This window comes from Rouxiella sp. WC2420, from assembly GCF_041200025.1.
GTDB lineage: Bacteria > Pseudomonadota > Gammaproteobacteria > Enterobacterales > Enterobacteriaceae > Rouxiella.
Genome location: NZ_CP165628.1, coordinates 173,015 through 230,685, shown reverse-complemented (window position 1 = coordinate 230,685; position 57,671 = coordinate 173,015). Strand labels below are relative to the sequence as shown.

At 50.4% G+C, this 57,671-nt stretch carries 54 protein-coding genes (2 of these 54 running past the window's edge); 29 read left to right on the top strand and 25 right to left on the bottom strand.

What is annotated here, in order from left to right:
- Positions 1-190 carry the beginning of a tagatose-bisphosphate aldolase gene (locus AB3G37_RS01075; protein WP_009635672.1) on the bottom strand. 755 nt of this gene lie to the left of the window's left edge, so 190 of the gene's 945 nt are visible here — the first part of the coding sequence; it begins with the start codon at positions 188-190; its stop codon lies off the left edge, out of view.
- 234 nt (positions 191-424) lie between these two features.
- On the opposite strand from AB3G37_RS01075, the gene AB3G37_RS01070 reads away from it, so the two are divergent.
- Positions 425-1,357: a sugar-binding transcriptional regulator gene (locus AB3G37_RS01070; RefSeq protein ID WP_369789453.1), complete on the top strand. Its 933-nt coding sequence runs from the start codon at positions 425-427 to the stop codon at positions 1,355-1,357.
- A 179-nt stretch (positions 1,358-1,536) separates the two neighbouring features.
- Here the strand turns inward: AB3G37_RS01070 and AB3G37_RS01065 are convergent, their stop codons facing one another.
- On the bottom strand, positions 1,537-2,739 hold the full coding sequence (locus AB3G37_RS01065) for an NAD(P)/FAD-dependent oxidoreductase (RefSeq protein WP_369789452.1): 1,203 nt from the start codon (positions 2,737-2,739) through the stop codon (positions 1,537-1,539).
- A gap of 319 nt (positions 2,740-3,058) precedes the next feature.
- Between AB3G37_RS01065 and pitA the strand changes: the two genes are divergently transcribed.
- Positions 3,059-4,558, top strand: a complete 1,500-nt coding sequence (gene pitA, locus AB3G37_RS01060) for an inorganic phosphate transporter PitA (RefSeq protein ID WP_009635669.1) — start codon at positions 3,059-3,061, stop codon at positions 4,556-4,558.
- 145 nt (positions 4,559-4,703) lie between these two features.
- Here the strand turns inward: pitA and uspB are convergent, their stop codons facing one another.
- Positions 4,704-5,039, bottom strand: coding sequence for a universal stress protein UspB (gene uspB, locus AB3G37_RS01055; protein ID WP_009635668.1), 336 nt, complete (start codon positions 5,037-5,039; stop codon positions 4,704-4,706).
- 452 nt (positions 5,040-5,491) lie between these two features.
- Between uspB and uspA the strand changes: the two genes are divergently transcribed.
- Together uspA and AB3G37_RS01045 are read left to right on the top strand one after the other, a co-directional pair.
- Positions 5,492-5,935 (top strand): universal stress protein UspA, encoded by a 444-nt coding sequence (gene uspA / locus AB3G37_RS01050; RefSeq protein WP_009635667.1) that lies wholly within the window; start codon positions 5,492-5,494, stop codon positions 5,933-5,935.
- A gap of 185 nt (positions 5,936-6,120) precedes the next feature.
- Entirely contained in the window at positions 6,121-6,966 is an 846-nt protein-coding gene (locus AB3G37_RS01045) for a MerR family transcriptional regulator (RefSeq protein ID WP_369789451.1), read from the top strand.
- Here AB3G37_RS01045 and rsmJ read toward each other — a convergent pair.
- Together rsmJ and prlC are read right to left on the bottom strand one after the other, a co-directional pair.
- Positions 6,929-7,675, bottom strand: coding sequence for a 16S rRNA (guanine(1516)-N(2))-methyltransferase RsmJ (gene rsmJ / locus AB3G37_RS01040; RefSeq protein WP_369789450.1), 747 nt, complete (start codon positions 7,673-7,675; stop codon positions 6,929-6,931). The two genes, AB3G37_RS01045 and rsmJ, sit on opposite strands and share 38 nt — an antisense overlap.
- Before the next feature lie 9 nt (positions 7,676-7,684).
- On the bottom strand, positions 7,685-9,772 hold the full coding sequence (prlC, locus tag AB3G37_RS01035; RefSeq protein ID WP_369789449.1) for an oligopeptidase A: 2,088 nt from the start codon (positions 9,770-9,772) through the stop codon (positions 7,685-7,687).
- Between the two features lie 359 nt (positions 9,773-10,131).
- Here prlC and AB3G37_RS01030 point away from each other — a divergent pair, with 359 nt between their 5' ends.
- Positions 10,132-10,974, top strand: a complete 843-nt coding sequence (locus tag AB3G37_RS01030; protein ID WP_369789448.1) for a 23S rRNA (adenine(2030)-N(6))-methyltransferase RlmJ — start codon at positions 10,132-10,134, stop codon at positions 10,972-10,974.
- A gap of 181 nt (positions 10,975-11,155) precedes the next feature.
- Positions 11,156-12,508 carry a glutathione-disulfide reductase gene (gene gorA / locus AB3G37_RS01025; protein ID WP_369789447.1) on the top strand — a complete coding sequence of 451 codons (1,353 nt, stop codon included), beginning with the start codon at positions 11,156-11,158 and terminating at the stop codon, positions 12,506-12,508.
- A gap of 19 nt (positions 12,509-12,527) precedes the next feature.
- Here gorA and AB3G37_RS01020 read toward each other — a convergent pair whose 3' ends face one another.
- The 3 genes from AB3G37_RS01020 to AB3G37_RS01010 form a co-directional block, all read right to left on the bottom strand.
- Entirely contained in the window at positions 12,528-13,010 is a 483-nt protein-coding gene (locus tag AB3G37_RS01020; RefSeq protein ID WP_369789446.1) for a hypothetical protein, read from the bottom strand.
- 373 nt (positions 13,011-13,383) lie between these two features.
- Positions 13,384-13,539 carry a hypothetical protein gene (locus AB3G37_RS01015; RefSeq protein ID WP_369789445.1) on the bottom strand — a complete coding sequence of 52 codons (156 nt, stop codon included), beginning with the start codon at positions 13,537-13,539 and terminating at the stop codon, positions 13,384-13,386.
- A 445-nt stretch (positions 13,540-13,984) separates the two neighbouring features.
- On the bottom strand, positions 13,985-14,863 hold the full coding sequence (locus tag AB3G37_RS01010) for a LysR family transcriptional regulator (protein ID WP_369790865.1): 879 nt from the start codon (positions 14,861-14,863) through the stop codon (positions 13,985-13,987).
- 154 nt (positions 14,864-15,017) lie between these two features.
- Here AB3G37_RS01010 and AB3G37_RS01005 point away from each other — a divergent pair, with 154 nt between their 5' ends.
- Positions 15,018-15,743 (top strand): pirin family protein, encoded by a 726-nt coding sequence (locus tag AB3G37_RS01005; protein WP_369789444.1) that lies wholly within the window; start codon positions 15,018-15,020, stop codon positions 15,741-15,743.
- A gap of 69 nt (positions 15,744-15,812) precedes the next feature.
- Here the strand turns inward: AB3G37_RS01005 and ybiX are convergent, their stop codons facing one another.
- From ybiX to AB3G37_RS00990, 3 genes are all read right to left on the bottom strand, one after another.
- On the bottom strand, positions 15,813-16,490 hold the full coding sequence (gene ybiX, locus AB3G37_RS01000; RefSeq protein ID WP_369789443.1) for a PKHD-type hydroxylase YbiX: 678 nt from the start codon (positions 16,488-16,490) through the stop codon (positions 15,813-15,815).
- A 62-nt stretch (positions 16,491-16,552) separates the two neighbouring features.
- Entirely contained in the window at positions 16,553-18,838 is a 2,286-nt protein-coding gene (locus AB3G37_RS00995) for a catecholate siderophore receptor Fiu (protein WP_369789442.1), read from the bottom strand.
- Between the two features lie 302 nt (positions 18,839-19,140).
- The gene (locus tag AB3G37_RS00990; protein WP_369789441.1) at positions 19,141-19,527 is read right to left on the bottom strand and encodes a VOC family protein; all 387 of its coding nucleotides are present in this window, start codon (positions 19,525-19,527) and stop codon (positions 19,141-19,143) included.
- Between the two features lie 239 nt (positions 19,528-19,766).
- On the opposite strand from AB3G37_RS00990, the gene hipB reads away from it, so the two are divergent.
- Positions 19,767-20,015, top strand: a complete 249-nt coding sequence (gene hipB / locus AB3G37_RS00985; protein WP_369789440.1) for a type II toxin-antitoxin system antitoxin HipB — start codon at positions 19,767-19,769, stop codon at positions 20,013-20,015.
- A complete protein-coding gene (locus AB3G37_RS00980) occupies positions 20,009-21,334 on the top strand; it encodes a type II toxin-antitoxin system HipA family toxin (protein WP_369789439.1) in 1,326 nt (441 codons plus the stop codon). Before hipB ends, AB3G37_RS00980 begins: the two co-directional genes overlap by 7 nt.
- A 52-nt stretch (positions 21,335-21,386) precedes the next feature.
- On the opposite strand, the gene AB3G37_RS00975 is transcribed toward AB3G37_RS00980, so the two are convergent.
- Positions 21,387-22,028: a hydrolase gene (locus AB3G37_RS00975; protein ID WP_009635653.1), complete on the bottom strand. Its 642-nt coding sequence runs from the start codon at positions 22,026-22,028 to the stop codon at positions 21,387-21,389.
- 357 nt (positions 22,029-22,385) lie between these two features.
- Between AB3G37_RS00975 and AB3G37_RS00970 the strand changes: the two genes are divergently transcribed.
- From AB3G37_RS00970 to AB3G37_RS00890, 17 genes are all read left to right on the top strand, one after another.
- A complete protein-coding gene (locus tag AB3G37_RS00970) occupies positions 22,386-23,444 on the top strand; it encodes a dipeptidase (RefSeq protein ID WP_369789438.1) in 1,059 nt (352 codons plus the stop codon).
- A gap of 187 nt (positions 23,445-23,631) precedes the next feature.
- The gene (gene pqqA, locus AB3G37_RS00965; RefSeq protein WP_038328232.1) at positions 23,632-23,709 is read left to right on the top strand and encodes a pyrroloquinoline quinone precursor peptide PqqA; all 78 of its coding nucleotides are present in this window, start codon (positions 23,632-23,634) and stop codon (positions 23,707-23,709) included.
- Between the two features lie 58 nt (positions 23,710-23,767).
- Positions 23,768-24,679, top strand: coding sequence for a pyrroloquinoline quinone biosynthesis protein PqqB (pqqB, locus tag AB3G37_RS00960; protein ID WP_009635651.1), 912 nt, complete (start codon positions 23,768-23,770; stop codon positions 24,677-24,679).
- A gap of 9 nt (positions 24,680-24,688) precedes the next feature.
- Entirely contained in the window at positions 24,689-25,456 is a 768-nt protein-coding gene (gene pqqC / locus AB3G37_RS00955) for a pyrroloquinoline-quinone synthase PqqC (protein ID WP_369789437.1), read from the top strand.
- A gap of 26 nt (positions 25,457-25,482) precedes the next feature.
- Positions 25,483-25,740 carry a pyrroloquinoline quinone biosynthesis peptide chaperone PqqD gene (pqqD, locus tag AB3G37_RS00950; RefSeq protein WP_369790864.1) on the top strand — a complete coding sequence of 86 codons (258 nt, stop codon included), beginning with the start codon at positions 25,483-25,485 and terminating at the stop codon, positions 25,738-25,740.
- Entirely contained in the window at positions 25,727-26,872 is a 1,146-nt protein-coding gene (gene pqqE / locus AB3G37_RS00945) for a pyrroloquinoline quinone biosynthesis protein PqqE (protein WP_009635648.1), read from the top strand. The genes pqqD and pqqE overlap by 14 nt, the downstream gene beginning before the upstream one ends.
- Positions 26,869-29,313: a pyrroloquinoline quinone biosynthesis protein PqqF gene (pqqF, locus tag AB3G37_RS00940; RefSeq protein ID WP_369789436.1), complete on the top strand. Its 2,445-nt coding sequence runs from the start codon at positions 26,869-26,871 to the stop codon at positions 29,311-29,313. The genes pqqE and pqqF overlap by 4 nt, the downstream gene beginning before the upstream one ends.
- Before the next feature lie 273 nt (positions 29,314-29,586).
- Positions 29,587-30,186: an NAD(P)H:quinone oxidoreductase gene (gene wrbA, locus AB3G37_RS00935; RefSeq protein WP_369789435.1), complete on the top strand. Its 600-nt coding sequence runs from the start codon at positions 29,587-29,589 to the stop codon at positions 30,184-30,186.
- Positions 30,187-30,566: 380 nt separating this feature from the next.
- On the top strand, positions 30,567-31,964 hold the full coding sequence (locus AB3G37_RS00930) for an MFS transporter (protein ID WP_369789434.1): 1,398 nt from the start codon (positions 30,567-30,569) through the stop codon (positions 31,962-31,964).
- Between the two features lie 318 nt (positions 31,965-32,282).
- The gene (locus AB3G37_RS00925; RefSeq protein ID WP_369789433.1) at positions 32,283-32,990 is read left to right on the top strand and encodes a fimbria/pilus periplasmic chaperone; all 708 of its coding nucleotides are present in this window, start codon (positions 32,283-32,285) and stop codon (positions 32,988-32,990) included.
- A 154-nt stretch (positions 32,991-33,144) separates the two neighbouring features.
- Positions 33,145-35,751 carry a fimbrial biogenesis usher protein gene (locus tag AB3G37_RS00920; protein WP_369789432.1) on the top strand — a complete coding sequence of 869 codons (2,607 nt, stop codon included), beginning with the start codon at positions 33,145-33,147 and terminating at the stop codon, positions 35,749-35,751.
- A 69-nt stretch (positions 35,752-35,820) separates the two neighbouring features.
- Positions 35,821-36,357 (top strand): fimbrial protein, encoded by a 537-nt coding sequence (locus AB3G37_RS00915; RefSeq protein WP_369789431.1) that lies wholly within the window; start codon positions 35,821-35,823, stop codon positions 36,355-36,357.
- A gap of 93 nt (positions 36,358-36,450) precedes the next feature.
- Positions 36,451-36,834 carry a hypothetical protein gene (locus AB3G37_RS00910; protein ID WP_369789430.1) on the top strand — a complete coding sequence of 128 codons (384 nt, stop codon included), beginning with the start codon at positions 36,451-36,453 and terminating at the stop codon, positions 36,832-36,834.
- A gap of 42 nt (positions 36,835-36,876) precedes the next feature.
- Positions 36,877-37,988 (top strand): IS3 family transposase gene (locus AB3G37_RS00905; RefSeq protein WP_369788505.1). Its coding sequence is split into 2 segments (ribosomal slippage): positions 36,877-37,138 and positions 37,138-37,988, totalling 1,113 coding nucleotides; the frame shifts between segments, so codons are not numbered across the junction.
- 183 nt (positions 37,989-38,171) lie between these two features.
- Positions 38,172-38,537, top strand: coding sequence for a hypothetical protein (locus tag AB3G37_RS00900; RefSeq protein WP_369789429.1), 366 nt, complete (start codon positions 38,172-38,174; stop codon positions 38,535-38,537).
- A 108-nt stretch (positions 38,538-38,645) separates the two neighbouring features.
- Complete coding sequence (locus tag AB3G37_RS00895; protein ID WP_369789428.1) at positions 38,646-39,449, top strand: hypothetical protein; 804 nt, start codon at positions 38,646-38,648, stop codon at positions 39,447-39,449.
- A gap of 99 nt (positions 39,450-39,548) precedes the next feature.
- Positions 39,549-40,676: a GNAT family N-acetyltransferase gene (locus tag AB3G37_RS00890; RefSeq protein ID WP_369789427.1), complete on the top strand. Its 1,128-nt coding sequence runs from the start codon at positions 39,549-39,551 to the stop codon at positions 40,674-40,676.
- Positions 40,677-40,686: 10 nt separating this feature from the next.
- Here the strand turns inward: AB3G37_RS00890 and AB3G37_RS00885 are convergent, their stop codons facing one another.
- Positions 40,687-42,519 (bottom strand): ABC transporter ATP-binding protein, encoded by a 1,833-nt coding sequence (locus AB3G37_RS00885; RefSeq protein ID WP_369789426.1) that lies wholly within the window; start codon positions 42,517-42,519, stop codon positions 40,687-40,689.
- Between the two features lie 97 nt (positions 42,520-42,616).
- Positions 42,617-44,131, bottom strand: a complete 1,515-nt coding sequence (locus AB3G37_RS00880) for an MDR family MFS transporter (protein WP_009635637.1) — start codon at positions 44,129-44,131, stop codon at positions 42,617-42,619.
- 88 nt (positions 44,132-44,219) lie between these two features.
- Between AB3G37_RS00880 and AB3G37_RS00875 the strand changes: the two genes are divergently transcribed.
- Both AB3G37_RS00875 and cytX read left to right on the top strand, forming a co-directional pair.
- Positions 44,220-44,924, top strand: coding sequence for a TetR/AcrR family transcriptional regulator (locus AB3G37_RS00875; RefSeq protein WP_369789425.1), 705 nt, complete (start codon positions 44,220-44,222; stop codon positions 44,922-44,924).
- A gap of 87 nt (positions 44,925-45,011) precedes the next feature.
- Positions 45,012-46,283: a putative hydroxymethylpyrimidine transporter CytX gene (gene cytX, locus AB3G37_RS00870; protein ID WP_369789424.1), complete on the top strand. Its 1,272-nt coding sequence runs from the start codon at positions 45,012-45,014 to the stop codon at positions 46,281-46,283.
- A gap of 187 nt (positions 46,284-46,470) precedes the next feature.
- Here cytX and AB3G37_RS00865 read toward each other — a convergent pair whose 3' ends face one another.
- The 10 genes from AB3G37_RS00865 to AB3G37_RS00820 all read right to left on the bottom strand — a co-directional run bounded on the left by AB3G37_RS00865 (position 46,471) and on the right by AB3G37_RS00820 (position 55,061).
- Positions 46,471-47,139 (bottom strand): GntR family transcriptional regulator, encoded by a 669-nt coding sequence (locus tag AB3G37_RS00865; RefSeq protein WP_009635634.1) that lies wholly within the window; start codon positions 47,137-47,139, stop codon positions 46,471-46,473.
- Between the two features lie 91 nt (positions 47,140-47,230).
- Positions 47,231-48,001, bottom strand: a complete 771-nt coding sequence (locus AB3G37_RS00860) for a carboxymuconolactone decarboxylase family protein (RefSeq protein ID WP_369789423.1) — start codon at positions 47,999-48,001, stop codon at positions 47,231-47,233.
- A 69-nt stretch (positions 48,002-48,070) separates the two neighbouring features.
- Positions 48,071-48,460 (bottom strand): cupin domain-containing protein, encoded by a 390-nt coding sequence (locus AB3G37_RS00855; protein ID WP_369789422.1) that lies wholly within the window; start codon positions 48,458-48,460, stop codon positions 48,071-48,073.
- 12 nt (positions 48,461-48,472) lie between these two features.
- Positions 48,473-49,408: an NAD(P)-dependent oxidoreductase gene (locus tag AB3G37_RS00850; RefSeq protein ID WP_369789421.1), complete on the bottom strand. Its 936-nt coding sequence runs from the start codon at positions 49,406-49,408 to the stop codon at positions 48,473-48,475.
- Positions 49,395-50,741, bottom strand: a complete 1,347-nt coding sequence (locus tag AB3G37_RS00845) for an MFS transporter (protein ID WP_009635630.1) — start codon at positions 50,739-50,741, stop codon at positions 49,395-49,397. The genes AB3G37_RS00850 and AB3G37_RS00845 overlap by 14 nt, the downstream gene beginning before the upstream one ends.
- 215 nt (positions 50,742-50,956) lie before the next feature.
- Complete coding sequence (locus tag AB3G37_RS00840) at positions 50,957-51,352, bottom strand: carboxymuconolactone decarboxylase family protein (RefSeq protein ID WP_009635628.1); 396 nt, start codon at positions 51,350-51,352, stop codon at positions 50,957-50,959.
- 84 nt (positions 51,353-51,436) lie between these two features.
- Complete coding sequence (locus AB3G37_RS00835; RefSeq protein ID WP_369789420.1) at positions 51,437-52,873, bottom strand: aldehyde dehydrogenase family protein; 1,437 nt, start codon at positions 52,871-52,873, stop codon at positions 51,437-51,439.
- A 67-nt stretch (positions 52,874-52,940) separates the two neighbouring features.
- The gene (locus AB3G37_RS00830; protein ID WP_369789419.1) at positions 52,941-53,840 is read right to left on the bottom strand and encodes an NAD(P)-dependent oxidoreductase; all 900 of its coding nucleotides are present in this window, start codon (positions 53,838-53,840) and stop codon (positions 52,941-52,943) included.
- A 69-nt stretch (positions 53,841-53,909) separates the two neighbouring features.
- Positions 53,910-54,236, bottom strand: a complete 327-nt coding sequence (locus AB3G37_RS00825) for an NIPSNAP family protein (protein ID WP_369789418.1) — start codon at positions 54,234-54,236, stop codon at positions 53,910-53,912.
- A gap of 21 nt (positions 54,237-54,257) precedes the next feature.
- Positions 54,258-55,061, bottom strand: a complete 804-nt coding sequence (locus tag AB3G37_RS00820; protein ID WP_369789417.1) for an N-acyl homoserine lactonase family protein — start codon at positions 55,059-55,061, stop codon at positions 54,258-54,260.
- Between the two features lie 235 nt (positions 55,062-55,296).
- Between AB3G37_RS00820 and AB3G37_RS00815 the strand changes: the two genes are divergently transcribed.
- Positions 55,297-56,220 (top strand): ketopantoate reductase family protein, encoded by a 924-nt coding sequence (locus AB3G37_RS00815; protein WP_369789416.1) that lies wholly within the window; start codon positions 55,297-55,299, stop codon positions 56,218-56,220.
- Positions 56,221-56,349: 129 nt separating this feature from the next.
- Here AB3G37_RS00815 and AB3G37_RS00810 read toward each other — a convergent pair whose 3' ends face one another.
- Positions 56,350-57,671, bottom strand: the 3' portion of a protein-coding gene (locus AB3G37_RS00810) for a malate:quinone oxidoreductase (RefSeq protein ID WP_009635622.1). Its footprint extends 322 nt past the window's final position; only the last 1,322 of its 1,644 coding nucleotides appear in the window; its start codon lies beyond the right edge, outside the window; the stop codon is at positions 56,350-56,352.

The window sequence follows — 57,671 nt, the reverse complement described above, 5'->3', positions numbered from 1 at the left end:
CCAGATACTGCGTGATGTCGGCTTTAATCAGGCCGAGCTGTTTTTCGGAAATAGAAGCTTGCTGCTGAGGATCGCTGGCAAGCAGAGTGCGCATGCCACCACGTTGGTCGCAGGCGATAACCAGCATGGCACCATTTTGACCACAAATTTGCTGGTAGCCGCGTAATTCTGAAGTAGACAACTTTGACATGGAACTCTCCTTTGCGTGAAATTTATTACAGATTAAAAAATCTCGATTACACTGGACGCTCTGTCGTTTCCCTGAGGATTCAGAGAGGTCGAAAAACTTGAACAATGCCGGTTTTAAAGGGTTTAACGCCCTTGGTGAACATTGCTTTATCACGGCTATTGAGCAATAATTCCTCAACCAACGCTTTGAGTGTAATTCATTACTGAAAGGAATTTCAAGCTGAAAGAGCCAATTTTGCAAGATATTGCAGCAACGCGCACATTAATGCACATGGTGGCGAAGCTGCATTACGAGTCAGACATGTCGCAGGTCGAGATCGCCCGCAAGCTGGATGTCTCAACGGCGACCATTTCCCGTTTGCTTAACAAAGCGCGGGCGGCAGGCATAGTTCGTATAGAAGTCATAGGTTTAGCTTCTCCGGAAAACATGACTGCCGATCTGGTGCAGCGTCTGGGGTTGAAGCACGCCTACGTGGTTGATGCTCCGCCGAACAATGTTCTGGATTCTTTGCGTACTCCGCTGGCCTCGCTGCTTTCACAGGCCGGGCTGAGCGCAGGGTCAGTGCTGGGCATTGGCTGGGGACGTGCAGTGAGGGAAGTGACGTTGGCTGGGCTACCGCGTTTACCGGGTGTGTTGACCGTCGCGTTGAACGGCGGCATGCAGCAGGCTGCACCACATTTTCAGATTACCGAGTTTGTCCGTCGCGCGGCTGAACAAATGGAAGGCACGCCTTATTTTCTCCACGCACCTTATATTTCATCCCCAGAGCTGCGCGAAGCTTTCTTGCGTGACCCAAGCGTGCAGGAAATTATTTCTCTTTGGGACAGGCTGGATGTGGCGATTGTCGGCATCGGCCTGACTCACGAGCCAAGACCTAGCGAAAGCAGCACCGCAACGCCGAGTGAGCAGGCGCTGAGCCACGCCAATGGCGACGTATTACGCCATTACATCACTGAGTCAGGCGAAATTCTGCATTGGCAAGGAGAAGAAAGCATGATTGCCGCCTCTGTTGAACAGCTGCGCCGCACGCCGCTGACCATCGGCGTGGCGGCAACGCCGGAGAAAGCGGCCGGAATTATTGGCGCGGTTCGTTCGGGGATGATTAATTCTCTGGTCACTGATGTAAATACCGCACAGGCCATTCTTGACCGGTTGCCAATAAATTAAATTGCCGGTATCCATCGTAGTCTTGAAAGCTTGCTGGAATAATAAGTCTGATGCCGAACAATCTTTTAAAGCCTGGAATGACGAAGCAACAGCAATCAAACTTTTACGACGATTAGGAATTTGCATAAGCAATTCGTCATTCCCCTTGAGAGCCTGGTGAATATTTGATCGGCTCTCAACTATTCTCCAAATACCTTTACTAAATCCTGTGCACAGGCCCAGGCTGAGCTCCAGGCCCATTGGAAGTTATAGCCGCCGAGCCAGCCAGTGACGTCGACGACTTCGCCGATAAAGTACAATCCGGGCACGCCGTTGGCCGCCATGGTTTTCGACGATAGCGCGCGGGTGTCGACGCCGCCCATAGTGACTTCGGCGGTACGATAGCCTTCGGTCCCGTTCGGCTGCACCTGCCAGTTCTGCAATTGCTCAATCAAAGCTGCCTGCTGTGGCAGATTAAGCTGCTTCAGTGTGACGTCAGGGATTTGATCCAGCGTTTGCAGACATTCCACCAGCCGTTTAGGCAAATGCAACGAAAGAGTATTTTTCAGGCTCTGATTCGGATGATCCTGACGCTGCTGATTCAGGAAGTCCGCCAATACTAGCGTAGGAAGTAAGTTAACGCTCACAAACTCGCCAGGTTGCCAGTAACTTGATAGCTGCAAAACGGCTGGCCCGGACAGCCCTCGATGGGTGAAGAGGATATTTTCACGGAATACTGTGCCGTCCTGCGCTGTCATTACAGCAGGCACCGAAACGCCGGAAAGCGTCTGCAGATGTTCTAGCAACGGCTTGTGCAGAGTAAATGGCACCAGACCGGCGCGGGTTGGCAGAACTTTAAGCCCGAATTGCTCAGCCAGTCGATAGCCAAAAGGTGAAGCCCCTAATCCCGGCATGGAAAGTCCACCGCTGGCTACAACAAGTGAGCGAGTGCTTACTTCTTGACCATTCACTGTCAGCGCAAAGCCGGACTCAACCTTGTCCACTGAGCTAATCTCACTACGCAGGCGAAAAGTCACCTTACCTTTCTGGCATTCCTGCTCAAGCAGGGCCACGATCTGTTGGGCCGAGTCGTCGCAAAATAGCTGGCCCAGCGTTTTTTCATGCCAGGCAATGCCGTAACGATTGACCAGATCGATGAAATCCCACTGGGTGTAACGCGCCAGTGCGGATTTACAGAAATGCGGATTTTCAGACAGGTAAGCCGCGGGTTCGGTATAGAGGTTAGTGAAATTACAACGACCGCCGCCGGACATCAGGATCTTGCGTCCCAGCTTTTTGCCATTATCCAGCAACAATACTTTGCAGCCACCCTGGCCCGCTTGTGCTGCGCAAAACATTCCTGCCGCACCGGCACCAATGACTACAACATCGTACTGTTCCACAAAAACCTCTCTGAATAGCGCATACGGGGTAAAAAAAATCTCTGGCAGTGGGCAAAAAGCGTTCAACTCAGCTTATTGCGCGGCAGATTGTAAGCTGTGACGCGTCGATAATCCAGAAGACCTAAGACTATTCTTGGCCTGTAAGAAAATATTTCTTGGTAAAAAATCCTTCTAAATCAACTGTTTTTTCACAAGCTCTTTGCATATCATTGATTCTGCGTCTAGGTTTAGTCAAAAAAATGTCATATTTTCCTTTTCCACCCCCCCTGTTCTCGCAGATAATGCGCGGCGTTCATGTCCACAAACTGGCGTAACAATTATGCTGCATTTATTCGCCGGGTTGGATTTCCATACCGGCCTGTTATTGATACTCGCGTTACTGTTTGTTCTGTTTTACGAAGCCATTAACGGCTTCCACGACACGGCCAACGCAGTGGCGACTGTAATTTATACGCGCGCCATGCGTTCTCAACTTGCCGTTTTGATGGCTGGCGCATTCAACTTCTTTGGCGTCATGCTTGGCGGCTTGAGCGTGGCTTATTCCATCGTTCACCTGCTGCCTACTGATTTGCTATTGAACGTGGGGTCCGCACATGGTCTCGCCATGGTATTTTCAATGCTGTTGGCGGCGATTATCTGGAACCTTGGAACCTGGTATTTCGGCCTTCCGGCGTCCAGCTCTCACACGCTCATCGGAGCCATTATCGGCGTAGGTCTGACCAACGCGCTTTTGACTCACAGTTCAGTTATTGATGCCCTAAACATTCCTAAAATGATTAGCATTTTCCTGTCACTGATTATCTCGCCACTGGTGGGGATGATTATGGCCGGAAGCTTGATTTTCCTGCTCCGCCGCTACTGGAGTGGAAGTAAAAAGCGCAGGCGTATGCACCTGACTCCGGCTGAACGCGAGAAGAAAGACGGCAAGAAAAAGCCGCCATTCTGGACGCGCATCGGCTTAATCGTTTCTGCTATCGGGGTAAGTTTCTCCCACGGTGCGAACGATGGTCAGAAAGGCATTGGTCTGATTATGCTGGTTTTAATAGGCGTTGCACCCGCTGGATTCGTACTTAATATGAATGCCACCGGTTATGACATCACTCGTACTCGTGATGCCGTGACGCACCTGCAACAGTATTATCAGCAACACAACAAGGCTTTGCCGGAAGTCGTGGCGTTGACACCTTTGGTGCCTGCTCCAGCTGCCACCAGCGACCATGCTACCGTTGAGTTCCATTGCAACGACAGCCTGGCGATGGAAGCGATTACTCGCTCTCAGGCGATGATGACTAACCTGCAAAGTTACGCTGACCTGGCGCCAGAACAGCGTAGCCAGATGCGTCGTATGCTGATGTGTATTGCCGACACTGCCGACAAGACCGCCAAGCTGAGCGATACCAGCCCAGCAGATAAGCATTTCCTCAACGACTTACACGGCGACCTGCTGGAAACCGTTGAATACGCGCCTATCTGGATTATCGTTGCCGTAGCGCTGGCGCTGGCGCTGGGAACCATGATTGGCTGGAAACGCGTTGCGACCACCATCGGTGAGAAGATTGGTAAAAAAGGAATGACCTATGGGCAGGGTTTATCTGCTCAGGTGACTGCTGCGGTGTCGATTGGTGTCGCCAGCTATACCGGAATGCCTGTTTCTACCACCCACGTTCTGTCTTCTGCGGTCGCAGGAACCATGATCGTAGATGGCGGTGGCGTGCAGAGCAAAACTATCAAGAATATTGCGCTGGCGTGGTTACTCACTTTGCCGGTATCAATCTTGTTATCCGGTGGGCTTTACTGGCTGGCACTTAAACTGATCTAAATAAAAGTTTTACGCGGCCATCAGTGCTGTCGCAAGGCGGCAAGAGTGTAAACCAAGCAGTAAAAAAGGCGGTGCATGAGAATGCGCCGCCTTATTTTTTTCCATTTAATCAATTTGGTATGTCTCTCAAAAAACCCGCCTGAAATTAGTACCAAATTAGCATTGCCAGCATGCTGATCAGAATTAATCCGCATAATCCCGTGGTGAGTACAAACTGACCTCGTACCCTTTCACAGCGACGGATAAATTCGGGGTCGTGGTGATCAACATAGCGCTGAGCGTAAATATAACGCACCAGGCGTATTTGCTTGCTCGGCTGTCCGTGTGCTGTAAAGAATCCTCCGCCGTCGACATATTGATAAAGCAGCGGATCGCATCCGCGTAATACCACCAGCAAGGCACGCAGAGAAGAGTAGTAACGCAGCATATTCACAACACATACCACACATAAAGCCCAAAATAGCGCAATGGGACTGATCATGGTTCCCCCTTAAGGCGGCATCAAACTCAGCGAAACCAGGCTGAGTGCTTTCCGCCGTAACTCTCTGCTTTTTGCTTGATACCCAGGGCAATTGTTTGCCCGCCCCCCAGACCCTTTCCGGGCTAGCCACCTCAGCGTTTGCATCACTTGCGTGAAGAGACGAAATATTGCACTCCCGCTTATTATTGAGTGTAGGAAATGAAATAAAAATCGGGGAGCAAAAAAATCATTTTTCTCAATGAAATTCTCTGCAAACAACGTGATTTAAAACATTATGCTGATTAATGAAGACATTCTGATCGTGTTTTTAGCGCTATACTTGAGGTATGCAAGGTTTTCAGCCTGTTGTTATGATTACAATAGTTTATGTGATGATTACTTTATGCGGCAGTGTCAGGATGGCACACACATAATCCGAACAAACGTTTAATGACTTATGGAAGGAGTTTCTTATGGCTTATAAACATATTCTTATTGCGGTAGACCTTTCCCCAGAGAGTAAAGTGCTGGTAGAGAAAGCAGTCTCCCTCGCACGTCCATACAATGCCAAAGTGTCTCTTATCCACGTCGATGTTAATTATTCAGACCTTTATACCGGGCTGATCGACGTAAACCTCGGTGATATGCAAAAACGCATTTCCGAAGAGACTCACAATGCGTTAAGCGAGCTATCAAGTAATGCAGGTTATCCGATCGCCGAAACGTTAAGCGGCAGTGGTGATTTAGCACAGGTACTGGTGGACGCCATTAAGCAATACGACGTCGACTTAGTGCTGTGTGGTCATCATCAGGATTTCTGGAGCAAACTTATGTCATCGGCGCGCCAGCTAATTAATACCGTACATATCGATATGCTAATTGTTCCGCTGCGCGATCCTGAAGAAGCGGCAGAATAAAAGCATCGGTCTCAAACGAGGCGGGATACTATTTATCCGCCTCGTATCAGCTTATTACATCATAAAATGATTTAGCTCAAATTTCGACTCATTAAATTTACCTTAACTTAAAACCCGCTATACAAACCTATAAATTTGACTTATAGCTAGTGAATCCTTTGTGAGCAAATGGAATTTGTTAGCCTATGGAAACGCGCATACCTCATAAGAATCATCCCCATCCCTTACCACGCCATTACAACATTGAAACTACCGCCCAACTTTGCGGAGTATTACCCGTCACACTCAGAACCTGGCAACGCTATGGGCTAATAAAACCCTATCATGATGAACAGGGAGCTCGCTGGTATAGCGAAGGCGATCTCACCAGACTGCATGCGATCGTAAGAAAGATCAGTGCCGGAACCCCGATCGCCAAGATCCGCCATCAGCTGAGCCTACCGGTTTCACAAGGTGCATTTTCGGAAACCGTTTTACGCCAAAACAGCAGCTGGCATGCACTTCAGGCAGAAATTTTACACTGCCTCGGTGAAGGGGAATGGCTTAAGCTGCGGCGTCTTATCTGGCGTTTTGGCCGCGAATATCCGCTGGGTTGTCTGGTAAATCAGGTTTTGCGCCCGATCCGCGCATTTCTTTCCACCCGCAAGCAAATGCTGCTGTTGCAGCAAAGAGGCATGCTGGACAGCATTATCGTGGAGTACGCGACCTTCATCATGCGCACTTTACGCAAAAAAGCGCGCGCGCAGGTTTTACTCCTGCCGATGCAAATCGATGATCCGCTTGAATTGTGGCTGGAATCGTTACGGCTTTCCGGTGAAGGCTTGAATGTCGAGATTGTGCGCTGTGAAATCAGTGAACCGAATTTGTCGGCTTTTGGAATGGAGCATTACCTGATTTGGTCAGATACCCCGCTGACATCGCGCCAGCAGGAAATATTTGATTCATGGCTGACACAAGGCCAGCCCGTCATGTTATTGGGTAAAGCAGCAAGGCTTAAAGCGGCGTATAGATATCAAAACGGTGGCTTTTAGTGGTGACAGCAGCCTGCGCGGGAATATCAGCCATTGGCGGCGCGTAGTCTGGCCGTTTAACCACAATGCGTTTGGTTGCCAGTCGACGGGCGGGTTCGAGCAGCCCGTCAGCATCTTCATCAGCCCCTACCAACCCTTGAAATACTCGCATTTCCTTCTTCACCAGCGCACTTTTCTGCCGGTGAGGATACATCGGGTCCAGATAAACCACCTGCGGGCGCGGTGAAATCTCGCTGAGCGCGGTAAGACTTGAGCCGTGCAGCAGTGTCATACGCTCCTGTAACCAGGGGCCGATTTCCGCATCGTGATAACCTCGTGCCAAACCATCGTCAAGCAAAGCCGCAACCACCGGATTACGTTCAATCATTCTTACCCGACAGCCCAGCGCGGCCAGCACAAAAGCATCGCGCCCCAGTCCGGCCGTGGCATCGACTACATCCGGCAAATAACTGCCCTTGATACCGACCGCCTTTGCCACCGCTTCACCACGGCCGCCGCCAAAACGACGACGATGGCCCATGGTGCCGCCAACAAAATCGACGAATATCGCGCCCAGCTTGGGTTCATCGCGCTTACGCAATTCGAGTCTTTCCGGCGTCAATACCAGAGCCATCAGGGCATCGGGATTTGAAACCAGCTTCCAGCGCTCGGCCAGAATAGATAAGGCGCCTTCATCGGCGCCTTCTTCACATGCTAAAAACACACTCACGGGAGTTTGTTATCCTTCGAGGCTCTGCTCTTTAATATCATAATGACGAAGCATAGCATCCAGCTGTGGTTCACGACCACGGAAGCGTTTAAACAACTCCATTGGTTCTTCAGAACCGCCGCGAGTCAAAATGTTATCCAGGAACGATTGGCCGGTTTCGCGATTGAAAATACCTTCCTCTTCAAAGCGTGAATAGGCGTCCGCAGACAATACTTCGGCCCACAGATAACTGTAATAACCTGCCGCATAACCACCAGCAAAGATGTGGCTAAAGGCATGTGGGAAGCGGCCCCAGCTTGGAGACGGCACCACGGCAACCTGTTTTTTAATCTCGGCGAGAGTCTCGAGAATACGAGCGCCTTTGGCAGGATCGTATTCGGCATGCATACGGAAATCAAACAGGCCAAACTCCAACTGACGCAGAATAAACAGCGCCGCCTGATAGTTTTTAGCCGCCAGCATTTTCTCGAGCATCTCTTGCGGCAGAGGCTCGCCCGTCTCAAAGTGACCGGAAATAAACGCCAGCGCGTCTGGCTCCCAGCACCAGTTTTCCATAAATTGACTTGGCAGCTCAACCGCATCCCAAGGCACACCGCTGATCCCCGCAACGCCAGAGGTTTCGACTTTGGTCAGCATATGATGCAGGCCGTGACCAAACTCATGGAACAGCGTGGTAACTTCATTATGAGTAAACAGCGCCGGATTGTTGCCAACCGGGCGAGTAAAGTTACAGGTCAGGTACGCCACCGGATGTTGCAGCTTACCGTCGGTGCGACGCAGGCTACCGATGTAGTCATTCATCCACGCCCCGCCGCGCTTGTGTTCACGGGCATAAAGGTCGAGATAGAAGCTGCCGCGCAGTTCGCCGCTGTCGTCAAACAGGTCGAAGAAACGCACGTCTTTATGCCAGGTATCAACGTCTTTACGCTCTTTGGCGGTGATGCCATAGATGCGTTTGACGACTTCAAACAGGCCAGACAAGGCACGGTTTTCAGGGAAGTAAGGGCGCAGCTGCTCGTCGTTGATTGAGAACAGATGCTGTTTCTGTTTTTCCGCGTAGAAAGGCAGATCCCAGGCATTCATCTCATCAACGCCGTAGTTTTCTTTGGCGAAGGCGCGCAGCTGGGCCAGCTCTTGCTCGCCCTGTGGACGGGCGCGCTTGGCTAAATCATTCAGGAAACCAATAACCTGCTGCGGATTTTCCGCCATTTTGGTAGCCAGTGACATATCTGCGTAAGAATCAAAGCCCAGCAACTGTGCCAACTCGTGACGCAGCGCCAGCTCTTCAGCCATCACTTCACTATTGTCCCATTTACCGGCATTTGGGCCCTGATCCGATGCGCGGGTGCCGTAGGCGCGATACATTTCTTCACGCAGCTCGGCGTTGTCGGCATAGGTCATCACCGGCAAATAACTCGGTGCATCCAGTGTCAGCAACCAGCCTTCCTGTTCTTTCGCTTCGGCCAGCGCTTTGGCAGCAGCCAGCGCGCTTTCCGGTAAACCGCTTAGCTCTTCGACATCAGCGATCAGCTTGCTCCAGCCCATGGTGGCATCAAGCACGTTGTTGCTATAAGTCGAACCTAATTCAGAAAGACGAGAGGTTATCTCACCGTAACGTTTCTGTTTTTCGGCGCTCAGGCCAATGCCTGATAACTCAAAATCACGCAGCGCATTATCCACCGCTTTTTTCTGTTCCAGGGTCAGGCCGGCAAAGTTCTCACCCTCTTTCAGGTCACGGTAGGCTTGATAAAGCCCCTCGTTTTGACCTGCCCAGGTCGCGAACTCAGACAGCATTGGCAGGCATTGCTCATAGGCTGCACGCAGCTCAGGACTATTTTTTACAGAATTCAAATGGCCAATCGGTGACCAGATACGGCTAAATTTGTCTTCGCTTTCAGCAATCGGCTGGCAAAGTGTTTCATAAGTATAAGGGCCTGATTTTGCGACTACTTCATCAATGGTAGCGCGACACTTATCAATTGCGGCCTTCACGGCAGGAACGATGTGTTCCGGCTGAATTGCAGAAAATGGCGGTAAATCGAACTGTTCCAAGAGCGGATTTTTAGCTGACGAATCGTTTTGCGAAGATTGGGTCATAGGGCAGTCCTGGTTATCCTTAAGGGTCTGTAGCGGGCGGTACTTATTTCGACACGGCCGCAACAGATTAGAAATCGGTAAATATCTTCATTAGGGCTTAAAACTAACATGAGGACAAAGCGGGCGAAAATCAAGGGTGGCCGGACTGAAGCCACTCCGCAACCGCTCTCAAGTAATGCCTGTAACTTTTTATCCTCTAAACAGTTTATACTGTCACTCATGATGTGCCTGATTTTGCCGCCTCCGGCGTGAAAATCGTTATGGCGACCTCCAGGCATGGCATCCTTGCACAGTATAAACTTTCGGTAACCTACTGATTTTACTGTCACTATAAATTATTCGGAAAACGTAAAAACATTATGTTGAGTTACCGCCACAGTTTTCATGCAGGCAACCATGCCGACGTTCTAAAACATACCGTTCAGAGCCTGATCATCGAGTCTTTGAAAGAAAAAGAAAAACCGTTTCTGTATCTCGATACCCACGCGGGTGCGGGTCGCTATCAGTTGAGTGGTGAACATGCCGAACGTACCGGTGAATATCTCGAAGGTATCGCCCGTATCTGGCAGCGTGAAGACCAGCCTGAAGAGCTTGCTCCTTATATGTCTGCGGTGAATCATTTCAACCGCAACGAGAACCTGCGCTATTACCCTGGCTCGCCGCTGATTGCCCGCCAGTTGCTGCGTGAAGAAGACAAACTGCATCTGACCGAGCTGCACCCTAGCGATTTCCCGCTGCTGCGCAATGAGTTTCAAAAAGACGATCGCGCCCGCGTGCTGCGTGGCGATGGTTATCAGCAACTGAAAGCCCAGCTTCCACCTCAGTCTCGCCGTGGCCTGATCCTGATGGATCCGCCGTATGAGCTGAAAACCGATTATCAAGACGTGGTAAAGGGTGTTCAGGATGGTTATAAGCGTTTTGCGACAGGGACTTATGCAATCTGGTACCCCGTAGTTATGCGCCAGCAGATCAAACGAATGCTGCGCGATTTAGAAGCCACCGGCATCCGTCGTATCCTGCAAATTGAACTGGGTGTGCGCCCGGACAGCGATCAGCGCGGCATGACCGCCTCAGGCATGATCGTGATTAACCCACCGTGGAAACTTGAGCAGCAGATGAAAAACGTGCTGCCTTGGCTGCTTGAAGCGCTGGTGCCAAACGGCAACGGCCATCAGCTGGTAAAATGGGTCGTTCCAGAGTAAAACTTCGCTGCAAAGCCGGGGACTCTCTTCGGCTTTCATTCAATTAAGCTATTACAATCATAGCTGCAAACTTTGCGACAAAGCCGATTCTGGCGTTAAACTCTATGCCATTAGATTTTGCAGAATTTGGGAAGCCTGCTTTTCCCTGTCCTCTTATCATTCACAACTTATGGAAAATTCGATGACCAAACATTATGACTATCTGGCAATCGGCGGCGGCAGCGGTGGTATCGCATCAATCAACCGCGCGGCCATGTATGGGCAAAAATGTGCCATTATCGAAGCAAAAGCACTCGGCGGCACCTGTGTAAACGTCGGTTGTGTTCCAAAGAAAGTGATGTGGCACGCGGCACAAATTTCCGAAGCGATCCGCAATTACGGCCCGGATTATGGCTTCGATACCCAGATCCTCAGCTTCAACTGGAAAACGCTGGTTGCTAACCGTACCGCTTATATCGACCGAATTCATACTTCTTACGACAACGTGCTGGGTAAAAATAATGTGGACGTGATCCACGGTTTTGCTCGTTTTGTTGATGCGCACACCGTAGAGGTTAATGGCGAAACGATCACTGCCGATCACATCCTGATCGCCACTGGCGGACGCCCAAGCCATCCTGATATTCCTGGCGCAGAATATGGTATCGACTCTGACGGTTTCTTCGATCTGCTGGAAATGCCGCAGCGCGTTGCCGTAGTGGGTGCAGGTTATATTGCGGTTGAAATTGCCGGCGTGATGAACGGCCTTGGCGCTGAAACACACTTGTTTGTGCGTAAACACGCTCCGCTGCGCACCTTCGATCCCCTCATTGTTGAAACGCTGGTTGAAGTAATGAACACCGAAGGCCCGGCGTTGCACACCGAATCGATTCCAAAAGAAGTGGTCAAGAATGCCGACGGCAGCCTGACCCTGAAGCTGGAAAATGGCAAAGAGTTTGAAGTCGATAGCCTGGTCTGGGCAATTGGTCGTGAGCCGGAAACTGATAATTTCAACCTGAAAGCCACGGGCGTGAAAACCAACGAAAAAGGCTATATCGAAGTTGATAAGTATCAGAATACCAATGTAAAAGGTATTTATGCCGTGGGTGATAATACAGGCGCAGTCGAGCTGACGCCGGTTGCCGTTGCAGCAGGTCGTCGACTGTCAGAACGCCTGTTTAACAACAAACCTGACGAACATCTGGATTACAGCCTGATCCCGACAGTGGTCTTCAGCCATCCGCCAATCGGCACTGTTGGCCTTAACGAGCCGGAAGCTGAAGAAAAATACGGCAAAGAAAACGTTAAAGTTTATAAATCTTCTTTCACAGCAATGTATACCGCTGTGACTCAGCACCGCCAGCCTTGCCGCATGAAGCTGGTTTGTGTGGGCAAAGAAGAGAAAATTGTCGGTATTCATGGTATTGGATACGGTATGGACGAAATTCTGCAAGGCTTCGCGGTGGCTCTCAAAATGGGCGCAACCAAGAAAGACTTCGACAACACCGTGGCTATTCACCCAACCGGTGCTGAAGAATTTGTGACCATGCGTTAAGTTTTACGATTCGGGTCTCTTAGCGGAGACCCGAAACTTGCTTATCACTACTCGCTCGTCGAGAAAGACCCCATTCTGCATCTTTCAGCTCTTCTTCCAATTGTTTGGCCCTTCTTTCTTTAAATTCAATAAGTTTCTGGGGAAACTCAAAAGGTCCATCCGTTGTTTTTGCGCCTGGAATTTGATTGCCTAACTCCATGATTAGCATCGACTGAGTATCCGGATTTTCCAGCAAAACTCCCTTTCTCAGCACTGCATTATTATTGAACTTTAATATTGCCTCTATTTTACCGTTGCTTTCCATTTTTTTAATAAAATTAGCCATCACGTCCTCGACATTATATTCGCGTTGGAAATCTACCCCGTTTTTACCGAATGACAGCAGCATAGTATCTGTTCGCATATCATTAATATCATATGAAGGAGAGGTAATCGCAACGTAAAAATAATCCCACATCTCATCTTTAAATCCTCTAACACGATAAGGTGCAGTAGCATGCATTGATTCATGGAGTAAAATCTGTAATCGCCTCTCGTCTGAAAGTGTAAAGAAATTATCGGTAAAGGAAATATCTCTATTTTTTAAGCTATAAATACCGGTATTGTCGTCTGCTTTTCAACATTATGTATGTGTTATGGTTTTAATAGGGATTTTTTGATTATTTATCTCCCTGGAGACTGTCATTAATGCATCAATGTTTTCTCGCACAAATTGAATTCACGCCATTATCTAAGTGGTTTGTCACTGCCTGACCAAGCAACTGAGCCGCAGCTATTATTGCCGTTCCTTTGGCTGAAGGCACAGGCGCAAGATTGGGCTCTTGTGGGAGTAAACCCTGACCGGGAACAATACGTTCGTACTGAGTTGCCAATCGCTAGTCATTACTACTATTAATAGGTTTTTTATCAGAAGTGATTATTTTTTTGCTATTTGAAATATTATTTTCTGGAAAATTTATAAAGCCAGCATCCTTTTTTTCTATTTCAACAACTAATGGGTTTATTTCTTCAATCCATACTGCTGTCAGCATATAAATTTCCTTATTTATTTTTTAAATTAAAATTAACTTTACGTTAGCACAGACTATGGTTATTAATGCAGATTCAAAAATGAAAATATCAGGGTAATGGTTTCAGGCCGAATAATTATCTTCGTGCAGCACAGCGGAGCACGTTAATCAACACATTACCATGATATAAAAAATCTATTTCTTGACGTAATTATATACTACACCTCGAAATGGTTTTAGAAGACACTAATTTATATAAATAACTAAAACAAATAATTTAATTAAAATAATTTAAATATAAGACTTTAATCAGGCCAGATTAATTTGGTTTTTTTATCTGGCCCAGACTCGATAGAATCGCCCTTGAGAGAGAGCCCGTTGTTCAAGACTCGAAATGCCGGGGCATGTTCACCTAAAATTGTTCACCTAAAGTTGTTCACCTAAAACAATCGATTCATAACTATAATTAAGAGGTTAAGTGCTCCTCGAGAAAATCTAGAAACGCTTTATTGACCTCACTGCGCTGGCGATGCTGCGGATAGACTGCGCTCAAAGTTAATGGCTCAGGATAGAAATCCTCCAGCACCGCCACTAATTTGCCCTCTTTTAATGCTGTCTCAACAATAAACTCAGGCAACAGCGCCAGGCCTAAACCTGCAACCGCAGCATCTTTCAACACTTCGCCATTGTTACTGACAATCGGACCGTGGACATCCAGCAACTTCCGTTTCCCGTTCTGCATCAGTTCCCAGCCGTTCTGGCCTTCGCGGCCATAGCGTAAACAGGCATGCTGGAGCAGGTCCTCGGGGACAAGTGGCTTACCCATGCGATTCAAATAATCCGGGCTACAGCAAATCACGCGTTTCAAAACCTTTAAACGACGCGCAATCAGTGTTGAGTCTGCAAGTAAACCAATGCGAATGGCGATATCAAAACCTTCGCCAATCATATCGACGTATCTATCCCCCAGCTCCACTTGGAATTGCACCGAGGGGTGCTGGCAAAGAAATTCAGCAATCAGCGGAGACAGATAACTCATACCAAAGGACATCGGAATACTTATCCTGAATGACCCCTGTAGCTCAAGCCGACGTTCCGAAACCGCCTGCTCCGCTTCCTGAATATCGTCCAATATTTTCTGCGCATGTTGCGAAAAAACTTGTCCCGATTCGGTAACCGACAGCTTACGCGTATTTCGGATCAGCAAACGGACGCCGAGCGACGCCTCAAGCGCGGCCATCCTCCGGCTCACGTACTGTTTTGATAACAGCAACTGTTCAGCCGCTGCCGTAAAGTTTCCAGCCTTGATTACCGTGATGAAAATGCGGAGGTCTTCAATTTGCATGCTGTCGATCCCTGGTTTCTCGATGCCGTGTATTGTCAACTTAAAGGTGACAGTGTTTGTCATTCAAGCCATCTGTTACGCAAATCAGTTTACGGTTAATCTCTTTCTATCGGAAGGGCAAACGTCTTTCCCCCCAATAACTCAGGAGCACATCATGATCGAGCAAAGACTGTCTGAACAACGCGGATTAGGTGACCACGGCTGGCTGCACTCTCGTCATACTTTCTCGTTTGCGAGCTATTTTGATCCTAAACAGGTTGGTTTTTCTGATCTGCTGGTGATTAATGATGACAACGTCGCGGCATCTCGCGGCTTTGGTGCGCATCCTCACAGCAATATGGAAATTATTTCCTATGTATTGCAGGGCGAGTTAGCACATAAGGATTCGATGGGCACCGGTTCGGTGATTATCCCTGGTGATGTGCAGCTGATGAGCGCAGGTTCTGGCGTGACGCACAGTGAGTTTAATAACTCTAAAACTGATGGCGTGCATTTCCTGCAAATCTGGATCGTGCCAGCAGAAAATGGCACCGAGCCTGGTTATCAGCAGGTTTCAGTAGCAGATGAAGAAAAACGCGGCAAACTGCGCCTAATCGTTTCTCCAACCGGCGATAACAACGCGCTGCGCGTTCGTCAGGATATCAAGATTTACTCAGGGCTTTTCGATGGCGCGGAACAGCAAACCATTGATCTTGATGCCGACCGCTACGCCTACATCCACGTTGCTCGCGGTAGCATCACCATTAACGGGATCACGTTTAAAGAAGGCGACGGCGCACGGGTTCGCAATGAATCCTCTCTGACCTTCACCGACGGTGATCAGGCAGAAGTATTGCTGTTTGACCTGCGCCCGGTAGAAGTGAACCATCCGCAGCGTTAATCTTTGAGCTTTAGAAAATTAGCATTATCAGGCCGGGGATTTTTTCTCCGGCTTTTTTATTTTCAAAAATTAAATCTCGGACCATTCACGCAGCAGGTTGTGATAGAGATTCAGCAGCGATAACACCTCTTCACTTTCGCCGTGGCGCGCTTTCAATGTCTGAATATTGCTGTCGAGTTCAAACAGCATGCCGCGCTTCTTGTCGTCACGGATCATCGATTGAATCCACATAAACGAGGCGACGCGGATACCCTGAGTGACCGGCGTAACGCAGTGCAGGCTGCTCGAGGGATAAAGGATTAAATCACCCGCCGCCAGCTTGACCGAATGCTGCCCGTAAGTGTCATTAACCACCAACTCCCCGCCTTCATAACTCTCTGGTTCACAAAGGAAAAGCGTGGCCGAGAGATCGGTACGCATCCAACCCGATTCGCCGTTGTTACGCACCGCGCCGTCAACGTGAAAGCCGTAGGTTTCATTTTGCTGATAGCGATTGAACAACGGAGCAGAAATATTGCGCGGCAAGGCAGCGGCAAAAAACAGCGGGCTATTTTGAAGTGCTTTTAATACCGTTGCCTGCAATCGCGGATAGACTTTGCTGCGCGTGTCAATTTGCTGATTATTCTTCACTTGCGCGCCCTGACTGCCCACGGTAGCGCGGCCATCAATCCACGGGGCTTTATCCAGTTCAAGGCTAAAAGCGGCCAGCTCATTAGAATTCAATACTGCCGGAATACGATACATCATGGTGTTTATCTCACATGAAATCGTGGGGCAAGAAGCCCCACGTTCACTTTTTAAAATCAGATTTAGAAATGCACGTTCGCTGTCAGCATAAACGTTCTTTCTTCACCCGGATGGTAGCGATAGCCGCTCTTGTTAATCGACGCAACGTAATCTTTGTTGAAGATATTATAAACGTTGAGCTGAAGATCCAGATTGCGGTTTACGCGATAACCGGCTTTCGCATCGGCTACCCAGTAGCCTTCTGTATAAGAAGGAGTGCCGACAGCGCCATCGGTTCCACGGCTCAAACCGCCGACGTAGCGCGCGCCGCCGCCCACCGACCAGTCATCGCTGACCTGATATTGGCTCCACAGGGTGAAGGCGTGTTTTGGCGTGTAAGGCAGAGAGGACGAGCCTTCAGCGGTCTCGACGGCACCCGATTTCACTGTCGCATGCTGCTGGGTATAACCCGCCATTACCTGCCAGTCCGGGGTAATATTTCCACTTGCCGACAGCTCGTAGCCCTCTACTCGCTTAGTGCCGTATTGGGAATAGGTGCCGTCGTCGTTGGCTTCCACGTCGTTTTCAATATTGGTACGGAACAGCGCGGCCGCCAGCTGCAAGCGCTTATCCAACACTTCCCACTTGGTGCCGACTTCTGTGGTCTTGGCTTTCTGTGGTTTAAAGTCGGTGCGATTGGCGCTATTGCCTGTGCCACCCGCAGCCAGAGCAAAAGTGCTGCCGCCCGGAGGCTGTTGCGAGATAGCGTAGTTGGCATAAACATTGCCGTTTTCAGTCAAGTGATACAGCGCGCCCAGCTTCCAGTTAACCAGATTGCCCGAGGTATTGGTGTCCACCGTGGTTATTGGAGTGTTTTTTGGAACGCCAGCCGGACAGGCGACGGCTCCACGACCGCTTGCACCGCAGGCAGTCGCGCTATCATAAGAGGTGTGATAGTTATCCAGTCGAATCCCGCCATTCACCTCAAATTTCTGTGTAATTTGCAGAGTATCGAAGGCGTAAATTCCAAAGGTGTCAGTAGTTCCGTTGGCGTTCGCGCCGTTGCGGGTCAGTCCACCGATAGAGATATCGCTGTTCGGATGGTAAATATTGACCGGCGGAGGTGTCAGCGCATTGACACCATAGTTGGTCTGTTCTTCACGAGTTAACTCGATACCGGCGCTGATATCATGGCCAATAGCTCCAGTCTTGAATTTGCTGGTGATATTCGTCTGGTTAGTCAGGATCTTGTTGCTGACATCTTTGGTGTTTGCCAGACGCCCGATTGACCATGAGTCAACATCGCTACTCGGACGAGTGATGTTCGAATCCGCCGCCATAAAGGCGCTCAGCAAGTAATCCTGCTTAATTTGCGACCAGCGAGTGGTGTTGCGAATAGTCGTGTTTTCCGAAAAATCGTGCTCGAAGCGCATTGTCACGGTATTCGTCGTCGAATCATCGTAATCCGAATCAGTACCGTAGAAATTATGGCTGTTGACCTTGCCGGAAGAGTTCAGCGCCGAAGTGGCGGCCGAAGGTGCGCCGTAGCTCGGCAATCCAATGGTCGGCACTCCGCCGTCTGGCGTATTGTGCTGGGTAACATGCAGATAGTTAAGATAAAGACGGTTGGCCGTTCCCAAGCCAAAGGCTATAGAAGGAGCTATCCCGTAGCGCTCGTTTTGCACTTTATCACGGCTGGCGTCATGGGTTTTTTCGCCCATCAGATTCAAACGAAACGCGGTGGTGTCATTGACCATCTGGTTATAGTCCAAAGTGCTGCGACGGAACCAGGCACTACCCACGGCGACCGAGGCATCCAGGCCGGTATCCATGCGTGGCTGTTTGCTGATCATATTGATTGAGCCGGTTGGCGCACTGCGACCGTAGTCACTGCCCGATGGCCCTTTAATCACTTCAACTTGTTCAGTGTTAAAGGTATCGCGCGACACACTGCCGATATCTCGAATGCCGTCGACATAAATGCTGTTTGAAGTATCAACGCCGCGCATGTAAACCGCATCTCCCGTTGAGGAGCTACCATTTTCACCGGCATAAAACGCGCCTACACCCGGAACGTTTTTCAGCGCATCGGTCAGATTGGTAACACCCTGATCGTTAAGCACCTGCTTCGGGATAACCGTGATGGTGCGCGTGGTATCAACCAGAGGACGGCTAAATTTCGGATCGGCAGATTGCCGAGTTGCATAAAGAGACGGGGCCTGAGCCTCAACAACCAGAGTATCTTCTTGTTTAGAATCACTATTACTAGCCGCCTGTGCAAAGCCTGGTGACGAGATGCCGATGCACAAACCTGTAAACAACGTCAGAGAATTGAAACTGCTAAAAGGTAAATTGGGGTTCTTTTCCATTTTTCGTTATTAGTTTTAAATTGTTAATTTATGCCTATCATGCAGATAACCGACTGCCTAAGAATTTTATTCCTCAGGAAAACAGTCGGTTATCGTATCTAATCATGATTCATTAAATGATAAGGATAATAGTTATCATTTATGTTCTTATTTTTATCACGAAAAGCAGACAAAAAAAATACATTCCTTTACGGTTTGCATACATTTAGAACATTTTGATGTATTAAGAGACTGAATTGGCAGGTTTTATCGGGATTGGGAAGTGTGAACTGAAGCCGATTTTGAACCGGCCCAGTAAACCGCTATGCGGAGATGAGGTTAGAAATTTCAATAAGATTACAATCGGGATCGCGGATATAAACCGATAATATAGCGCCTCGTGCGCCAGTGCGTTCAACGGGCCCCTCTTCGATAATTACACCCAATGCATTGATTTCATTGATTACTTCAGCTAATGGTGTCGAACTGATAAAACAGAGATCCGCAGAACCTGCCGTCGGCGCTTTGGCTTTAGGTTCAAATTCTTTGCCAAGCTGGTGAAGATTAATTTTTTGCTGCCCAAACGCCAACGCCTTGCGATCGCCTTTAAAGGTCACCACCTCAAATCCCAACACCTGCTGGTAAAATTCTATGCTGGTATCAATGTCAGCCACGGTAAGAACTAGATGATCTAGATTGTCGATTTTCACGTGCCTTTCCTCTTTTTACAGCAATAATGAGTTACTTTATTAACTTTTACCCGCCACAGGGGGTAATTAATAAAATACCCTCTTCAGGGGGTAAAACGATATTTACCCTCTCTAACGGGTAAGCTTGTTTATACCCGCTACAGGGGGTATTGTTTTATCTACAGACAACGCCCATCAAATCCTGCCATTAAATATAGCTAATCTTTATTCAGGGTACGGCGCTGCATTAAAGAGGCCCCATGAAAATTACATCCCCCAAACAGTTAGCTATTTATCTGAGAGACTTGAGAAAAACGCAGAAAATCAGTCAAACAGATTTGGCAAGCCGGGTAGGTATCAAGCAGGACACTATCTCGAAGTTCGAGCAAAATCCGGATACCACCAAAATCGAAACATTCTTCAAGATTTTGTCGGCATTGAATCTGGAACTGCATGTTGAATCAAAAGGTGAAAACAAACGCTCACAAGGGTGGACAGAAGAATGGTAACAAGCCGCCTGTCTGTTTATATGAATGGATTTTTTATAGGGACCCTGCTTCAGGAAAAAAATGGTGCGCACTCTTTTATTTACGCCCCATCGTGGTTAGAAACCACTGATGCACGCCCTATTTCACTCTCTCTTCCATTACGTTACGAAAAATATGATGGCGCAGAAGTGTATAATTTTTTTGATAATCTGCTGCCAGACAACCGCACTGTTCGAGAGCGTATAGCCGCTAAATATCACGCTAAATCAATGCAGCCTTTTGACCTCCTTTATGAGATCGGCAGGGATTGCGTCGGCGCTTTGCTATTGCTCCCAGAAGGTGAAGCACTTCCAGAACTGAAAATCATCAATGGGCGCAAACTAAGCGAATCTCAACTCGCTTCGATATTGGAGAGTTATAAAAGAGAGGCAATAGCCGATAAATACTCTGAAGATGACTTTCGAATTTCAATTGCAGGCGCGCAGGAAAAAACCGCTTTATTAAACTACAAAAAATCCTGGCAACTGCCTCAGGGCATTACACCTACCACGCATATTTTTAAGCTCCCGATGGGTACTATCCAAAGTCACAGCCATACCCTTGATCTTCGAGATAGCGTAGAGAATGAATGGTTGTGCATGCGAATCGCAAGAGCCTATGGACTGAATGCGGCAAACTGCGAAATGATAAAAGCAGGAGAGGTAAAAGCCCTAGCGGTAGAGCGTTTTGATCGGCGTTTTTCCACAGATCAATCTTGGATAATCAGGCTGCCACAAGAAGATTTCTGTCAGATTCAAGGTATTTCCTCGGCACAAAAATATGAAAGTGACGGCGGACCTGATATTGCCAATATTATGCAGCTATTGCTGGGTTCAGATAATGCAGAGCAAGATCGGATCTTCTTTATGAAATCCATTGTGCTGTTTTGGCTGCTGGCAGCTACCGATGGGCATGCTAAAAACTTTTCAATTTTCATTCGCCCTAATGGTGGCTACAGACTCACTCCACTTTATGACATTCTTTCTTGTTATCCGATGCTCGGCGGCACAGGCATGGCAAAGCAAGATATCCAGTTAGCAATGAGTCTTTCCTCGACCAAAAAGGGCAAGAAGTATCACTGGCAAACCATCTTCCCACGGCACTTTCTGGCAACGGCAAAGAAATGCGGATTTGACGAGCAAACTATGCGCGAAATAATGACTGAGTTCTTTGAAAGGACTCCCGGGGTATTGCTTCAGATTAGGGATGAACTTCCTGAAAATTTCCCTGAGAAAATCAGTAGCTCTATTCTTAATGGGATTGAGAAAAGCTATAAAAGATTGGGTAATCTGCCTGAATAAAGCGTTTTATTTTGCAGAGCCAATAACAAAAATTGGCTCCGCCAGAATTTTGTTAGGCCTTACGCGCCGGAGCTTTATGTACCATGGTGTAAGCGTAATCCACACCCATTCCGTATGCGCCGCTGTGCTCGCGAACCAGACTCATCACCGCGTCGTATGTCTCTTTTCGTGACCAGTCTCGCTGGTATTCCAACAATACCTGCTGCCAGGTTACTGGCACTGCGCCAGCCTGTACCATACGGTCAATTGAGCGCTCATGTGCATCCACGCTGGTGCCGCCAGAAGTATCAGTCACCACGTAAACTTCATAACCTTCGTTCATCGCCATTAATGCCGGGAAAGTCAGACAAACTTCAGTCCATAGCGCTGAAATAATCAGTTTCTTACGACCGGTGGCCTTCACTGCGTTAACAAAACCTTCGTCTTCCCATGAATTCATTGAGGTGCGCTCAATCGGTTTCACATCTGGATGAACCGCCAAAAGTTCAGGCCAGATATATCCGCTGAAACTTTCTGTTTCTACCGACGTGTAAATCACCGGCACGTTAAATACCTTGCCAGCTTTCGCCAGAGCAACGGTGTTATTTTTAAGCTGTTGACGATCGATATTCGCGACGCCAAAAGACATTTGTGGTTGATGGTCGATAAAAATCAGGGTTGAATTTTTTGGGTCAAGCAGTTCGAATTTGGACATTATATTTTTCCTTTCAGAGAGTATTGTTGAGTTATTAACTTGTGAAATTTAATTTGTTTTTTTGTTTCATCTTGCTGCTGGAATTAACAATAGGCGAGGTTGAATCAATCTGATAGCGGAAAGAATTTGCGATGTTGTTCAAAATTTTTTGACAGGTTAGATGATGAGAATAATGCTTTCTTTCAATCAATTACTCGGGGAAAAACATTTAATAAACTACTTGGGATTTCCATTACCTATTAATCAGACCCACAGAGCAGCATTTTTTATCGGGTGCGAAATAGCCACAATGCGGTATCATTTATTTCATGAATTTAAAGAAATTTCCTTAGCCCACTTCTTACGCTGACTATTCTCATGACCCTTAACGTGCACGCTCCGCTTCAGCCTGTTTTCGACGGTCACAATGACCTTTTGCTTCGCCTGTGGTTGAACGAGTCGCCAGATCCTGTCGCACAGTTTTTGGATGGCAAAACAGACGAAAAATCCAAGGGTCATCTGGACCTGCCGCGCATTAAGGCTGGCGGTTTTGCCGGAGGACTGTTTGCGGTGTTTATTCCCCCAGCCTCTTATATGCCACAGCTTAAGCCTAATGCCACGCCACAGCCGCACGATGCATTGGAAATTACTCATCAGCAAATCAACCTGTTGCAGCGTATCGAGCGCCAATCGGCGGGGCGGGCCAAAATCTGTCGCACAGTCAATGAAATTGAAAGCTGTATCGAGCAGGGCGTGCTGGCGATGGTGCTGCACATTGAAGGCGCGGAGGCGATCGACGTTTCGCTCGGCAATCTTGATGAGTTTTATCAGTTGGGGCTGCGCAGTATCGGGCCGCTGTGGAATCTACCAAATCAGTTTGGCGTCGGTGTGACCGGAGATTTTCCCGGCTCCCCCGACAGCGGCGATGGCCTGACGCTGGCTGGTTTAAGCCTGCTGCGCGCCTGCAATCGTAAAAAAATTCTGATTGATGTTTCGCACATGAATGAAAAGGCCTTTTGGCAGACCGCCCGCTTTAGCGATGCGCCTTTGGTTGCGACTCATTCCAATGCGCATGCGTTGTGCGCCCAACCGCGCAATTTGACGGATCGGCAGTTGGCGGCGATTGCGGAAAGCGACGGCTTTGTCGGGGTGAATTTCGGCAATGCCTTCCTGCGTGCCGACGGCAAACGTGACGCGGACACGCCGTTGGAAAAAATCATTCAACACATTGATTATCTTCTTGAAAAAGTAGGAGAAGACAATGTCGGGCTGGGATCTGACTTTGACGGAATCAGTGTACCGGAAGCGTTAGGCGATGTTAGCGGCCTGCCTTTGCTATTACAGGCAATGAAACAAGCCGGTTACAATAACGCGCTGATTGAGAAACTCGCCTGTCGCAACTGGTTAAAAGTTTTAAAGCAAACTTGGGGTGTTTAACCTCAAAAAGGGCAGATAGCGCGCTTTTTAAGCCATTCCCCTATACTTTACGTGGTTGATATCACTTTAGCTTAGGAGGAACATCTGCCGCGCCAAATTTTCAATATTTGACAACGAGCACTTCATCTGCCGGAATTATTATCGGCAAGATGAATTTTTTAACCTGCAACACCAAGAGGAGTCGACCATGACTACATGGACCAAACCTAAATTTGTAGATCTGCGCCTGGGCTTAGAAGTTACTCTGTACATCTCTAACCGCTAATCCCTCATGCCCGTAGTTCGCTGCGGGCATTTTTCCTTTTCCAACTCCTGGTCTACACATGCTGATTAACGTTCTTGGTTCCGCTGCGGGCGGTGGCTTCCCACAGTGGAACTGCAACTGCAACAACTGTCAGGGCGTGCGCAATGGCACCATGAAAACCTCGGCACGTACGCAATCCTCAATTGCTATCAGTGATGACGGTATTGATTGGGTGCTTTGTAACGCTTCTCCCGACGTCTGCCATCAAATTGCCGCCACGCCAGACTTGATAAAACACGGTGTGTTACGCGGCACTGCCATTGGCTCAATTATTCTTACGGATAGCCAGATTGATCACAGCGCCGGCTTGCTCAATTTGCGCGAAGGCTGTCCGCATCAGGTCTGGTGTACCCCTGAGGTTCATCAGGATCTGACCACCGGTTTTCCGGTGTTTACCATGCTTTCCCATTGGAACGGCGGCCTGGTTCATCATGCGATTGATCCTGATGAAGCCTTCTCGACTGCGGTTTGCCCGGCACTGAAATTTACTGCCATTCCATTATTAAGCAACGCCCCGCCGTATTCTGAATATCGCGGCAAGCCGCTGCCGGGCCACAATATTGCGCTGTTTATCGAAGATACCCGCACTGGTAAGACGCTGATGTATGCGCCCGGTCTCGGCGAACCCGATGACGCCCTGATGGGCTGGCTGAAAAAAGCCGACTGCCTGCTGATTGATGGAACTTTGTGGCGCGACAATGAGCTGGCTAACACTGGCGTCGGGCGCAATACCGGTAAAGATATGGGGCATCTGGCACTGGCCGAAAAGCAAGGCCTGATGGAGCTGCTTTCTTCGCTGCCTGCCGAGCGCAAGATCCTCATTCATATTAACAATACCAACCCAATTCTCGATGAATCTTCTGCTGAAAGGCAGGCTCTGAATGAGCAAGGTATCGAAGTCAGTTGGGACGGCATGCGCATTGAACTTTAGGAAACATAGATGAACTCATTTAATTCCTCGGCGACACTCATGACGCCACAAGAGTTTGAACAGGCCCTGCGCGCCAAAGGGGCTTATTATCATATTCACCACCCTTATCATATTGCGATGCACAATGGCCAGGCTACGCGTGAACAGATCCAGGGCTGGGTTGCCAATCGTTTCTATTATCAGACCAGTATTCCGATGAAAGATGCGGCGATCATGGCAAACTGCCCAGATGCGCAAACGCGTCGCAAATGGGTTCAGCGTATTCTCGACCACGACGGTCAAGGCGATAATGAAGGCGGAATTGAAGCCTGGTTGCAGCTGGGAGAGGCCGTGGGCCTTGACCGCGAAGTGCTGTTGTCAGAAAAAATGGTGCTTCCCGGCGTGCGTTTCGCGGTTGATGCCTACGTCAACTTTGCCCGTCGCGCCGTGTGGCAGGAAGCGGCCTGTAGCTCGCTGACCGAGCTGTTCGCGCCGCAAATTCATCAGTCTCGTCTCGACAGCTGGCCTAATCACTACACCTGGATCCAGCCAGAAGGTTATCACTACTTCCGTAGCCGCCTGAGTCAGGCAAATCGCGACGTCGAGCACGGTTTGGCGTTGGCACTGGAGTACTGTAATACCGTTGAGAAGCAGCAGCGTATGCTGGAAATCCTGCAGTTCAAGCTGGATATTCTATGGACCATGCTCGACTCAATGACCATGGCCTACGAGCTTGACCGCGCGCCTTACCACAGCGTAACGCAGCAGCCGGTGTGGCATAGAGGAAAGCTTCTGTGATCGAAATTAACGTCAATCAGGTGCCGATGTTCCGCCGTGGTTTCCGTTTACAGTGGGAACCGACTCAGAACAGCCACGTAATCCTTTACCCTGAAGGCATGGCAACACTCAACGAAAGCGCAGCGATGATTTTGGAAAACGTCGACGGTAGACGTCTGCTGTCTGAAATCATTGATGGGCTGAATCAACGCTTCCCGGAAGCCGGCGGCGTTGACGACGACGTAAAAGAGTTTTTTGCCCAAGCCTACGAACAAAAGTGGATAATTTTCCGTGAACCTGCCTAAACCTCAAGTCAAACCGCCGCTCTGGTTGCTGGCGGAGCTGACTTACCGTTGTCCGTTGCAGTGTCCCTACTGCTCCAACCCGCTTGATTTTGCCAAGCAGGAAAAAGAGCTGACCACCGAACAATGGATTACGGTGTTTGAACAGGCCCGCGAGATGGGCGCTGTACAGATAGGTTTTTCCGGCGGCGAACCGCTGGTGCGCAAGGATTTGCCTGAGCTTATCAAAGCGGCACGCGACCTCGGTTTTTATACCAACCTGATCACCTCAGGCATTGGTTTAACCGAGAAGAAAATCGATGCCTTCGCCGAAGCGGGTCTGGACCATATTCAGATCAGTTTCCAGGCAAGTGATGAAACGCTGAATGCTGCGCTGGCGGGTTCTGCCAAGGCTTTCCAGCAAAAACTGGACATGGCGAAAGCAGTGAAAGCCCACGGTTACCCGATGGTGCTTAACTTCGTGCTGCATCGCCATAACATTCACCAGATCGATAAAATTATCGAACTCAGCATTGAGCTAGAGGCCGACGATGTCGAGCTGGCAACCTGTCAGTTTTACGGCTGGGCGCAGCTTAATCGCGAAGGCCTGCTGCCGACTCGCCAACAAATCGCCGAAGCCGAAGCGGTGGTGGCCGACTACCGCGTCAAGATGGCCGACAAAGGTAATCTGGCCAATCTGCTGTTCGTGACGCCTGACTATTATGAAGAGCGTCCGAAAGGCTGCATGGGCGGCTGGGGGGCGATTTTCCTCAGCGTAACCCCGGAAGGCATGGCGCTACCATGTCACAGCGCGCGCCAGTTACCGGTCGAATTCCCGTCGGTGCTGGAGCAGTCGTTGCAAGACATCTGGTACAACTCGTTTGGTTTTAACAAATATCGCGGCTTTGACTGGATGCCGGAACCTTGCCGTTCCTGTTCTGAAAAAGAGAAAGACTTTGGTGGCTGCCGCTGCCAGGCGTTTATGCTGACAGGCAATGCCGACAATGCTGATCCGGTATGCTCGAAATCAGAACATCACGGGATGATTCTCCAAGCGCGTGAGCAAGCCAACTGCACCAATATTCAGGTCAATCAGCTGCAATTCCGCAATCGCAGAAACTCGCAACAATTGATCTTTAAAACGTCAGTATCATGATGCAACAACGGCTGACGCTGGCCAATGGCCTGCGGGTTATTCTTAACCACGATCCGCAGGCTTCACGCTCGGCCGTTCTGTTTAATCTGGCGGCGGGCAGCCATCACGAGCCAAAACAATGGCCCGGACTGGCCCATTTATTCGAGCACGTGGTGTTTTCCGGCAGCCGTGGCTATCAGGGTGAACAACGCCTGATGAGCTGGGCGCAGGCCGAGGGCGCGCGGCTAAACGCTACCACCTTACCGACCTCCACCGCCTGGTTTTTTGATATCACTGCCGCCAGGCTGGCAGACGGATTTGCCAGGCTGGCCGATATGTTAGCCTTTCCGCTGCTTTCGCTGGATGCAATCTCGCAGGAAACAGCAGTTATCGATGCCGAATTCCGCATGCTTAGCACCGATAACGACACGTTATGCGAAGCCGCACTTGGCGTCGCGTTTGAATCACCGCAGGCTTTGGCGCATTTTCACGTTGGTAATCTCGCCTATTTTGGCCAAGACATACAGGCACTTCAGCAGGCATTACGCGACTATCACCAGCGTTTTTTTCATGCCGATAATCTGACGTTGTGGCTCTCTGGTCCGCAGTCTTTTAAAGAATTAACCGCGCTGGCCGAGCAATACGGTAGAGTTTTCCCCGCTAGGGACAAGTCGTTACCGCCGGTCGTTGAGCCGCTCCGGCTGAAAAATCAACGCGCATTCGTATTGCAGCAAAGCGATAATTCACGGCTACATTTGACCTTTGCCTTGAAAAATACTCATCCACAGGGTCGGCAATCCTTCAGCCTGCTACGCCAGTTTTTCAGCGATGAAGCAGAAAAGAGTTTGCTGGCGATTCTGCGAACGTTAGGGTTATGCGACACTTTGAATCTTATGGTGCCGTACAGCAGCCAAAAAGATGCGATCGTCACCTTTGAGTTTATGCTCAACAGCGCACTGCAATCTTGCGCGGCACAGGTTGAGGGGCTATTTTTTCACTGGTTGGAGGCGTTATCGCAGGTCGGCGAATTAAATTTAAATCACTACGCCATGCTCGCTCAAAAGGCTTTCAACCGCTTAACTCCCGTGGATCGACTACGCGCCGATGCCTTCGGATTTCCGTCCATTACTGAGCCAAAAAATGACTTGCTGACGGGCTGGAATAACCTGCTGAGCCAGCTTAATACCGAAAATCTGACTCGCCTTTGGGTTGCGCCCGTAATCAATGCAGGCCTCCAAACGGTGCAAGGTTTTGACCTGCCTTTACAACCGATAACCTGGTTGGCCGACAGCAATATAAATGCACCAGAGCTGTTTTTTTATCCGCAGGATATCAATTTCTCAGCTAACAACATCATTCCAAATAACAACATCGCCATCCCAAGATTGCCTGAGAAACCGGTTATTTTGCCGTATCAACCGGGCAACAGCGACGAGGGTGTTTTAATCCTCGGTCCTGAGTTGGGTCATCCGCTCTCGCTGCGCTGGGGATATATTTTGCAGGCCAGCCTGCGCGCCATTATTGGACACAGCGCCCATCTTGGCGGCACGCTTTCATTTGAAAATATTCAAGGGCGATGGCTCTTGCAGTTAAGTGGTCGTCAGCAAGTGCTGATAAACACGCTTGAGGCAGTGATTGACCGCCTGAATGGATTACCCGAGGCGCTGATTGCCCAGGGTGAACGGCAATTTCAGCAGGCTAAACAAAGAATGCAAACCGATGTTGCTATTCGTTGCCTGCTCAAGGAGTTACCGCGTCTGCTGAGCGGCGAATCGCTGGCGGATGCCCCATCGCCTTCTCTGCCGGACATTGCCTGGCGGGCGGAGCTTTATGGCGGTGATGCCATTTTGCAAGCCCGCGTTTCGAGCCTGTTAAGCCGCTTCCCCGGAGCAATTAATGCAAAGGCTTTTTCCGCGCGCCTCCATAATCCGCCAGTGACAAAGCACACCTTCTCAACGACCAGCAAAGATGCCGCCGTGCTGCTGTTTTGCCCGCTGGTAGAGCAAACTGCCGTCTGCCATGCTGCATGGCGCATTCTGGCCTCACTTTTTGAGCCGCGTTTTTTCCAGCGTTTACGGGTTGAGCAGAATATTGGCTACGTAGTGACCTGCCGGTTTATGCTCTCAGCCGGAGAGTTTGGATTGCTGTTTGCCGTGCAGTCACCTACCCATTCCGTTGAGCAGATAATCAGCGAGATCAGACGATTTATCGGCGATATGAATGAAATAATTGTCGATCTCCCGCAAAGGCTGTTCACGGAAAAATGTGCCGATCTGTTGCGCAGTCTTGAGGTTAAGAACTCAGACAGCATTGAGCAAGCCCGAGAACATTGGCTGAGCCAGCATGCCTACGCCCCCGCACTTACCGCAAAGGCGATATCAAGCCTTACACGAGAACAGCTAATTACTTTTTACCAACAGCTAAATCAAGGGGTTAATCCATGGTGGGTGCTGAATAATTAATGTAAAACAAACTGTTTATAGCCCGCCATTGGCTTCAAATCAGTCTTGGTTGCTTCAATCTTCCTCTCTCACTCTTCCTCAACTGGTTCAATAAAACTGACCGAAGCGGTCAAAAGTTTGTGGTTGTTATGTAACCAATTAGGGGTGAGGATGTAATCTTTAACGCATCAACAACCCAAAGTTGTGGAGCTTAACGTGGGATTACTGAGTCATTTCTTCGCAAAGTTATTGGGTACTGATACCAAACCTACGCCCCTAAAAGAGGAACCAAAGATGACTAAAGTTTTAGTACTTTATCATTCAATGTATGGTCACATTGAAACCATGGCGCAGAACGTTGCAGAAGGTGCAAAAAGTGTTGCAGGCGTTGAAGTTACGCTGAAACGTGTACCAGAAGTAATGGATGCAGAGTCTTTTGCGGCGGCTGGCGGCAAGAGCGATCAGGCAGCCCCGATTGCCGATCCGTCAGAGCTGGCTGATTACGATGCTATCATCATCGGTACTCCGACTCGCTTCGGTAACATGTCCGGTCAGACGCGCAACTTCCTCGACCGCACTGGCGGCCTGTGGGCAAAAGGCGCGTTAGTCGGCAAAGTTGCCAGCGTCTTTACCTCGACCGGCACTGGCGGCGGCCAGGAAATGACCATTACGTCAACCTGGACCACACTGGCACACCACGGGATGATCATTGTGCCAATCGGTTATAGCTCACCGGAGTTGTTCGATATTTCTCAAGTTGGCGGCGGCACACCTTACGGTGCTTCAACCATTGCTGGCGGTGACGGCTCTCGTCAGCCGGATGCTCGTGAATTGACTATTGCCCGCCATCAAGGTCAGTATGTGGCACAAATTGCGGCCAAGCTTAAAGCATAATATCTGTTATGCTCAGGCGAGGCACCTATTCCGCCTGAGCATAAATATCTTTCCTTTTATCTCCCTTTTTAAAGACTCGATAAAATACCGCGCATTAAGTTAATTCTTCCCTTTCTGAATATCTCCAGGATCTAAATCACAGAATAACAACGCCAACTCAGCATCTTGCAGTTTTTTTAAAATACTGTGGGCGAAATCAAAGCCTGCTGTGTGCTTTCACAAATATTACTTATTTATTTCCGCTAATTCTCGACATCAGCCCAATGCCTGCCTCATTTAGCCCTTCTATATTTGATAGGTCAGAATATTTTTAGAGCAATATTATTCTGTCCCTACCGCTCTAATCGGTTGATAACTCAAATAGATAAAAGGGAAAGAAGATGACATTGTCAAAAAACAGTCCCGAGAAGAAATCCTATGTCCGCATCGGTATCCTGATGATGATCTTGTTTTTGTCGGTGGTAGCCTACGCTGACCGCTCTATTCTCTCTATTTCAGGGTCGGCAATTAAGGACGAATTCGGACTCAGTTCCATTCAATTAGGCTTTATTCTTTCGGCCTTTAGCTGGGCCTATGTCATAGGGCAAATTCCCGGCGGGCTGTTTCTCGATCGCTACGGCGCCAAACGAGTTTATGGCATCACGCTGGTACTGTGGTCACTATCAACGCTGGCAATGGGTTTTGTCGGCGAGTTTGAAAAAGGCGTTGCGGGGGCGATTTTTATTATGTTTAGCCTGCGCTTCCTGCTGGGCCTGATTGAAGCACCAAGTTTTCCGGCCAATGCTCGCGTCACCATTATGTGGTTTCCAAGAGCAGAACGCGGCAGAGCCTCCTCACTGTTTGCCTCATCGCAATATTTCGCCGTCGCTATTTTCTCGCCGCTTTCCGGCTGGCTGGTCTCAGAGTTTGGCTGGCAGTGGCCGTTCTTTGTATTAGGGATAATCGGCGTAGGAGCTTTCGTAGTGTGGATGTTTTTCATGCGCGAACCACGTCATCACCCATTAGTTTCAAAGCAGGAGCTGGATCATATTATCGATGGCGGCGGGTTGGTTGATATCGATTCTGTGCACGAACGTAAGGCTAAATCGCGATTATCGCGTGCGACAATCAACGGTTTGTTAACCAGCAGAATGCTGTGGTGCGCCTACCTCGGCCAGTACTGCATTATTGCGCTAAGTTATTTCTTTATTACCTGGTTCCCGATTTATCTGGTTCAGGCGCGCGGCATGGATATATTACACGCCGGTTTTGCGACTGTGGCACCCGCATTATGCGGTTTTGCCGGTGGCATATTTGGCGGCTATATTTCTGATTATCTACTTCTCAAAGGCTGGTCACTGTCATGGGCGCGTAAAACGCCTTATATCGTCGGAATGGTAATGGCTGCAACATTAATAGGCGCTGCGGTGATCGACAGCAATGTGTGGATTGTCGCCATCATGTCCTTTGCGTTCTTTGGTAAAGGCGTGGCCGCCGGTGCCGGAACCTGGACAGTGATCAGCGATACCGCGCCAAAAGAAGCGGTGGGGCTGGCTGGAGCAATATTTAACTGCGTCGGCAACGTCGCCGGTATTGTTACGCCGATTATGTTTGGTTATATCGTCGCCATTACCGGTAATTACAGTATGGGCCTGCTGTTTGTCGGCGCGCACTGTATTCTCGGTGCGCTGCTGTTCCTGTTCGTCATGGGGCCAATTGAACGATTCAAAAAAGATCAGAACGATACCTCTCAATCTTCAGTACACACTTTCAATTCAGGACATCAGGCGCATCACTAATATTTCGGGCATTCACAAGTTTCACTCCAAAAGCCAGACGCCAAAAACGTCTGGCTTTTTTATTTTCATTAAACCCCATTAAATAAAATTAATCCCAGCCTGATTTTTTATAATTAACTTTCACTAAACCAACAAAGATAAAAGTAACATTAGTTAAATCATCTTATTAGTTAATAATATTCCCAGACTTGTCAGGATGATCTCAGACACAAATATACATACACTCCCTCGTAATAATTTCAAGCGATATATAAAAATCATAAAATTTTTATTGAAATAATTATATCCATTAATAATAACCATTCTGACGGCAGAACTATGAACTTATCTCATGTTAAAAACAAAGCAACCTTAGTTTTCATACTATCGGCAATGCTTGCCCCTCTTTACGCTCAGGCAGAAGGCGGATTATCAATTCAAGGCACGCGCATTGTCTATCCACAGGGCAGTAAGCAGGTCAGCATTTCAATGACGAATTCGTCAGCCACAGAATCATTTCTGGTGCAGTCTCGCGTTGAAGATGCCGCCGGCAAGAAAACTCAAGATTTTATCGTCACTCCGCCGCTATACCTGAGCGGTCCGAAAAATGAAAACGTGGTAAGAATAATCCACGTAGGCAAGGCGTTGCCAAGCGATCGCGAGTCGCTTTATTACTTTATTGAAAAAGCTATCCCTTCTCTGGATAAATCCAAAGTCACTGGCGGCAGCGTTCTTTTGCTGGTGACCGCCAACCGGATAAAATTATTTGTTCGCCCAAAAGGGTTAACACAAGACGTTAATACAGCACCACAAAGTTTACATTTTCATAAAATTGGCAACACCTTGCATATATCAAATCCTTCTCCTTATTACCTCACAATAACGGAAATGAAATACGATAATAAAGATATTCCAGGGATCATGGTTGCACCAAAAGAACAGGCCACACTGGCTCTGCCTGCTGGTAACGCCCAACAAATAACCTATCGAACAATTAATGATTTTGGTGGCAACACCGACATCATTAACAAAAAAATTGATCAATAATTAAGATATTTATTATTTAAATTTAATTAACTTTACCCGACTAGCGGCCTATTCCCTTAATAAGGAAGAGACGCCTGTTTCCATATAATATAAAAGAAAATAGCAGCACATGAATAAATCATACCCACACTTAGGTAGAAAAAATTTATCCGTAATGCCTAAAAGGTTTCTGAGTATAAGACCCCTGGCTCTTTTCTTACTGACACTTTTTTCAACCCGCGCTAACGCCGGACTTTATTTCGATCCCGCCATGTTGGATGCGAATAATGCTCAACCAGTGGCTGACCTGACGCGATTCGAACAGCCCGGTGCCCAGCTGCCCGGTGTTTATCAGGTGGATATTTTTCTCAACGGCAACCAGGCATCGACCCGCAAAATGCGTTTTGTCTCTTTACCCACTGTCGATGTGCTGCAGCATTTTTCGCCGCCGTTGCCTCATGATAATACGGGATTAATGGCCTGTCTGACCAAAGCAGATCTTGAGCTGCTCAAGGTCAATACCCCCTTATTCCCCGCGCTTGAAGCCTTACCTCAGGACTCTTGTGTAACACCAGGAGCCTATATTCCACAGGCGTTCACCGCGTTCGACTTTCAGAAGATGCGTTTGGACATCAGCATTCCGCAGGCAGCGATGAAAAATCTGCCGCAAGGTTGGATCCCGCCTGAACGCTGGGATGAAGGCGTCAATGCTGCACTGCTAAGTTATCGCTTTAATGGCAGCACCAATCACGGCCGCTACGGTAATAGCAGCAGCAATTATTTGAGCCTTAACAGCGGCTTAAACCTTGGAGCCTGGCGACTGCGTGACAACAGTAACTGGACCGGTTACCAAAGCCGCCTCGGTAACAGCAGCCGCTGGCAGCACCTTGATACCTATGCTCAACGCACGATTATCCCCCTACGCAGCGAACTGACCTTGGGGGATAGCTTTACTGGCAGCGATGTATTTAATTCATTGTCTTTTCGCGGCGTCAGGCTTGCGAGTAATGACGACATGTATCCTGACACTCAGCGCGGATTTGCCCCGTCAGTCAAAGGCGTCGCGCGCAGCAATGCCCGGGTCGAGATCCGCCAGAACGGTAATATTATTTATCAGACCTTTGTTGCGCCAGGGGCCTTTGATATCAATGACCTGTATTCAATGTCTTCAGGTGGCGATCTTGATGTCACAGTGACCGAAGCCGACGGTAGCATCAATCATTTTTTAGTGCCTTATTCCTCGGTGCCGATGCTCCAGCGTGACGGCCATTTGCGCTATACCCTCACTGCCGGGCGCTATCACAACAGCAGCGATCGTTACTTAAGCCCTGACTTTGCTCAGGCCACACTACTGTGGGGGCTGCCGCACAACATGACTGTCTATGGCGGCGTGCAGCTGGCAGAGCGTTATCAGGCCGCCGCTGTAGGTGCGGGCATGAATATGGGCGACTGGGGCGCAATTTCCGCCGACGTCACTCAGGCCAACAGTACTCTCATTGATGGCAGTAAGCATCAGGGCCAATCGGTGCGTTTCCTCTATGGCCGATCGCTGGTTTCTACTGGCACCACGCTGCAACTGGCCGGTTACCGCTATTCCACTCAAGGCTTTCACACGCTCGATGAAACTGCGCTGAAAGCCATGTCCGGCTGGCGCTACGACTATGATCGCGTGGGTCTCGACGGCCTGCCGGTTAAACGCCCTTATAGCGACTATTACAACCTTTACAACAGCCGACGCGCCAGTCTTGAGGCCAATATCTCACAGACACTAGGGGATTTTGGCTCGATATATATTACTGCGACCCACCAGACTTACTGGAACAAATCCGCCGCGACCCGTGCCCTGCGAGGTGGCTTTAGCAGCACTTTCGGCCAGGTAAGCTATAGCCTTTCAGTGAGTTATAACCGCACCAGTGGTCAGCCGGATGCGGATAAAACGGTGTTCCTTTCAATGTCAGTGCCGTTGGATGCCTGGCTGCCGCACGGCGACAGCACCTCGCAACATCACCCAATGTGGGCCAACTTCAACACAAACCGTAACAGTGACGGCAGCTTCACCCATCAGGCGGGGCTTAGCGGCAATGCGCTGGAGGAGAATAATCTCAGCTGGAATGTGTCGCAGGGGTATGACCGCCACGGCGGCAATAGCGGCAATGCCGGGCTGGATTACAGCGGGACTTATGGCGATGCCAGCACCGGTTACAGTTACGGCCGCGACCATCGACAGATAAGTTACGGCCTCTCCGGCGGCGCGGTGTTGCATCGCAATGGACTGACTTTCGGGCAATATTTAGGCCGCACCAATGTACTGGTCGCCGCACCGGGTGCAAACGGCATTGGCATTGAAAACGGCACGGGTCTGCATACCGACTGGCGTGGTTACACCGTGGTGCCTTACGCCAGTGATTATCGCGAAAACCGCGTGGCGCTGGATATAAACCAGCTGGATGACCATACCGATCTCGACAACGTGGTCGCTAACGTGGTGCCCACCGAGGGCGCAATCGTTCGCGCTGATTTCAAGGCTCGCACCGGCATTCGCACTCTGATGACCCTCACTTATAACGGCCAGCCGTTGCCGTTTGGCAGCACGATTTCCAGCGCCGATAGCGTCAGTCTGGTGGGCGACGATGGCGTGGTTTATCTCACCGGCCTTGCCTTGACCGGCACCCTCAACGCCCAGTGGGGCGAAGCTGCCAACCAGCGCTGCATTGCGAAATACGCCCTGCCGGAAAATGCCCTGCAGCAGTCGATGGCCCGCGCTCAGGCGGTGTGCCGTTAACTCGAACCTATTTTACCTACGTAGCCGGATGACCGGCTGCTTTTCACTCAATCAATGAGAAATCTACACATGTCATTTAACATCAAAAAAACCTCTGTATTAAGCGTTGCCACCGCAGCTTTATTAGCAACCTGCTGGGGCGCTCAAGCGGCGGGTAATATAGCCGCAATCACCGTTAGCGCCGAGGTCAGTGAAAGTACCTGTCAGTTAACTTCACCCGATAACACTTTACCATTAGGCAGTTACAGCAGCGCCGCCTTTGGAAAAAAAGCTGGGAAGGACTTAGGTGCAAAAGAATTTTCATTGGAGTTGCACGATTGCGGTACTGCAGTTAAAACTGCTCATGTCAATGTCGACGGAGAAGTTGATCCTGTTGATGCAACCGCTTTTAAAAACACGTTCAAAAACGGTGCTTCAGGTGTGGCTGTCGTTATCGAAGGGGGAACACCTCTTGCAAAAATAATTCCTAAAAGCAAAGCTGATTACACTCTTGCCAAGACTGAAAGCCAATCGCTTAAATTTAACGCAAAATTAATCTCTACATCGGCTACTGTCACCCCAGGTAAAATCGAAGCACCTATTACCTTCACAGTTACTTATAATTAAATCAATTTTTAGCAACTAAACACATCTAATTTTTACACTCAGGGTTCAGTCATTGAGCCCTGAAAAATTAATAAAGGTAAGGGTAATCCCCCCATGATAATTAAAAAAAAGATTATTAAAAATTTAAAACATCTTATTAAATTGACATTAATGAGCTTGGCTTTATTAGGGATTTGCAGCCCTGCAATCGCAACACCGACCCATGACATTCAACAAAGTGCTTTGAACAATGACATGACTATCCCGCACGGTGTGGAAACGCCTAACATGCCAAGAGTAGTTACTTTTCAGATGCATGCTGAAGTAGTCAACGCGGGGTCTGATCCAAACTTTCAAGAGAGTTTTACTCGTCTGAAAAATTGCATAAAACTCAAGAACGCTAATATCGTATGGGTCAATGAAAATTTTAATACAGATAGAATTAGTGACTTTAGTCAATTTGTAAGCATCCCTCTTAACCGAACCATTCACTTTTAGAGATCTTCCGGCATACTGATTATGTCCCCTGAGGAGATCGCCATGCGTAAGATTCGATTCACCGAACACCAGATCATCGCCGTTCTTAAGTCTGTCGAAGCCGGACGAACCGTCAAAGATGTCTGCCGCGAGGCCGCTATTTCAGAAGCCAGCTATTACAACTGGAAGGCGAAATATGGCGGGATGGAAGCCGCTGATATCAAAAAGATCAAAGATCTTGAAGACGAGAATCGTCGTCTGAAGCAGATGTTTGCCGATCTGAGTCTGGAATGCCGGGCGCTGAAAGACGTCATCGAAAAAAAGCTTTAAAACCAGCGGTAAAGCGTGAGCTCGTCAACTATCTGACCGCGCAGTTTTCGATGAGCTTACGCCAGGCATGCAGGACGTTATCGCTGAGCAGGACGGTGTTTCGTTATCAACCGGATACACGACGTGATGAAGCAGTGATCCAGAGCCTGACTGAGGCGGCTGAACGCTACCCTCGCTACGGATTTAAGAAGCTTTTTCAGGTGCTTCGCAGGCAGGGGCACGTCTGGAATCACAAGCGGGTACACCGGATTTACTGTCTGTTAAAACTGAATTTTCGTCGCAAGGGTAAACAACGCCTGCCGGTGCGCAATCCGGCTCCGCTGGCAACGCCGGAAGCGCTCAATCAAAGCTGGTCCATCGATTTTATGCACGACGCGCTGACATGTGGCCGACGTTTTCGGACTTTCAATGTCGTCGATGATTTTAACCGTGAAGCTCTGGCTATCGAAATTGACCTGAATATCCCGGCACAGCGTGTCGTGCGGGTGCTGGACAGGATAGCGGCAAATCGTGGATATCCGCTGAAGATGCGAATGGATAACGGACCGGAACTGATATCACTGGCTCTGGCGCAATGGGCCGAAGAGCATGGCGTGATGCTGGAATTTATCAAGCCGGGTAAGCCAACACAGAACGCGTTTATAGAAAGGTTTAACCGAACGTACCGGACCGAAATACTGGATTTTTATCTGTTCAGAACGCTGAATGAAGCACGGGAAATCACAGAGCGCTGGCTGACGGAATACAACAGCGAGCGGCCTCATGAATCCCTGAATAACCTGACGCCGGAAGAATACCGGCTGATAGCTGAAAAACCGGAACTCTCAAAAAGTGCGTGGAACTAAAACAGGTATGCTTACAAATTGACTCCAAAGCATGACCTTTCCTCTCTCACGGAATTTTACGGAGGTACACTCCAAGGAGTAATAGTTAATGACTGCAAGTCTGACGAGGATATAGAACTTAGAGTATGGGTGCAAAGCCAGGATGCTGAGACGGGTGTACAGACATTTATAGCCTGGAAAGCCATGGATATTCATTTAGATAGCGCGAAAAAATGCTGGATGAATGTTCCTTCCAATATTGACTTCGGTAAAATCTCTCCAGGGGGAACCGCAACTCAGACACTGAGCATTTTGAATAATACCCCCAGCGCTGGCGGATATCTTCAAATAACTTCTCGTGATTTAATTTCTGGGGGAGTTTTGCAACTTGGAGGTTCCGATCAACTCACAGTGACTACCGACAGCGCACACTTTAGTGCAAACCAATGGAACTACACATCAGCTTCTATTCCCTATCAAGATGATTTACCACTCACATTGAAAGTGTCTAAAAACGCAAAACCTGGTACATACCACTCTCTTCTTAACGCCACACTAAGTTGTCCTTGACCTTTCATTGCCCATTCTCCATTACGCATCTCGGCGCACTCTCAGCCAGGGAGTGAGGTGCGTTAGTTCATATCTGCGTTGCTAACAAAATATAAGGATATATTTACAATGAAATTTATTGCACTTAATGGCAACCATACTATCAAGTTTTTTATCTTATTTTTAATTTCCACAAATTTAATATTTATATCTCAGACACTGGCTGCCGAGATGTTTATTGGCGGAACAAGTACAACTAAAATAAATGAGGAAGAAACCCTATCCAGCCTAATTATAACGGGGGATTACAAATACTTCTTAAATAAATTGTCTGTACGTGAAGATTGCATTTCATTAAAAAACGTCATTTTATACTGGAATAGCCCAGGGAATTTCAAAAATCAGTATATAAGAAATTTTGGACCCGAGAATAGTCATTGGAACAGTCCTCAAATACCCAATGAGCGTGTACAATATCGTATTAAACTCACAGGGGATATTGTTAATAATTGCAAATTTCCGCAATATTTATCCCTGGATGTCTCGATGATTTTCAAGGGACATGAAAATGATAGAAAAAGCATCTTTGCTAAAACGGTTACTCTACCCTCACCAGAAATATGCTCTGCCGAACTAACGCCTGATATTATTGCATTTGGCAGCGTCTCGCCAGGCCGTAGCTATTTACAAAGAATTAAATACAAGGGCAACGGCAGTGTCGCAATCACCTCGTCTTCAATGAAAAACGGCCATTTGCTGATGAATGATTCTGAAGACATGAATGTCAATGCACCTTCAGAGTTTGTCTCCGCTAATAACTCATGGCAAACCGACCCGCGTCGTGGCGATATTCCTTTGACTTTATACGTCGGCAAATCAGCCAAGGCAGGAAAATACCAGTCAAACCTGACTGCCACACTCACTTGCCCATGACCTTTTATCGCCCATTCTCCCATACAAAAAAGGGGTTGACGTATCCCCGCCAGAATTCGATGCTCTAAGGCTATTGCTGTAATTCTTCGGGGAAAAAATATGTCGTTAATCTCCCTTACGCATCTCGGCGAACTTTCAGCCGAACAGTGGGATGCGTTAGTTCCTGCCGGACAGCCCTTTCTGCGCCACGCGTTTCTGATTGCTTTGGGAGACAGCGGCTCGCTCGGCCCAAAATCTGGTTGGCAAGGCGAACATTTGCTGTGGCAAGAGGGCGGGAAAACCCTGGCCGCCATCGCCGGTTACCGCAAATCCAATTCGTCCGGTGAATACGTTTTTGACCACGGCTGGGCCGATGCCTGTTATCGGGCGCGAATTCCTTACTATCCGAAATGGCTCGGCGCGGCACCTTTTAGTCCGGTCGGCGGCAGACGATTGCTCGGCTCGCCCGAAGCGGCACAAAAATTATTGCAACAGATCCCCGATTTCCTCGAGCAGCGCGGCCTTTCCAGCGCGCATATCAACTTTACCGACTCGCGTGATAATCAGCTGATTGGCGAAGCGTCAGGCTGGCTGCATCGGCTGGGCTGTCAGTATCACTGGCACAATCGCGGCTATCGCGATTTTCAGGATTTTCTCGACACGCTGACCTCGCGCAAACGCAAGCAGATGCGCAAGGAACGCGAACAAGTTGTTGCGCAAGGAATTGAATTTCAATGGTTTGAAGGCGCACAAATCACTGAAGTACAGTGGGATTTTATCTACGCTTGCTATGCCAACACTTATTACGTGCGCGGTCGTGAGCCTTACCTGACCCGCGATTTTTTCAGCCTGCTGGCCGAGCGCATGCCGGAAGTGATTCAGGTAGTGATGGCCGAACAGCAGGGCAAACCGGTGGCGATGGCGCTGAGTCTGGTCAGTGGCGACACTTTTTATGGCCGCTATTGGGGCTGCCTGGCCGAGTTTGACCGACTGCATTTCGAGACCTGTTTTTATCAGGGGATGGATTACGCGATTGCAAAAGGGCTGGCACGTTTTGACGCCGGGGCACAGGGAGAACACAAACTGATCCGTGGATTCGAGCCGGTTTTGACTCATTCCTGGCACTATTTACGCCATCCGGGGCTTCGCAGCGCGGTTGAAGAGTATTTAATGCAAGAGCGGGAAGGCGTGCGCGCCTGGGCTGACGAAGCCCGCGACGCGCTGCCTTATCGTCAGGAACAGCCCTGACTTTTGCTGATTAATGCATACCGACAAAACCGCCGGTCTGATGCTGCCACAGCCTAGCATAAAGCCCGTTTTGCGCCAGCAGCTCGCCGTGGCTGCCAATCTCGACGATTTTCCCCTGATCCAGCACCACCAGCCGGTCCATCTTGGCGATAGTCGACAGGCGGTGCGCAATGGCGATCACCGTTTTATGGGTCATCAGCGTTTCCAGGCTCTCCTGAATGGCCGCCTCGACCTCGGAATCCAGCGCCGAGGTGGCTTCATCCATGATCAGGACAGGCGCGTTTTTCAGCAGCACGCGGGCAATGGCAATACGCTGACGCTGGCCGCCCGAAAGTTTCACCCCGCGCTCGCCGACGTGCGCATCCAGACCCGTTCTGCCCTGCGAATCAGAAAGCAGCGGAATAAACTCGTCGGCGCGCGCCTGACGAATCGCGTTGGTCAGCTCTTCTTCTGTGGCGTTTGGCCGCCCGTACAAAAGGTTATCGCGAATCGAACGATGCAGCAGCGAAGTGTCCTGCGTAATCATGCCGATTTGCGCGCGCAGGCTCTCCTGCGTGACCTGCGAGATATCCTGACTATCAATCAGAATGCGGCCACCGTCGAGGTCATACAACCTCAACAACAGGTTGACCAGCGTGGATTTACCCGCGCCCGACGGCCCTATCAGGCCAATCTTCTCCCCTGGGCGAATGGTCAAATCGAAGCCGTTAATCACACTGCGGCTTTTGCCATAGTTAAAATCGACCCGATCAAAGCAGATCTCACCTTTACTCACCTGCAAACGCGGTGCCTGCGGCTGGTCGGTCACGCTGATCGGCTGGGCAATAGTTTCCAGACCATCCTGCACGGTGCCGATATTTTCGAAAATGCCGTTCACCACCCACATGATCCAGCCCGACATATTGACGATACGAATAACCAAACCGGTCGCCAGCGCGATTGCCCCGACGCTGATTAATGACTGTGTCCACAGCCACAGCGCCAGACCGGTGGTGCAGACAATCAACAGGCCGTTGAGCGTGGTGATCGTCACATCCATGCTGGTCACCAGGCGGCCGGCCAGCTGCATTTTTTCAGTCTGCTCGTTAATCGCGTCTCGGGCGTGGCGCTGCTCGAGATCGGTATGCGCAAACAGTTTAAGGGTGGTGATATTGGTGTAACCATCAACGATGGTGCCCATCAGCTTGGAACGCGCCTCGGACTGCTCCACCGAACGGGCTTTTACCCGCGGCACGAAATAGCACAGGCTGAGGGCGTAAAGCACGATCCAGACGATTAGCGGGATCATTAAATGCCAGTCGGCTTCGGCAAACAGCACCAGCGCACTGACTGCATAAATCACCACGTGCCAGATGGCATCGACCGCCTGCACCGCAGAATCACGCAGCGAATTGCCGGTTTGCATGATGCGCTGAGCAACGCGTCCGGCAAAATCGTTCTGGAAAAAAGTCAGGCTCTGGCGCAGCACGTAATTATGATTTTGCCAGCGGATCAGGCTGGTCATGCCGGGGCTGATAGTTTGATGGACCAGCAAATCGTGCAAGCCGATAAATATTGGCCGCATCACCAGCGCCACCACCGCCATCCACAGCAATTCCGGGGCGTGAACACTAAAGAAACTGGCCGCAGGCGTCGTGCGTGTCAGGTCAATAATGGTGGAAAGATAGCTGAACAGCGAAACTTCAATCAGCGAGGCAATCAAACCGACGATCAACAGGGCCAGAAAACTCGGCCACACTTGCCGTAGATAGTAAAAGTAGAACGGCCAAACGGTACCGGGAGCCTCCTCGCGGGGCTGCTCTTTAAACACATCAATAATCCGTTCAAAACGACGGAACAACATACGCGCCCCTCATATCCTGTTGTTATCAAATTAGAATACAAAGCTTAGTGCATTTTGCCCGATGTTTGAGAGGGAATATTGAGGCAATGGTGACCCGCTACTTGCGCAGCGGGTTGTCTTTAATCAATAACGCCAGCAGGAAAGCCAGTGCCATCACGCAGGCGGCAATCTGATAAACGTTGTGAATCGCGCCGCCAAACGCCTCAAGATAGGTAAGCCGGATAGTGTCGGGCAACTGGTGAATACTTTCGGCACTCAACGCGCGCGGCAATACCGTGCCTTCTGGTATCGTCGCCAGCAAACGGCTCTGCAACGATTGTGTGAAAATAGCCCCGAACGCCGCCACGCCAATCGAGCTGCCGATAGAGCGGAACAAAGTGGTGCTCGACGTCGCGACACCGATCATTTGCGGTTCAACGCTGTTTTGCGCCGCCAACACCAGCACCTGCATCACCATGCCAAGACCCGCGCCCAGCAGAGCGATATAGCCATACAAGATGTGCAACGGTGTGCTGTTGCTGAGCTTAACCCCTAAAAGCAGCATCGCAATCATTGCCAGAAACGTCCCGCCAATTGGGAACAGCCGATACTTGCCTATCTTGCTGATAATGCGCCCGCTGGCTATCGAGGTTAGCAGCAGGCAGCCCATTAATGGCAGCAGCTGCATCCCCGCCTGCGACGGCGTCGAGCCCTTCACCACCTGCAAATACAGCGGCAGGAAGGTCACCGATCCCAACAGCGCCATGCCGATAATAAAACCAATCAGACAGCTCAGCACAAAGGTGCGCTGACGAAACAGCCCCAGCGGAATGATCGGCTCGATAGCCAGCCGCTCTTCATAAATAAACCCGCCCAGACATACCAGGCCAAAAGCCAGAATGCACCACAGCTGGCCGGAATCCCACGGCATCACCGTACCGCCCTCGCTGGTAAACAGAATAATACCGGTCAGCGCTGCGGCCAGATAAATTGCGCCAAGATAGTCAATTTCACGGCGAATTTTTGCTACGTGCGGCTGAAATACCACGCCGATCACCAGCAAAGCAAACACCCCCAGCGGCAGATTGATATAGAAAATCCAGCGCCATGAAAAATGCTGCACCAAAAATCCGCCAATGAGCGGCCCAACCACCGTCGCCAGCCCAAAGACGCCGCCGAACAATCCCTGATAACGGCCACGATCGGCAGGCGGGATCACGTCGGCAATCGCCGCCATGCTAATGACCATAAGTCCACCGCCGCCCAGGCCTTGCAGAGCACGCATCAGGATAAGCTCAGTCATGTTCTGCGCCAGACCACACAGCGCGGAACCCACCAGGAAAATCACAATCGAAACTTGCAGCACCCGTTTGCGACCAAAAAGATCGCCGAACTTGCCGTACAGCGGCACTACCACCGTGGACGACAGCATATACGCCGTCACCACCCAGGAAAGCTTTTCAAGGCCGCCCAGCTCGCCTACGATGGTAGGGAGGGCGGTGGAAACAATGGTCTGGTCCAGCGCCGCAAGCAGCATGACCAGCAGCAGCGCCGAGAACAGCAATCGAATTGAAGGAGCCTTGGCTGCGACCTGTTCTTTCTCTGCGCCGTGCGAAATATTTTGGGTTGTCATAGATAAACTTGACCGACCTTGAAATTAATTAACAAGGTAATTAATATAGGAGTTAACTTCACCAATGGTCAATGGGTCTGTTAAAAAAATGAAAAGTAAAAAATCTGAAAAACCCGGTGATTTGCAGGGAAAATTATCTGAAGATTCAAAGAGTTTGTCGCGTCGACCAGGACGCCCTTCCGGTGTGGCAAAAGGTGCGGAACGCCGTCACCTCTTGCTGGAGACGGCATTGGCGATGTTTGCACGCCAAGGGATTGCCGATACCCCATTGACCGCAATTGCCCGCGAGGCCGGCGTCACGCCCGCCATGCTGCACTATTATTTCAATACCCGCGAACAGCTGCTCGATGTGCTGATTGAAGAGCGTTTTCTGCCGATTCGCGCCTCGTTCAGTACTCTGTTTCAGGACTCGGCCAACGATCCGGTTATCGCACTGACTCGGCTGGCTAAACAGTTTATTGATATTTCCGTCGAGCACGAATGGTTTGCCGCGCTGTGGGTACGTGAAATCATCAGCGAAAGCGGCATGCTCAAAACGCGGATGGAGCAACGCTATGGCAGCGGGCAGCGAGATGAATCAATGCGCAGTCTGGCGCGCTGGCAGCAAGAAGGCAAACTCAATGCCGGGCTTAACCCCGAGCTAATTTTTATCTCGCTGTTTGGCCTGACTTTTTTACCTATCGCCTCGTCCCGCGTTTATAAATCATCAACCGGTGATCACCCGAATACCGAGCAGTTGGCACAGCACGTGGTTGCGCTACTCTCAAACGGCCTTAGTCCGCAGCAAAAGTAAAACCCAGTCTAAAAAGTGCGCTCGCCATCACGCTGATGCGCTAAGTGTGGTATAAAAAGCGCTCTGCTTGCTGATGATATTAACCACATGAAAAACAATAGTATTTATACTCCGGCACAGCCTGTCACCGCCAAGACAAGGGTGCTGGGTTGGCGCGATCTGTTCTCGCTCTGGTTCTCACTGGGAATGGGCTTGATGGTGCTTCAGGCCGGTGCGATTTTAGCGCCGGGGCTGGGCATGGCCGGTTCTCTGCTGGCAATTTTCACCGGCACGCTGGTTGGCGTGATTCTGCTGGCGCTGGTTGGGGTGATCGGCGGGCAAACCGGGATGTCGTCGATGTCCTCGTTAACGTTAAGTCTGGGTAAAAAAGGTATCGCCCTGCCCGCGCTGTGCAATATTTTGCAGCTGATTGGCTGGGGCGCTTTCGAGATTGTGGTGATGCGCGACGCCGCCAGTCTGCTGGCTAAACAGGCGTGGGGCGCGGGGAGTTTCTGGGCTAATCCCACTCTGTGGACCTGGATTTTCGGCTTCGTCGCTACGCTGCTGGCAGTATGTGGCCCGCTGGCGTTTATCCGCGTGGTGCTGCGCCGCTGGGGTATTTGGCTGCTGATCGCCAGTTGTAGCTGGTTAAGCATCAACTTGCTGCAACACGCCTCGTTAAGCACGCTGTGGCACAAAGCCGGAGATGGCAGCATGCCGTTCGCACTGGCCTGCGACATTGTGGTGTCGATGGCGCTATCGTGGCTGCCGCTGGTTTCGGATTACACTCGCTTTGGCAAATCCACCCGGCAGAATTTCTTCGGCACTGCCTGTGGTTTCTTCCTCGGCAGCCTGTGGATGATGGCGCTGGGCGCGGCTTACACTCTGGCCTTTGTCAGCTCGCAGGACAGCAACGCGCTGCTGCTGGCGCTGTCTGGCGTCGCGCTGGGTATTCCACTGCTGTTGATTCTGGTCGACGAACACGAAAACACCTTCGCCGACATCCACTCTGCCGCGCTGTCTACCGGAACCCTGTTGCCGCTTAACATCGGCAAACTCAGCTGGGCAATTGGTTTAATTTGTACGCTGATTGCCTGGGGTATTCCACTCGACCGCTACGAGAATTTCCTGCTGCTGATTGGCTCAGTGTTTGCGCCGCTGTTTGGCGTGGTATTGATGAGCTACTTTGTGCTGCGTCATCGCCAGCCCGCGGAGAAAAGCCTGGATTGGCGCGCGCTGATTGCGTGGATTTTAGGGATTGCGACCTATCATCTGATTGCACAGTTTTACCCAAATCTCGGCGCGACTATTCCGTCATTACTGGTCGCGGCGCTGCTTTGTGGGCTGTTCTCAAAAATAGGGGCCAAAGCGACTCAATAACCCTGCCCGAGAACGAAAAAGGCGAGCTGCGTCTCCGCTGTTAAGGAGTTCGCGCTCGCCTTTTATCTATTTATCTATTTATCTATTTATCTATTTATCTATTTATCTATTTATCTAAAAAATACTTTACCGGCAGACACCGTTTTACACCGCAAAATACTTTATCGTGCTGATTAATTTCAGTAAGTTAAGCCGTTTTACTCAGCATTTCCAACGCCACTTTCTGCGCATTAGTGACGTGCAGTCTGGCCGCTTTCTCTGCCGCATCGCCGTCACGGGCTTTAATTGCCTGTAACAGCGAATCAATTTCCTCCAGACTGTGCGGCAGGCGATCAGGGTGCATCAGTGAGGTCGCACGCAGTAAGTTGACCCGCGAATGCAGGCTGGTCAAGGCTTCACGCACCAGCTCATTGCCACAGCGTTCCAACATAATGCCGTAAAGCGCATTCTTGGCCTGCAACACTCCGGCCTGATCCTGCGCCTCTCCGGCTTTGCGCAGTTCAGCAGCCGAGGCAGCAAACTTGGCAATATCAGCTTCGCTGGCAGTCTGCGAGAACTCGCGGGCGACAAAACCCTCCAGCAATCCGCGTAGCGCATAGAGATCGGCGGCTTCTTTAATAGAAATACTGGCAACGATTGGCCCTTTATGCGGCACGATATCCACCAGCTTTTCAGCCTCCAGCTTGCGCAGCGCTTCGCGAATCGAGGTACGACTAACGCCCAGCGTTTCACAGAGTTCGCGCTCGATCAGCCGCTCGCCGGGGGCAAAACGCCCGTTGATAATCGCTTGTCGTAATGCATTTTCCACCTGAAAACGCAGCGTTTCAGGCCGCACCAGGCCGATATCAGAAGACATGATTGTATTCCTGTCCGACAAATAAAAGTTACTGTCATCATAGCGGCCCGATTAATGAAAAGCGACGCTTATCTTTTAGGCTAAAGCCGGCTCAGGAAGCGTGCGACAAGCTGGCCTGCGCCAAGGCCTGCTCGACCATCGGCGCAGCCACCAGCGCACCGTGAATGCCGATTACGCTAACAATCTCCAGCACCTCCATAATCTCCTCCCTGGTTGCGCCGTAATTGATTGCGTTGCGCATATGCAGCTTGAGACCCTGCTTGTATAAATGTGTCGCCGAGGCGTCGAAAGCACAGTAAATCAGCTCTTTGATTTTTGGCTCCAGCACGCCGGTACGCCACGGCACAGATGAAAATTCAATATAGGCATCAAAGAGATCCGGGTCCAGCTCCAGCAAACCGTCCCATGATGCATGCCAGTAACCCCGATTCTTGATAAACGCCTGCTTCAAGGTCTCGCGCTGCTCGTCCAGCGGCTCTGGGCCATTGCGCAGCCCTTCTTCTTCCAGCACCTCAAGCAGCAGCGGAACGCCAACGTTGGAGGCGTGAATGCCCAGCGTGCTGGTGAGCTCCAACACTTCGACAAGCTCCTGCTGCGTCGCGCCAAACGCCACTGCAGCCCGCAGATGTTGAGCGATGCCAGGCTGATAAAGATGAGTAGAAGCAACGCTGGCGCTGAGAGCTATAAATGCCTTAACTTTGTTTTCCAGATGATTTTTCTTCCACGGTACGGCGGAAAATTTAAGATAGCCTTCGACAAAATCTACGTCCTGACGCAGCAGGCTTTCCCACTGCGCGTCCCAGAATTGATGCTGGCGGATAAACGCCGCTTTTACGGTTTGCTGTTGGTCGGTAAGATTCATGATGCTGGTTTCTCCATGCGCGACAGCCACTGTCAACACCGGCTGCCGTCAGAAAATCGGTCACGGCGCTTAGCGCACCGCCTGCTGGTACACGTCTTCCGCCACTTCTTCCTGCCAATCGGTCTTACCTAATGAGGTGGCGGTATGCAGCATAAAACTGTCTTTCCCGGCACCGTGCCAGTGGCGTTCGTCTGCCGGTATCCACACCGTATCGCCCGCGCGAATCGCCTGCGGCTGCTCGCCGTCAACACAGACCCAACCGCTGCCGGAGATCACCTGCAAGATTTGCCCCTGCTGATGGGTATGCCAATAAGTGCGGCCGCCGGGGGCGAAGAAGACGTTATTGATGGTGACATTGTCGGTGGTTGGCATCACCGGATCGCCCCACACTTCGCCGCTAAAGGTGCTGCTGCGCTGTTCTGAAATCACGCCTTTATCTCTGCCATGAAATACTTTCATCGTCTGTCTCCTTTATTGAGATTTACTGTGCAGGCGAATACCGCCGGATACGTCGCCAATCGCGTCCACCACCCGATTGCTTATCACGTCACCATAGCCCAAAGAAGTCGCGAGGCCAAAGCTGGCCAGCGGACCTGAGGCATTGAGCGACACCACTCCCAGTTCGCGCACGCGATCGACATACAGCGCCACGTCTTTGGTCATCAGCTTGCCGCTCAGGCCGCCTTCGAGATAATCGCCGTCGACAATTTTCGGGAAACGATTCAGAGTGGCGAAATTTACACCGCTGCTGCTGTTAAGCACGTCGAGCAGGCGGTGCAAGTCCAATCCAGCCTTTTTACCCGCCACCATCACCTCGGCGGTGGCGGCCAGACTGACCGCGTTCAGGAAATTATTCAGCAACTTGGTGGTGTGGCCGCTGCCACTTTCGCCCATGGTAATCACCTTGGCGGCGATCGGTTTAAACGCCCAGGCTATCGCGTTAATCGCAGACTCTTCGCCGCCAACCATCAGCGTTAAAGTGCCTTTTTCGGCCGCCGCCGCGCCGCCGGAAATACCGGCATCAATATAGGCAACACCTTTGGCGGCAAACAGGCCGTGCAGGCGAATAGTCGAACTGGCAGCAGCGGTGCTGAGATCAATCACCGTCTGGCCTTTGCGACAGTTTGCCAGCAGGCCGTTATCGCCCTCGACCACCGACTCCACCACTTTGCTGTCCGGCAGTGAGAGCATTATCACGTCGGCGAAACCCATCACGTCAGCCGTTGAAGCCGCTGCGTTGGCTCCGGCAGCGGCGGCGCGGCTGCTTACCGGGTCAAAACCCAGCACAGTTATTCCGGCGTCAACCAGGCAGCGCGTCATGCGACCGCCCATATTTCCTAAACCAATAAATCCAATCCGATCGGTGTTCATCAGGTTGTTCTCCAAAAAAGCGTTAGAAATCGACATCTTTAGTTTCTGGACCCATATAGGCCCCGACGGTTCCAATAATCCCGCCCAGCGCCAACAGCACGACTGAGGTCAACGCCAGCGGCATTAACGCGCTTAGCCAGTCCATGTAGAAGGCATAAAACGAGGGGATAATCACCGACAGGCTAAAGCCCATGCCGAAGCCGGTGGCGCGTACGTCAGTAACAAATCGCTCATTGATGTAGGTAATAATGACGCCCCACGGCGAGGTCACCAGCACTGCCAATACCGCGACCAGCAGCATGATGGAGCCAAGCGACAGCCCCGGCACTGAAGTCAGCACGTAGAGCAGCGCGGAACCCAGTACCACGATCAGCGGCCCGGCAATCAGGAAGAAACGGCGACGGCCAAATTTCTGACCCAGCATTCCCGAACCGATGTAGCTGAAAAAAAGCACGCAGTAGGTGACCAGCAGCGTCGAGGTCATTTGCAGACCACTGAGATGCAGGGTGTGTACCAGCAAACCGGTAGGCAGATAGATAGTGATGATATTTTGTGTCAGCCAGAAGCCGCTCATCATTAGCAATACCTGGAGTAAATTACGCCCGCTTTTGCCGCGCAGTAGCTCGGTCAACGCCAGTTTTTCACGTTTCTCGCCGCCCACTTCGCTTTGCCAGATTTCTGATTCTTTAACTTTGAAGATGTAATAGAAGGCTAAAAATGCCGCCATCACGCCACCAATGACAAACGGCACGCGCCAACCCCACTGAGCGTAGGGCGAGTTGACTCCGTTGAGTGGAAACAGGAAAAATACCAGCATGGTGAATAAGTTGATGCTGATATAGGCCGCCGGGAATCCGCTGATAATCAGCCCGCCGACAAAGCCGCGCTGGTGTTTTTTCGAATATTCGATGGCCAACGGCATGGCTCCGGTATAGCCGCCGCCGAGAAAAATCCCATCAACAAAGCGCAGTAGCACCAGTAAAACGTAGGCACCGATCCCCAGAGTTTGATACCCCGGCAAACAGGCTATCAGCAGTGTCACCACACCGAATCCCGAGACGGAATAGATCGAAGCTTTTCGGCGGCCAATGCTGTCGGCCATGATGCCAAACAGCAGCGCGCCCAGCGGTCGGCCAAGTAGCGTGGTGATAAACACCAGTGAGGCTAAAATCGTTTCTGTACCGGCCGATAAATTCGGCGGCTGGAAGTAAAACAGCACCGGCGACAGGGCGACCACCGGCAGGTAGATATCAAACATATCGATATATTCGGAAAAGAATGCGCCTTTAATCGCACTCTTTCTTTTTACATCAATGGATTGCTCACTTTCGGCCTGACGTGCGCCGACTTGTGCGGTCAGAGTTTCCATTTCAGTCTCCAGTCTCTTTATTGCCGCATCTCTTATGGATGCGTGTGTAGGGGACCGCCAGGCGTTAGCCCAACGGGCAGGCAATGCAGGTAAGACGTTTGCTGACTTGACGTTATTGACTCACTAACAGACTGCTGGTGCTGGCGAAACAGATGTTGTTGAAACAAATATCGTTAAAAATATTGTTAGAGAAAAAAGGATTGATGCCCGTTATATCAGGCTTTAACTTTTTCCTCGTCCCAGGTTTTAATCACTTCACTGGCAACGCGAAACGCCGCCAGTGCCAGAGGCGCGCCGCAGTAGACCCCAGCCTGCATCAGCACTGAACGGATCTCTTCTTTGCTCACCCCATTGTTAAGTGCTCCTTTAACGTGGACCGCAAGCTCGTGGTGCTGACTCATCGCCGTCAGCATGGCGATATTCAGCATGCTGCGAGTTTTGAAACTCAGCGTTGGGTCGCCCCAGATATCGCCCCAGCAGTATTCGGTGACCAGTTTTTGCATTGGGCGATTGAAGTCATCGGCGTTGGACCAGGACTTTTCTACGTGTCCCGCGCCCAGTACCTCTTTACGATTGGCAAAACCTTTCTCAAAGCTCGAATTGTTTTCCATAATATTTTCCTTTTAGCCGCACTGGCATGATTGACATGTATGATTGTATGACAATGAATTGTGGCAAATTTTTTTGCCACAGCGCTAATCGTCAGACAATCCAAAACCAACCATGGATTTGATTTCCAGATATTCCCGTAATCCGGCCTCGCCCCATTCACGCCCATTGCCCGAGCGTTTATAACCGCCGAACGGTGCCTGAAAGTCGGCCGGTGGATAGTTCAGATGCACGTTACCGGCGCGCAGTTGGCGAGCCACGGATCTTGCTCTTTCTTGTGATGCAGACTGCACGTAGGCCGCCAGACCGTAATCGGTGCCGTTGGCGATGGCGATAGCCTGCTCTTCTGTGTCGTAGGGCATTATCGACAGCACCGGGCCAAAAATTTCCTCCTGGGCGATGGTCATTTCAGGCGTTACCGCGCTGAAAACTGTCGGTTTAACGTAATAACCCTGACTGAATCCGTCGGGCAGCCCCACGCCGCCAACCACCAGCTCTGCACCTTCATCGATACCTTGCTGAATCAGCTTCTGCACGCGGGCAAACTGATTGCGATTAACCAACGGGCCGAGCTGAGTATTTGCATCTTCCGTTGGACCTAGGCGATAGGTCAGCGCCGCTTTACGGGCAATCTCGGCGGCATCCTGTAGCAGCGGGCGCGGCACCAGCAGGCGAGTTGGAATGGAACAGGACTGGCCAGAATTGGTGAAACAGGCCGCTACCGCGCGGGTCACCGCATCTTGCAGATTCACATCGTCGAGCAGGATATTGGCCGATTTACCGCCCAATTCTTGCGCTACGCGCTTAACGGTTTCGGCAGCGGTTTTTGCCACCTCGATACCAGCACGAGTCGAACCGGTAAACGACACCATGTCGATATCCGGATGCGCAGCAATTGCCGCACCGACGCGGGGTCCGTCGCCGTTGACCAGGTTAAACACTCCCGGCGGCACCCCGGCTTCCTCCAGCACCTCGGTAAACAGCAGCGCGGTCAGCGGCGAATATTCGCTTGGTTTCAGGACCATGGTGCAACCGGCCGCCAGCGCAGGGGCGATTTTCACTACAATCTGATTCACCGGCCAGTTCCACGGGGTAATCAACCCACAGACACCCACCGGCTCAAGGCGCAGGCGCGTGGTGCCCTGCTGGTGTTCAAATTCGAAAGTTTTCAGCACTTCAATCAGAGCATTAAGATGTGCCGGACCGCGCGATGCCTGTCCCTGACGGGAAAAAGTAATCGGTGAGCCCATTTCGAGGCGCATAGTTTCCGCAAACTCTTCATAACGGCGCTGATAAATTTCCACAATGCGCTGCAATAACGCCAGACGTTCAGCCGAGGTCGTCGCAGAAAACGCCGGTAACGCGCGGCGAGCAGCAGCGACAGCGCGGTCAACGTCGGCGGCATCGCCCATTGCCAGCCGGGCAAAACCGCGCTCGGTGGAAGGGTCAATCAGTTCAAACCACGACGGCGTGACGGGATCAACCCATTGGCCATCGATATAGAATTGGGCAGCGTGAGTCATAACAAACTCCGTGGCTTGCAGAGGATAAATTAAGGGCGTTTTGGCCCCGCCATAATCTCGGGAGCAACTATTCTGGATTGTCGGAAAATTTTTCATCCGCCAAAAATCGATACATTTCAGTGTGATCGGTGGTTGGCGTAGCGTGCTGAGAGACGTGATCCCAAATATCTGTGCAGGCAATACCCAGCTTCATTGGATAACCCACCGCCGTTGACAGCGCGCGGGCAATCTTTAGGTCTTTGTTCATCAATTGCAGCGCAAAGCCCGACCCGAAAGAGCCGCTCAACATAAACGGTTTTACCTTGTTTTCGGAAGTATTGCTGCGCCCGGTTGAGGCATTGAGCACGTCGGTCATTACCGCAGGCTCAATCCCAAACCGCTGAGCGATGTGCAGCGCCTCGACGGTGGCGATAAGACCGGCCGCCGAAACATAATTATTCAGCGCCTTGGCCGCGTGACCCGCACCAGCAGCGCCGATGTGTAAAATGCTTTTACCCATCGCCTGCAACAGCGGCTGGCAAACTTCCAGCACCGCGGCATCGCCGCCGACCAGAATCGACAACTCACCGGTAACCGCTTTTTTCACGCCACCAGACACCGGCGCATCAAGATAAAGCAGGCCCTGAGCCTCCAGCGTTTTACCGAGCTGCCGCGAGCGTTCCGGCTCGGAGGAGCTCATGTCGATCACCACTGACTGTTTCGCCAGCCGTGATGCCCAGCCTTTCGCCGGGTCGAGCAGCACGCTTTCAACAATATTGGAATTCGGCAACATGGTGATCAGCGCGTCCAGTTTTCCCGCATTGCTCTCATCAAGCGGCGTCGCGGAGAGTTCCTCGCACAGCGTTTTTACCCGCTGGGTATCGACGTCTGTGATAAACAGCGTGAAGCCCGCCGAGGCAAGGCATTTCACCATCGGCGTTCCCATCATTCCCAAACCGATAAAGCCTATCTTTTTGAGCGAATTCATTTCAGGGCCCTTATTTAACAACGAATGGTTGACTAGCTCATTGTGTTAAACGGACTGTAGAACTGCGGACTAACGCAGTGCCGAGTAATCCGTCGGAGCTAAAAAGTGGTTTTCTATTCTTTCTACAATAGGCTGCTGTGCTTCAGTCGCGCTGCGTTTGGCCTGCCAGTCGGCATCGGCCTGAAACGCGTTCCATTTTTCTTCACGTTCGGCCAGACTTTCCCATTGCAGCATGTAGGTCAGCGCGTGATTGCTTGGCCCAACTACCGTAGTCCAGAAGCCGATTTGCTTGATGCCGTATTTGTCGAAAAATGCCAGCGTGATATTTCTAAAACGTTCCTGTAATGCCGGTAAACGGCCTGCGACACAGTGGTAAACACGCATTTCTACAATCATTTTATTGCTCCGTTAAGGGGGTTATCGCTCAGGCGCAAGGTCTACCCGCGCAATCCATTGCTCTGTTTCAGCGTCGAATGCGGGATAGCGTTGCAGCACCAGCGGATCGTGACCGGGGATAATATGGTCGTCGGAATCGGCCAGACGCCGCAGCGTCACGAAACCTTCGAGCATGTCACCGATATTATAAACAATAGGGTAAGCCTGCTGGCGCTGCATATTGGCGTAATAATGCGAAGCGTCAGAGGCCAATACTACCCAGCCACGTTCGGTGCGCACCCGCACTACCTGTAAGCCATCTGAGTGACCGCCAACGCGATGTAAAGTTATCCCCGGTGCCAGCTCGGAATCGCCGTCATGAAACTGCACGCGGCCGGCAAAAACATTGCCCACCATCGATTTCACGTCTTCCACCTCGAACGCGTGCCTGATGCCCTGGTGGCACATGCAGCGACCGGTACAAAATGCCATTTCACTGTCCTGCAGGTGAAAGCGCGCTTTCGGAAACAGGTCGTGATTTCCGGCGTGGTCGTAATGCATATGTGTGATGATGACTTCTTTAACCTCTGCGGCGATGATCCCCACCCGCTCCAACCCCTGCTCTACGCTATGTATGATGGTACGCCCGCGCTGGCTGGCCATTTCGGCGTCGAATCCCATGTCGACCACATAAGTCGCGGCGGTGCCAACAATAGCCCAGACGTAGTAATCCAGCGGCATCGGCACGTCGTGAGGATCGCCGCCAATAAAGTTTTCACTCGACATGCGATCATGGTGCGCATACTTGATGGCGTAGATGCGATATTTCTCGTTTTCTGACGACATGGCGGTTCACCCTGTTTAAATAACGTCCTTCCATCATACAATCAGTCAATATGATAAAAAGGTGATAGCACTCACACAATAATACAAAGTACACAATTGGATAAATTGAAGGCAGTGCTTACTCTTCTGCAGTTGACGTGCGCCGACCGTTGCCTCTATGTTGAGGGAGATGTTTTTATTAACAATTAACCTCAACGACTCTGTCTTCAAGACATGATGATGAAAGGAAATGGGTATGCGAATTCTGGTGGTGGGAGCCGGTGCAACGGGCGGTTACTTCGGTGCGCGACTTGTGCAGGCGGGTAAAGATGTGACTTTCCTGGTACGTGAAAAACGCGCCGAGGCGCTAAAAAAATCCGGTCTGAGAGTCGAGGCCAAGAACGAAAGCTTCACCATACAGCCCAAATTAGTCCTCGCCTCTGAACTTAACCAAACCTACGACGTGATTATCCTGACGGTAAAAGGCTTCTCACTCGAGGCAGTGCTGGAAGAATTTGCGCCCGCGGTTGGCGCTCAAACGCTGATAATCCCGGTGCTCAACGGCATGCGCCATCTGGAAATTATTCAGCAACGCTTCGGAAAGGAACGCGCGCTGGGTGGCCTGTGTCGCATCAACGCTACGCTGGATGAGCAAGGTCAGGTTCATCAAATGACCGCGCTTAATGAGCTTATTTATGGCGAGGTTAATGGAGAACGCAGCGAACGCGCAACTAAACTGGATGCCGAGTTGCAGGTTGCCGGAATTTCCGCACGCCTGTCCGACGATATCATCAGCGAAATGTGGGAAAAATGGCTGTTTCTGGCAAGCGTGGGCGGCATTGCCTGCCTGATGCGCGGCAATATCGGCCAGGTTGCGCGTGCTGAAGGTGGTGTGGAGTTTATCGAAGCCTTTGTGCATGAAATGGTGTCGATTGTCGTTGCCGGAGGCTATCAGGAGCGAGCAAGTATCACGGCCAATATCATCAAAGAACTCTCCCAGAAAGACTCGATCCAGACGACTTCAATGTATCGTGACATGATCAAAGGGCTGCCGGTAGAAGCAGATCAGATCCTCGGCGATCTGGTAGCGATCGCGAAAAAAGCCGGGCTGACTACGCCGCTGGTGAATGCTGCGTATAGCCATATGTCGGTTTATCAGGAAAGTATCGAGAAAGAGTAAAACGCGTGTAATGTCTTGATAGACAGGGGAACTGGAAATTCGGAAATTCTTGAGCGACCGAGTTGCAGCTCCCCTGTTTCTGCCTTGCCTCACTGTAAAAAGTGAGGCAAGGCGTTGAAAGCATTGCGGTCAGGAGGTGAGTTCTTCCTGCTCGGCTTCTTCTTTCTGGGCATGAACCACTGGCTGAACAGTGGCCGCAGGCTTGGCTACCGGTGCAGGCTGTGCAGTTTCCAGTTGCAGAATACGGCTGGTGCGGTTCATTTCTCTTTCCGCCAGCTCAACGTTTCCGTTGAGTTTCTGGCCGTAAGAAGGGATCATGGTTTTCAGCTTGCTTTGCCACTCAGGCGAAGCCACCTTATCTTTGAACACCTTCTCCATCAGCTGCAACATGATCGGCGCAGCGGTAGAAGCACCCGGTGAGGCACCCAACAGTGCGGCAATCGAGCCATCCTGCGAGGTGACAACTTCAGTACCGAGACGCAGCACGCCGCCCTGCTTGCCGTCTTTCTCGATAATCTGCACGCGCTGACCGGCAACCACTAAACGCCAGTCTTCTTTCTTCGCGTCAGGGAAGTATTCTTTCAATGCAGCCAAACGCTGCTCTTCGGTGAGCATCACCTGACCCACCAGATATTTCACTAAATCGAAGTTATCCAAACCTACGCGAACCATCGGGAAGATGTTATGCAGATTCACGGTGCCAAACAGGTCCCACAGCGAGCCATTTTTCAGGAACTTGCTGGAGAAGGTAGCGAATGGCCCGAACAGCAGCACTTTTTTGCCATCCAGCACGCGAGTATCAAGGTGCGGCACTGACATTGGCGGTGCGCCAACGGAAGCCTTGCCATATACCTTGGCCTGATGACGTTTAACAATTTCTGGATTATCGGTAACCAGGAACTCACCACCGACCGGGAAACCGCCGTACAAAGAGGCTTCTGGAATACCGGATTTCTGCAGCAATGTTAATGATGCGCCGCCGGCACCGATAAAGATAAAGCGTGTCGTCACTGAAGTTTCACGACCGCCTTTGGTGCTGGCGAAAGTCACGGTCCAGGTCTGATCGGCATTACGTTTAATGTTTTTAACTTCCTGGCCAAGATTCAGGCTGAAGTTTGGTTTCTTGCGCAGCGATTCCACCAGCTGATGGGTGATTGCGCCAAAGTTCACGTCAGTACCGCTATCAATGCGCGTGGCAGCCACTTTCTCACCGGCTTTACGGCCTTCGAGCACCAGCGGGATCCATTTTTCGATTTGCGCGCGGTCTTCAGAGAATTCCATGCCGCTAAACAGCGTGCTGGTTTGCAGAGCCGCGTGGCGCTTACGCAGGAACTCTACGTTTTTTTCGCCCCAGACAAAGCTCATGTGCGGCACGCTGGTAATAAATGAGCGCGGTTCGCCAAGCACCCCTTGCTCAACCTGATAGGACCAGAATTGGCGAGAGATCTGGA

Excerpts from the sequence above, each read along its gene's own strand:
- AB3G37_RS00970 (WP_369789438.1), top strand. The coding sequence starts at position 22,386 with ATGACCCTTAACGTGCACGCTCCGCTTCAGCCTGTTTTCGACGGTCAC.
- AB3G37_RS00895 (WP_369789428.1), top strand. The coding sequence starts at position 38,646 with ATGAAATTTATTGCACTTAATGGCAACCATACTATCAAGTTTTTTATC.
- AB3G37_RS00920 (WP_369789432.1), top strand. The coding sequence starts at position 33,145 with ATGCCTAAAAGGTTTCTGAGTATAAGACCCCTGGCTCTTTTCTTACTG.
- pqqA (WP_038328232.1), top strand. The coding sequence starts at position 23,632 with ATGACTACATGGACCAAACCTAAATTTGTAGATCTGCGCCTGGGCTTA.
- AB3G37_RS00925 (WP_369789433.1), top strand. The coding sequence starts at position 32,283 with ATGAACTTATCTCATGTTAAAAACAAAGCAACCTTAGTTTTCATACTA.
- AB3G37_RS00845 (WP_009635630.1), bottom strand. The coding sequence starts at position 50,741 with ATGGAAACTCTGACCGCACAAGTCGGCGCACGTCAGGCCGAAAGTGAG.
- pqqB (WP_009635651.1), top strand. The coding sequence starts at position 23,768 with ATGCTGATTAACGTTCTTGGTTCCGCTGCGGGCGGTGGCTTCCCACAG.
- AB3G37_RS00975 (WP_009635653.1), bottom strand. The coding sequence starts at position 22,028 with ATGTCCAAATTCGAACTGCTTGACCCAAAAAATTCAACCCTGATTTTT.
- AB3G37_RS00980 (WP_369789439.1), top strand. The coding sequence starts at position 20,009 with ATGGTAACAAGCCGCCTGTCTGTTTATATGAATGGATTTTTTATAGGG.
- pqqC (WP_369789437.1), top strand. The coding sequence starts at position 24,689 with ATGAACTCATTTAATTCCTCGGCGACACTCATGACGCCACAAGAGTTT.
- AB3G37_RS00865 (WP_009635634.1), bottom strand. The coding sequence starts at position 47,139 with ATGTCTTCTGATATCGGCCTGGTGCGGCCTGAAACGCTGCGTTTTCAG.
- AB3G37_RS01030 (WP_369789448.1), top strand. The coding sequence starts at position 10,132 with ATGTTGAGTTACCGCCACAGTTTTCATGCAGGCAACCATGCCGACGTT.
- AB3G37_RS00910 (WP_369789430.1), top strand. The coding sequence starts at position 36,451 with ATGATAATTAAAAAAAAGATTATTAAAAATTTAAAACATCTTATTAAA.
- AB3G37_RS01010 (WP_369790865.1), bottom strand. The coding sequence starts at position 14,863 with ATGCAAATTGAAGACCTCCGCATTTTCATCACGGTAATCAAGGCTGGA.
- AB3G37_RS01020 (WP_369789446.1), bottom strand. The coding sequence starts at position 13,010 with ATGCATGCTACTGCACCTTATCGTGTTAGAGGATTTAAAGATGAGATG.
- AB3G37_RS00850 (WP_369789421.1), bottom strand. The coding sequence starts at position 49,408 with ATGTCGATTTCTAACGCTTTTTTGGAGAACAACCTGATGAACACCGAT.
- pqqF (WP_369789436.1), top strand. The coding sequence starts at position 26,869 with ATGATGCAACAACGGCTGACGCTGGCCAATGGCCTGCGGGTTATTCTT.
- ybiX (WP_369789443.1), bottom strand. The coding sequence starts at position 16,490 with ATGATGTATCGTATTCCGGCAGTATTGAATTCTAATGAGCTGGCCGCT.
- AB3G37_RS00880 (WP_009635637.1), bottom strand. The coding sequence starts at position 44,131 with ATGACAACCCAAAATATTTCGCACGGCGCAGAGAAAGAACAGGTCGCA.
- AB3G37_RS01015 (WP_369789445.1), bottom strand. The coding sequence starts at position 13,539 with ATGCTGACAGCAGTATGGATTGAAGAAATAAACCCATTAGTTGTTGAA.
- AB3G37_RS00860 (WP_369789423.1), bottom strand. The coding sequence starts at position 48,001 with ATGAATCTTACCGACCAACAGCAAACCGTAAAAGCGGCGTTTATCCGC.
- AB3G37_RS00815 (WP_369789416.1), top strand. The coding sequence starts at position 55,297 with ATGCGAATTCTGGTGGTGGGAGCCGGTGCAACGGGCGGTTACTTCGGT.
- AB3G37_RS00825 (WP_369789418.1), bottom strand. The coding sequence starts at position 54,236 with ATGATTGTAGAAATGCGTGTTTACCACTGTGTCGCAGGCCGTTTACCG.
- AB3G37_RS00830 (WP_369789419.1), bottom strand. The coding sequence starts at position 53,840 with ATGAATTCGCTCAAAAAGATAGGCTTTATCGGTTTGGGAATGATGGGA.
- AB3G37_RS00900 (WP_369789429.1), top strand. The coding sequence starts at position 38,172 with ATGGATATTCATTTAGATAGCGCGAAAAAATGCTGGATGAATGTTCCT.
- prlC (WP_369789449.1), bottom strand. The coding sequence starts at position 9,772 with ATGACCCAATCTTCGCAAAACGATTCGTCAGCTAAAAATCCGCTCTTG.
- AB3G37_RS01045 (WP_369789451.1), top strand. The coding sequence starts at position 6,121 with ATGGAAACGCGCATACCTCATAAGAATCATCCCCATCCCTTACCACGC.
- AB3G37_RS00835 (WP_369789420.1), bottom strand. The coding sequence starts at position 52,873 with ATGACTCACGCTGCCCAATTCTATATCGATGGCCAATGGGTTGATCCC.
- uspB (WP_009635668.1), bottom strand. The coding sequence starts at position 5,039 with ATGATCAGTCCCATTGCGCTATTTTGGGCTTTATGTGTGGTATGTGTT.
- AB3G37_RS00820 (WP_369789417.1), bottom strand. The coding sequence starts at position 55,061 with ATGTCGTCAGAAAACGAGAAATATCGCATCTACGCCATCAAGTATGCG.
- AB3G37_RS00855 (WP_369789422.1), bottom strand. The coding sequence starts at position 48,460 with ATGAAAGTATTTCATGGCAGAGATAAAGGCGTGATTTCAGAACAGCGC.
- AB3G37_RS00995 (WP_369789442.1), bottom strand. The coding sequence starts at position 18,838 with ATGGAAAAGAACCCCAATTTACCTTTTAGCAGTTTCAATTCTCTGACG.
- uspA (WP_009635667.1), top strand. The coding sequence starts at position 5,492 with ATGGCTTATAAACATATTCTTATTGCGGTAGACCTTTCCCCAGAGAGT.
- AB3G37_RS00930 (WP_369789434.1), top strand. The coding sequence starts at position 30,567 with ATGACATTGTCAAAAAACAGTCCCGAGAAGAAATCCTATGTCCGCATC.
- AB3G37_RS01005 (WP_369789444.1), top strand. The coding sequence starts at position 15,018 with ATGATCGAGCAAAGACTGTCTGAACAACGCGGATTAGGTGACCACGGC.
- wrbA (WP_369789435.1), top strand. The coding sequence starts at position 29,587 with ATGACTAAAGTTTTAGTACTTTATCATTCAATGTATGGTCACATTGAA.
- AB3G37_RS00840 (WP_009635628.1), bottom strand. The coding sequence starts at position 51,352 with ATGGAAAACAATTCGAGCTTTGAGAAAGGTTTTGCCAATCGTAAAGAG.
- AB3G37_RS00885 (WP_369789426.1), bottom strand. The coding sequence starts at position 42,519 with ATGTTGTTCCGTCGTTTTGAACGGATTATTGATGTGTTTAAAGAGCAG.
- AB3G37_RS00875 (WP_369789425.1), top strand. The coding sequence starts at position 44,220 with ATGAAAAGTAAAAAATCTGAAAAACCCGGTGATTTGCAGGGAAAATTA.
- pqqD (WP_369790864.1), top strand. The coding sequence starts at position 25,483 with ATGTTCCGCCGTGGTTTCCGTTTACAGTGGGAACCGACTCAGAACAGC.
- gorA (WP_369789447.1), top strand. The coding sequence starts at position 11,156 with ATGACCAAACATTATGACTATCTGGCAATCGGCGGCGGCAGCGGTGGT.
- pitA (WP_009635669.1), top strand. The coding sequence starts at position 3,059 with ATGCTGCATTTATTCGCCGGGTTGGATTTCCATACCGGCCTGTTATTG.
- AB3G37_RS00915 (WP_369789431.1), top strand. The coding sequence starts at position 35,821 with ATGTCATTTAACATCAAAAAAACCTCTGTATTAAGCGTTGCCACCGCA.
- hipB (WP_369789440.1), top strand. The coding sequence starts at position 19,767 with ATGAAAATTACATCCCCCAAACAGTTAGCTATTTATCTGAGAGACTTG.
- cytX (WP_369789424.1), top strand. The coding sequence starts at position 45,012 with ATGAAAAACAATAGTATTTATACTCCGGCACAGCCTGTCACCGCCAAG.
- AB3G37_RS00890 (WP_369789427.1), top strand. The coding sequence starts at position 39,549 with ATGTCGTTAATCTCCCTTACGCATCTCGGCGAACTTTCAGCCGAACAG.